Origin of the sequence: Cohnella panacarvi Gsoil 349 (assembly GCF_000515335.1) — a bacterium.
GTDB lineage: Bacteria > Bacillota > Bacilli > Paenibacillales > Paenibacillaceae > Cohnella > Cohnella panacarvi.
In genome coordinates this window covers 2,778,289-2,835,959 of sequence record NZ_KI911563.1, presented here as the reverse complement: position 1 = coordinate 2,835,959, position 57,671 = coordinate 2,778,289, and the positions used below count along the sequence as shown (strand labels likewise).

Genomic DNA, 57,671 nt, shown 5'->3' with positions numbered 1-57,671 from the left:
GATCATTTTACAAAAGAAAAACGGCAGAAAGTCTTAAAGCCAAATGTAGAGTATACTACACCATCAGGACACACATACAAAACCGACTACAAAGGCCGTATAATTAGCGCGGAAGGTAATTTAAAGTTAGGAAATGAAAAGAGAAATAATCATGCCCAAAGGGTATCTGGCCGTAAAGACCGAAGAAAGACTGATGAGGGTGGACATTTAATTGCAAGTATATTTGAAGGATCAGGCGGACTTGATAACCTTGTACCTATGGATGGAAACCTGAATAAAGGTGAATGGAAGAAGCTTGAGACAATGTGGGCAAAACAACTTGATAAAGGAAGATCCGTAGAAGTAAATATAAAGCCAATATACAAAGGGGATTCCCAACGCCCTGACAGCTTTGAAATTATTCAAGTGGTAAATGGAAAACGGCTTTCGCCCGTTAAATTTAAGAATAACCCGGGAGGAAAATAGATGGAAACAGAAAAAGCGACCGAGCTTTACCAACATATCGCGATTACAATAAATGAAATAATTCCAGAAGAATGGATAAAGGTTTTCATTTATGCAGAAGTCTTGGAAGACGTTTCAAAGGTCACCTTTCATTACATTACTGATAGTGGAAACAATCCCATAAATATGCACGAAATACCAGAACTCTTTGAACTTGATGAAAATAAAATAGATGAATTGCGTTATAAATTAAACGATTATTTTGAAGAGCTATGGAATGAATTTCATAACAATAACCAAGAGCCTTGGACAAACTTAACCATGTATCTTGATAATACCGGTGATTTCAAAATCGACTATAGCTACGAAGATTTGTCAGATGCCGACGACTATGAGAGAAGTATAATTTGGGAACATAAATATTTAGGCATTACTCCGGATGATGAAGATGATAAAAAGTTCTTAGATAATTACCTTAAAGCTACAAAAGGTAAATTATAAGCAAATTTCGTTACCTAGATCGAGTGCTCGACGGTAGCATCAAGAGGTGAAGGATTTTCTCCGCAGCTTCAATGTTGGTGAGGCCGTTCATCGGATTTAGTCGTTAATGCTTGAATTTTATCACCGAAATAATGGCTATTCTTTACAACGAACAGGTTGATTATGGTCAGATATCACCATGACTGACCTGTTTTTTGTACGTTGGTCTTATGCCAATCTGTATAATCAAAATTTATAGTAAACTTACCGTGTTTATCTAAACTCAAAGTAAATTAATACCATAATTATTGATCGTTCTCTATAAATATTTCACGCATTTTCTCTGCAAGGTCGAATAGTTTCATTTCGTTTTCTTCAAATTCTTTTTCATCAACTTGGAATTTTTGGGGTATTTTTAAACTATATTCAAACATCTCAGGATCATTAACTGGGCTATAAAAAAATAAGTGCCTCCTCCATCATTTGATACTTGTGCGTAAGAAAAAACATTGAGGTATTGTATCAAATAGAGGGGAGACGGCCAGTCAAGAAATCAATTAATAATCAAGCTGGAGGGTGATATAGTTGAGTATGGAAAATGAAATGAATCAAATATATAGAAATATTGCTGAAACGGTTAATGAAATGATCCCGGAAGAATGGAATATACTCTATTTCTATGCCCAAATTTCAGAAACAGGGGGAGGAACTTATTTCTTCTATAATACTCCTGAGGAGGTGCAAGACTTTAAATATAGTTTAGAAATTCCCTTTAACTATTCCATTGATAAAGAGCAGTATACGACGAAGGATAGAACTTTATTCGAACTGAGTGATAAACTAAGAAGAATTGTTATAAATCACGAACAAGAGCCTTGGTATTCCTTTATATTGGCATTGGATAATAATGGTAAGTTTAAGGTTCATTAGGACTATACAAATTGGTTCGATACCACATATAGTTTTGATGATCAATTACTTATTTGGGAATATAATATCTAGGAAACCAACCAGAAGATGAAAGGGATAAAGAATTGATCAAAAGGTATCTAAAAGAGTATCCCGAAAATCCGATATAAAATTAGTAGGAAATGCAAGGCTGTAACGTCGGGGCTTTTCGAGAATAACGCTTTAAGCTACTGTTTGTTTGGTGTGATTCCAGTTTGTAGAGTGACTAACCTATTTAATGTAACCTTATGTGCCACAATGCGAGTATTTCCGTGTTGTGGCTGTTCCTTTATATGTGGCGATGTGTAGAGGATACGGCAAAGTATATATTGATTCAGCAACATGAGCAAGGAACCGCTACTTCACAAAGGGGCGAAGCTGGCGAAGTTCGCTAATGAAGCCATCGGCACGGCGACCAAAGTCGTGGACCGAAGCGTGAAAGCGCTGTGCGTCGCCGACAATACCGCAACCTACGGAAGGATGGCTACGTGCATCGCCTCCGACGGGGTAGGCGCGGTAGCGACGGATGTCGCGCAGATGTTGCTGACGGGCGCAGGCTCAGCCTTCTTGGCCAAGCAAGCGGCTAAGCTCGGGGATCAGACGATCAAGAAGGGCCTCGGAGTGATCGGAGGCGTAGCTTCCAACGCGAACCGGCGCAACAACCGCAGCAGCGGCGGAGGAACCGACAGCCCAACGAAGCAAAGCGTCGCCTATGCTGGTAACGGAGGCAAAGGGGAAGATCCGAAGAAGGATTCTGGCACAACCCCTCCTAAGACCACGACGGGATATAATGGGAGTGGTACAGGCGGGAATGGTACTAAGGGTACGGGTGAAATTGTTTCACCTTCGAAAGCTCCTTCTAAAGTAAACTATGGAGATCAGTACACTAAAGATGGGCGTAAAAAGGTATTGAGACCAAATGTAGAATACACGACTCCAAATGGCCACACTTACTGCCAGATGTTAAAGGTCGTATTGTTCGTGTTGAAGGGAATCTTAATCTGGGAGATGGTAAGCGAAATAACCATGCACAAAAAGTGGCAGGACGTGAAGATAGGTTGCCTGATGACGAGGGTGGGCACTTGATTGCGAGTATTTTTAAAGGCTCTGGTAGTCAAGACAACCTTGTACCCATGAATGGTAACCTTAATAAAGGTGAATGAAAAAAATGGAAAACATGTGGGCAAAGCAACTCGAAAAAGGCAAGTCTGTGGAAGTAAAGATAACACCGGTATATAAAGGTGATTCTCAAAGACCTGTAAGTTTTGAAATAGAATATAAAATAGGCGAGGGTAAGTGGAAATATAAGGATTTTGAAAATAAACCTGGAGGTTAAAAATGGATGAATTAAAATTAAACACAATCTATCAAAAGATTGCAGCTACGGTAATTGAAACAATTCCAGAAGATTGGTCGAAAGTTTTTGTGTATGGTGAAGTCGCTGAGGATGTTCGAACCGCGTTCTTTTACTATTATCCGATCGATAGTAACATTCCAACTTATAGTCATGATATTCCAAATATTTGTGCGATGGAGAAGGAAGATTACAAAATACTATGGAGACAATTGCTCGACCATTTACAGGAACTTTGGAGAGAGTTTAATACAAATGGACAAGATGTATGGACAAATATTACTATGATATTCGATAATCAGGGTGACTTTAAAATCGACTATGATTATGAGGATTTATCAGAAGCAGATGATCATGAAAGAGGTATTATATGGGAATATAATCACTTAGGACTTATACCTGAAGATGAGGATGATAAAGAGTTTTTAGATAACCATCTTAAATCTTTAAAGGACGATACAGAAGAACAGGGGCTACCTAGTCACGATTAAACCCAACATTCAACCACAACACATAAAACCATATAATACCAGTGTTAAGTTTCCTCCATTTCGGTTATGCGCACATAAAACGCTAAATGCAGGAGGCTGAGATAATTGGAGAAAATGCTCAATGATTTATATAGACAGATAGCTGAAACGGTTAATGAAATGATTCCGGAACGTTGGGGAAAGTTTTATTTCTATGCTCAGATTTCCGATGATGGTGGTGGCACGTATTTTTATTACCAGCCTGAAACAGATTTGAGAAGTTATGAATACAGCCTTGAGATTCCCTTAAAATTTCAAGTTAACGAAAGGGAATTTAAATTAAGCAAAAAGAAGCTTTTGTCTTTATCCGAAAAGATGAGGGGAGTATTCAAAGATGAAGAGCAAGAACCGTGGTACTCCTTTACATTGTCTTTAGAACGATCAGGTAAATTAAACGTTCACTTCGATTATACAAACTGGTTTGAAACCAATTATAGTTTTAGTGACCAGTTTATTATCTGGAAGTACAAGTACTTAAATGAGATTCCCCAAGATTCGGCTTTACAAGAATTAATAAATAGATATTCGGAAGAATTTCCAGATAATCCAATCTAATCGACGGACTTGCTCTTTGGGGTTATTCCGTTTCATCAAGCAGGTCGATGATGGTCAGATGCCACCTCAATTGGCCTGTTTTTGTTATTTTCGTTTTCTTGCGGATTTTCAAAGGGCTGCGCGCGTCGCCTCCGACGGGGTAGGCGCGGTAGCGACGGATGTCGCGCAGATGTTGCTGACAGGTGCAGGCTCGGCCTTCTTGGCCAAGCAAGCCGCTAAGCTCGGGGATCAGACGATCAAGAAGGGCCTCCAAGCCATCGGAGGCGCGGCCTCCAACGCGAACCGGCGCAACAACCGCAGCAGCGGCGGAGGAACCGACAGCCCAACGAAGCAAAGCGCCTCCTATGCAGGCACCGGAGGCAAAGGGGAAGATCCGAAGAAGGAATCGGACACAAAACCACCTAAGTCCGTTGTAGTCCCACCTGCCTTCAAGCAAACTGAATTTTCCAGTCCATATGAAGCAAGACTTAATCAAACGCCTGCTCCTGAGAATCCAAAAGTGGGTTTTGAAGGAACGAGGGGTGAATCTATGTGTACTCTTAAACCACCACCAGACCAAGAGTTGAAGAAAATCTTAGATGAAGCAGGTATTAATGGTATAGAATATAGAAATGCAGTTCCCGACTTTTCGCCTGTTTCAAAGGCACAATTGGAAATTGACTATATGGTTGGCGGAACTCGAAAATTAAGTTCAAGCGCGAGAGAAATGAATTTTGTTCAAGCCGACCACAAGTTAGCAGACCAGCTTAATAAATCTCCTGATTTAGCACGTCAGTTTGGTTTAGAACCTGGAGAAATTACTGCCAAAGATATTAGGAAATATAGACTTGCGAATAAGTCAACATGGCATGAAGTGAATGATGCCAAAACAATACAACTTGTGCCCTCAGAAATAAATAGAGCATTTGGACATCTAGGTGGGGTAGGGGAGATAAACTCAGGAGCGTTTATGCCGGGTGGTTTCGCTGCAAACAAAAATAAGGAGAGACTAATAGATGAAAATTAACGATGCAATCTTTGGGGAGCTTGAGTATAACTATATTTGGTTTAGAGACATAACAATTGATTTTAACGGAAAAGAGACTGTAATTTCATTGAGTGTTAATGGTGAAGAAGATGGTAAGTTTGATGAAGTGCAATATGAAGCTTATAATGCGTTTATTAAAAATTGGAAGCAAATCCAGCATGACATCCTACAGCCTATTTTAGATTACTACAATAAAACCAGGTACGAGCTGGGTTACGATGTAGGCTTTAATGAAAATTATCCTGTAGTGGATACAACTGCTCAAATCCTCGAAATGGTAAAATTAGATGGAATATCGATTCCATATGGAGGAATTTATGAAGGGCGGGGGATTGGTTTAGCCTTTGAATGCACTTGGGATACAGAAAACGGATTAGGAGTTCTTCTAATTGATGAACAAGTTACAGAGGTAGGATATCAAGATGTAATAATGTAAACCGTATGCGCCACAATGCGAAAATTTCCGTGTTGTGGCCTTTCCTTTGTATGTGACGATGTTTAGAGGATATGGGGAATTTTTAATATTGGTTCCGCAACACGAGCAAGGAACCGCTACTTCACAAAGGGGCGAAGCTGGCGAAGTTCTCTAATGAAGCCATCGGCACGGCGACCAAAGTCGTGGACCGAAGCGTGAAAGCGCTCGGCGTCGCCGACAATACCGCAACCTACGGAAGGATGACTGCGCGCGTCGCTACTGACGGAGTAGGCGCGGTAGCGACGGATGTCGCGCAGATGGTGCTGACGGGCGCAGGCTCGGCCTTCTTGGCCAAGCAAGCGGCTAAGCTCGGGGATCAGACGATCAAGAAGGGCCTCGGAGTGATCGGAGGCGTAGCTTCCAACGCGAACCGGCGCAACAACCGCAGCAGCGGCGGAGGAACCGACAGCCCAACGAAGCAAAGCGCCCCCTATGCAGGCACCGGAGGCAAAGGGGAAGATCCGAAGAAGGATTCTGGCACAACCCCTCCTAAGACCACGACGGGATATAATGGGAGTGGTACAGGCGGGAATGGTACTAAGGGTACGGGTAAAGCTGAGTCAAATATAGCCCCATCACCTACAAAAGTTAACTATGGGGATCATTTCACAAAGCAAGGTAGAAAAAAAGCACTAAAACCAAATGTAGAATACAAATCGCCTGACGGCTATACTTATCGAACAGATAGTCACGGTCGCATTGTAGAATGTGAAGGAGATCTTGTACTTGGTTCAGCAGAACGAAATGAGTATGCACAAAGGACAGTAGGAGGAAAAGATAGGTTGCCTGACGATGATGGCGGCCACTTAATTGGAGCTCAGTTTCAGGGGCTAAAAGATATTGATAATTTAGTTCCGCAAAACAGCCAGATTAACCGTTCTGGCGGGGAATGGTTTAATATGGAGACTGAATGGGCAAATGCATTAAAAGAAACACCACCTAAAAGAGTTACTGTAAAAATTGATCCGGTCTATTTGGGAGATTCAATGAGGCCAGATATTTTTAGAATTACGTATGAAATTGAAGGTGAAGATTTGGTTAAGAAAATAATAAAAAATCAAGCAGGGGGATAATTGAAATGGAAGTACAATTGAATGAGCTTTACAGAGAGATAGCTATTACTGTAGACAAAATAATCCCCGAAAGTTGGGAAAAGTTTTATTTCTACGCACAAGTATCAAGTGATGGAGGAGGCACTTATTTTTTTTATAGCCCGGTTAATGATCCTGAGATTTATGAGTATAGCCTAAAAATACCCCAAAAATTCCAAGTTAATGAAAAAGATTTTGAAGAAAACGAAATGAAACTATTCGACCTTGCAGAGAAAATGCGTGAAATATTTAAAGAGAACGATCAGGAATTGTGGTATTCATTTACTTTGGGTTTGAATAAAGACGGCAAACTTACTATAAATTTCGATTACACAGATTGGCATAAGACTAATTACGGTTTCAGTGATCAACTAAAGATATGGAAGTACAAATATTTAAACATGATGCCTGTTGATGAGAGAGGGCAACAGTTAATAAGTAGATACCTGGAAGAGTATCCGAACAATCCAATTTAAAACACCTATAGGATGAATTAATCCCCCGAGCTATCCTGAATGTCATGGCACAGCGTTAATGCTAGGGTGTTCTAATAATGGATGAGCAAGACACAGAGATGGGATATCAAGATGTAATCATGTAAACCGTATGCGCCACAATGCGAAAATTTTCGTTTTGTGGCTTTTCTTTTGTATGTGACGAAGTCCAATCGCACAAAAATGATCACCGGCGAGAAGCTTGCGACATGGGAGAGAGGACTTGCCATTCTCGGCCCGCTCGGCAAAGGGGTTAAGACAGGGGCGAAGCTGGCGAAGTTCTCTAATGAAGCCATCGGCACGGCGACCAAAGTCGTGGACCGAAGCGTGAAAGCGCTGGGCGTCGCCGACAATACCGCAACCTACGGAAGGATGGCTGCGCGCGTCGCCTCCGACGGGGTAGGCGCGGTTGCGACGGATGTCGCGCAGATGTTGCTGACGGGCGCAGGCTCGGCCTTCTTGGCCAAGCAAGCGGCTAAGCTCGGGGATCAGACGATCAAGAAGGGCCTCGGAGTGATCGGAGGCGTAACCTCCAACGCAAACCGGCGCAACAACCGCAGCAGCGGCGGAGGAACCGACAGCCCAACGAAGCAAAGCGCCGCCTATGCAGGCACCGGAGGCAAAGGGGAAGATCCGAAGAAGGATTCTGGCGCAAGCCCACCTAAGACCACGACGGGATATAGTGGGGATGGTACAGGCGGGAATGGTGCTAAGGGGACGGGTGAAGTTGAAAGAGCAGCAGGAGGAATGCGTCAATCAGCATTACGTGAAATTACTGATGATGAAGCAACATTTATAAAAAATGAATTTGCAGAGATAGGTGGAGACCCCAAAAAATTAAGTTTTAATACTGGTAGAGGAACAAGTTATGTAGATAGAACAGATATGATAAATGTTCGTGGAGACATATTTCCTGTAGGGGGTGAAATTCACCCACGTTCTATAATGAGCGAACGTGCTGTATTGGCCCACGAATATTACGGACATGGTGCTTACAGAGGTACAAGTTTGAAACCAGGTGCATGGAATGATGAGTTTAGAGCAAGTTATATGGCAGCAAAGAATGCGCCAAATCTCTCTAAAATGGATAGAATACATTTAATACAAGATGCTATGGCTCGTGCTCAAGAAGCGGGTATACCCATAAAAATGAATAACTTTATGAGGGAGATATTATATGGATATTAATACAAACGATGGATTACCTGTCATTGATGAAAAGGCAGAGATGGAAAATGTAGATAAAGCGGCTGAGGATTATTTGGAAAAAGGGACCACTGATAGATGTTGTTTGCGTTGTGGAACAAAACTTATTCTTGATGATTACGGTTCTGGATACGTGATTAGATGTGAAACAAAAGACTGTTTGTATGTTACGTTCAGAGGTATTTGATTTTTTGGTTTCCAAAACCTCTGGCGGGGCTACTCAGTGCCGAACGAACCCATCATTCAACCAGTAACACATATAACCCATGTAATACCCGTATAAAGATTTCGTCATCTCGTTTGTACGCACACGTCAATGCTTGAATTTTATATACCTGCAATCCCCCGGAATAGGAACTTTGAGTGCGAATAGTCGAGTCTCAGGTAAAGCGACCATAGCTCATGAAATTGTTGGACATTACGAGGCGTTCGCAAATGGAAAAGCTTTTAATCTTTATGATGTTGATCCTGTAACATATGCAAAAAACTTTGCTTTAGATGAAGCTCAGGCTAGTATTAGGGCGGCTAGATTTGCTCCTGATTTAACATCAACTGAGAGAATGACACTACTTAGGGATGCAATTACAAGATTGAAAAATGGTGGGCTTCGTATTCGAGACGTCAAGGATGAATTATTCATCCAATGCAGATGATAAGGGAGGTATCCAATGGAAAAGGTAATGGATGTTGACGATGTGTTTGAATCCAAAGAATATGGGACTATTATAGTTGGACTTAATCCTGTTCTCACTTCATTAAATAAGATTGGAAACAATATTGTTGTTCGGACACCTGAACATAAGGAGTTAGGATTAAAAGTTGTTTCAGTTCAAGTATCTAATTCACCCACTGATAACAAAATGGTAGGCATATGTCTTGGTAATTCAATAAAACCCACAGATATACCATTAGGGTCAGTTGTATATACAATTTCCTAGTCTTCAATAAAATGTTTTTTTGTGAGTTAGGGGTGGGTGACGAATGAACCCATCATCCAACGAAAAACGCATATAAGCTATGTAATACCCGTATAAAGATTTCGTCATTTCGGTTGTACGTACGTAAAGGCTTGAATTTTATACCCTAAATAACGGTATTCCGTTACAACGAACATGTCGATTATGGTCAGATACCACCATGACTGACCTGTTCTTTGTATACATATTGTACGGATAGTAAAGTGCGAATAGTAAACTGTGAAGGTAAGCCTGAACTAGGCACGATGATGATGGCGGACATCTAATATCAAGTATTTTCAAGGATTCAGATGAGATTGTTGGTCACTACGAGGCGTACGCAAGACAGACGATGTAAGCACTTAGGGACGTAAAGCGTGCGACGGATAATCTCTACCATGCAATCGATGGTACCAACTATCACCTGAGGATATAATAGGGAGAATATTAGTTCCACATCGATTATCTAATGAACAGGTTTGACTGAAGCTGACTAGCGCAGGCTCTGCCTTCATAGTCGAAGTAGTTAGGGATGAAAATGGCGCAGATGCCATTGGAAAACGAGCTTCAAACACAAATCAACGCAATAACCGAAAGGAGAGGGCAGCCATGGGCAACCAAGAGATCGTTCATTCTTCTAGCTTTAATCCTAAAAAAGCGAATCCGATGAGCTGTAGAGGCGACCAGATCCATGCTGCCAGCGGCGCGAAATTTATTATCCATCCGGTTCTGCGGCTGTATGGTGCGCACACATGGACATTGGAGCTTAACTATCATTCCCTGCTGCTGCAGGAGGGTGTGCTTGGCATCGCGTGGACGCATAATTACGAGATGCGCGTGGAGGCGTCGGATGACGGCAGCCTCACCGTGTGGTGGAATACGGGAAGATGCAACCGATTCGACAAGCAAGAGAGCGATGTCTATCGCAGCTTTGATGCGGCCGTGCGCTTTGACGAGCTGAGCGTGGGGGAGGACGGCACATACCGCTTATGGTGCAGAGAGACGCGGGAGACGTATCTCTTCCATGCGGACGGCAAACTGACGCGGCACATCAACACGCTCGGACTAGCCTTCCTGGCCTCATACGATGCCGCGGGGCAGTTAACCTCGTTGACCGATGAGGTTTCCGGGAGCAAGCTGGTTTTCAGCTACGGCGAAGACGGACTGCTTCGTCAAGTTTCCGACGGGGCGCGATGCGTGAAGTTTTCTTATGACGAACGCCGGCACCTCGTGCAATTCACCGATCCTATCGGCATTGTCAGCGAACTTGCATATACGGAAGAAGGACGCATTCTGTCTTTGCACGTAGCCGGAGAGTTGAAGTATCGCAACGCATACGACGAGCAGGCGCGGATTATCGCGCAGACCGATGCATCCGGGCGGACAAGCTCATTCATGTACGATACCGCATATATTCCGGGTTATGTCGTTACCGTGTTCACGGATCGGACCGGCGCACAGCATATTCTGATCCACGATGAGCGCTATCTCTTGATCGCCGCCCACTCTCCGGACGACAGCGAGATTGAGTATACCTACAATGAAGACGGGCAGATGACTTCCAGGACGAATTTGGCGCAGGAAACCGATTATTTCGCCTACGACGAAGAAGGCCGGCTCATTAAGCGGACCGACCCGCGGGGCAATGCTTATACCTATACATATGGAGAGCGTCACCAGCTTCTTTCGGAGACCGATCCGGAAGGGGGGTTACCGCTTACGCCTACGACGAGGCGGGGCGACTTATTCGAATCCGCAACCCGGACGGAAGCGAGGCGATCTTCGAATACAATGCTCTGGGACAACGCGCAAGCTATACCGACTTTACCGGCGGCAAGCAGCATTATCAATATGATGATAGCGGCCGTCCGAGCGCTTACGAGGATGCGGAAGGGCGCCTCACAACCTTCCACTATGACGGGGTCGGACGTATGAACGCGTTCACCGACGCGCTCGGGGGCACCACAATACGCACATACGACGCAGCGGATCGGCTGATTTCCGTATCCGATCCGATTGGTCGACAGTGGCAATATTGGTACGATTCGCAAGATCGACTGGCGAGCGAAACTTCGCCGTCGGGCGCGACGATCGAATACCGCTACAGCCTAAGCGGCGAGCTGAGATCCGTGACCGACGCTCTCGGGAACACGACGGTCTTCGCGTACGATGACGAGGGCCGACTGACGGAAACCGTCAACCCGAATGGCGCGAGAACGTTGTATGAATACGACGGGGTCGGCAAACGGACTGCAGTCGTCGATCCGCTCGGGCGTCGGATCTCCTACAGTTACAATGCAGTCGGCAGGCTGAAAGATATACGGGACGCTGCCGGACAGACGGCCGTTCGGGCTGTTTACGACGCGTCAGGCAACGTTGCGCAAGTAAGCGACGCCTTGGACCGCGCGACGCGCTACCGATATAACGGTCTTGGCCGCGCCGTAGAAGTAACGGATGCGCGAGGAGACAAGACCGTATTCGCTTACGATACGGCCGCGCGGCTGATAGAAGTCGTTCAGTCGGATACCGCCGTCTACACGCAGCAGTTCGACGGCGAGAATCGTTTGATGCGTTATTCCGATGCGAACGGCAATGAGACGACGCTCGCATACGATCGAAGCGGCAAGCTTACGGCTGAGCGCAACGCCGCGGGCGGAACGCTTTGCTATTCTTACGATGAGCGAGGCTGGCTGACGGAACGGAAGAACGCTCGCGGAATGTCGACGAAGAGGTCTTATGACGAGGCGGGTCAGCTTGTCGGCGTACGGGATGGGGCCGGCGTCATCGAATTGGATTACGATAGCGACGGCAACCTGATCCGTATCGAGCAAGCGGGCGCCAACGCGAAGCTGCGCACCTACGATGCGCTGGGCCGGGCCACTTCGTATACCGATGCTTTCGGACATACGATACACTATGCCTACGACGAAGCCGGATATCTGACAGAACTTATCTATCCGAACGGCGAGGCAGTCCATTATCGATATAACGCTGCCGGGCAACTTACCGAAGCGAGAGACTGGGAAGGGCGCGTCACGCGTTACGACTACGACGCCGATGGCAGGCTCGTTCGGACGGGCAGGCCGAACGGGACGCTAGAACTGCGGAAGTATAACGAAGCGGGAGAAGTCGCCCGGCTTCAGAACCAGCTGGCGAACGGCATAGTCCTGCAGAAATACGAATTCATCTACAACGAGCTTGGACAGATTATCCAAGAGGAAGAGAAACGTTATACCTATGACAACCTTGGTCGTCTCGCCGGCGGTTCGATGCCGGGCAGGAAGCTGTTCTATCGTTACGATCTCGCAGGGAACGTCACCGATACGGTGACGGAAGGGGAAGCGCCCGGCGAACATCCGCTCGGAACACAGCTGCCGTTGACGTATACCAAAGACAATCGCCTGTTCGCGATAGGCGGCTTGCCCGTGGAGTACGACGCGGACGGCAATCTGTTGTACGTCACCGACGGCAAACGGATGGAGGCCTATACGTACGATGCTCGCGACCGTCTCGTAAGGACGGGTAAGACAACCTATGCCTACGATGCGGAGAACGTGCGGACACAAGTCGCTCATGAAGGACACACGACCCGTTATGTCGTCGATCCGCAGGGCGGGCTAAGCCGAGTGCTATGGGAGACGGATGAAGAGGGCAATGTCAAGGCGAAATACGTCTACGGCCTCGGTTTAATCGGGCGTTATGTCGCGCGGGGACGCTATCAGTCCTATCACTATGACCTGCGCGGCAGCACGGTCATGCTGACCGACGAGCACGGCAAGGTTACGGATCGTTATGCTTACGGCTTCTATGGAGAAATGGAGAAGCACGAAGGATCTACGGAGCAGCCGTTCCAATACATCGGCCGAGACGGCGTCATGACGGATCCGAATCGTTTGTGCTACATGCGCGCGCGTTACTACCACCCGGGCCTTAAGCGCTTCTTGAACCGCAACGCGATCCGCGGCGACATTACCGACGGTCAAACCTTTAACCGCTTCGCCTATGTCAATGGCGATCCGGTTAACTTCATTGCTCCGCTAGGTTTGACGAAGGAATGCGTGGGCGGTAAGACGAGTAGAGGATGGGGCTTTAGCGGGCCATTCTGGAAGCAGTCGGGCGATTTCGCGGGAGATTGCCCAATTAACAACCATATGCAGTTAGCGAGGAGAATATCCGGTAACGGTGGTCAAATAACAGCCATTTACAGTTATTTACCGGCAGGCGTACGAAACTTGTGATTCTTCAAAGAAATAACGGCAAATCGTTGTTATTCTTGAAAGCAGACTTCATTTGAGGGTAAATCGACGTCATAGGTGTAAGGTTACTTAACGTATCTCGTTGACCGATTCGGCGATAGATTGATAAGCTGAGAAGCTCAGGTGCTTATTCCCTGGGCTTCATTTTTTTACGCTGTTCGTCAGGGCTTACCTGCGAAGTCATCGGATTTACGTTCCAATCCGAATGGTGTTCGGATTCGCTACGAGGAGCGCTTCGACGAAACCTCCGATGCTGGCTAGTCTCCTCAGCCGTTCTTCTTCGCTTCTCTCGAAGAATGCGGAATCCGTCCAGAATTGATAACCCGTCAATAGGAACTCGGCTAAATATAGGGCATTCTGCCCGGTGCGGAATGCCCCTTCCTCTTTCCCTTGATCGATTAATTGCGCAACCATCGGAGCGAAACGTTCAATGATGCGGGAAATCAACTTCTGGTGCAGGAAAGTGTTCTCCTCGCTGTGAAGATGGTGGTAAAGCGCCCCCATCCCTTCCTCATGATTGAATCCGTGCCGATCAAGCTCGAACAAGCGGCTCAATTTCTCCGTCGGAGTCAGATCGGGTCTGTCGACGCCCTCGGCGAAAAGAGCGAATACCCGCTCCACGATCCGCTGGACTAAGGCGTCGGCAATCTCCGCTTTCGATTTGAAGTAGTAATAGAAAGCGCCTTGCGATACGCCGACCCTTCTGACGATATCGCTGACCGCAGTCAGAAAATACCCTTTTTCGCTGAATAGCGCCTCCGCGGCATCGACGAGTTCGTTCCTTCTTTCTTCCGGACTTTTGCTCACTCTCGGCATTTGCGTCCCCTCCAGTTGATAAAATTATATTTTTCGGTTCATGGTTACGTCAATCTATTGAATACAATGATTGACAATCAGTCATCTTTGCATACAATAATATATGACTGACAATCAGTCAGTCATATTGAATCGACATGAAAGGTGGTGAAAAATGTGGAGGCCGCTAAGTTACCGAGTAAACTCCTTCCCCCGAGACTGTTCCTGCTTAGCATCTTGTTCATGGTCGTGCTTGATCTTATCGTGCCGATTATCGATTTCGTGCCTTTTCCGGTCAATCTTGCGGTCGGTCTTCCGCTTCTCGTCGCGGGAATCGGCGGTAGTTGGCTGGGAAGCGCAATGTTCGCGAAAGTTCGAACCAATATTCATCCCTTCGGAGAGCCGCAGGCGATGGTGACGGGCGGATTGTTCCGGATTAGCCGCAATCCGATGTACCTAGGCTTTCTTGTCGCGCTAATCGGCGTATGGCTGATGCTGGGTTCATGGTCGCCGTTGCTCGTCGTCGTCTTGTTTTTCATGGTGATCGATACGAGATTTATCTCCTATGAAGAATCGCGGATGAAGGAAGTTTTCGGCCAAGCGTATGAGCAGTATACCCGTCGAACGCGAAGATGGCTGTGAGACTAATCTGAGGGCAGGAGCTTGTTAACATGGCGAATACAGAAGAGCAACGTTCGTTAATCCCGATTCTGATCACGTTGTTAGGATTCTTCATGGCCATTCTGGACACGACCATCGTTAATGTGTCATTGCCCAGAATCTCCGAATATTATCATGCCGATATGGAGCGCGCATCATGGGTCGTCGACGCCTATACGCTGGTGTTTGGTGTATTGCTGTTAACGGCGTCCCGCTTGGCCGATCAATTCGGTCGTAGAAAATGGTTCCAGATCGGGCTTGTCATCTTCACCGTCTCCTCCTTGTTGTGCGGATTCGCCTCAACGGCTGAGCAGCTGATCGCGTTCCGTATCTTGCAAGCCTTCGGTGCAGCGATCATCGTGCCCGTTGTAATTCCGATCGTCGTATCGCATCTGCCGAACGACAAGCTCGGTAAAGTGACCGCCATCTTCGGCGGCGTCGCAGGACTTGCCTCCGCGCTGGGCCCGGTGCTTGGCGGGATTCTGTCGGATACGATCGGTTGGCAATGGATCTTCCTGATCAATATTCCCGTCGGCGTGCTCGCCTTCGTCTTAGGACGCGTCTACATTCAGGAATCTGTTGATCCGACTGCCGGCAGGAAGATCGATTGGGCGGGCATCTTAACGCTGAGCGCTTCTTTGTTATCCGTCACCTTCGGCTTACTGAAGGCGAACGCGTACGGCTGGTCGTCTCCAATTATTCTCGGATTGATCGCCGGCGCGGCGGTCAGCATGACCTTGTTCATCCTGATCGAAGCGAGGAGCGCGCATCCGATGGTGCCATTGTCCCTATTCCGAAATTTCTCGTTCTCCTCGGGGAACGTCGCCTTCTTCCTATTCGGCGTCGGACATATGGGCGGATTGTTCATGCTCTCGTTCTATATGGTGGACCTGATCGGCATGAGTTCGCTTCGCGCGGGTCTCCTGCTTAGCACGATGGCGGTATGCGCGCTGTTCGTCTCGCCGGTCGTCGGCGTATTGGTGAATAAACATGGCACACGATGGTTCAGCGTATGCGGTTTTCTCGCATTCGGCATCGGAATGTATCTGCTTAGCGGATTGACGATGTCCGCCGATTCGTTCGATTTCATCTGGCGGCTGGCGATACTCGGCGTTGGCATTAGCTTGATCATGCCCTCTCTATCCCTATCTTTGGTGCTGCAAGTTCCCGAAGACAAGGTTGGGATGTCTTCAGGCATCTACAACACGATGCGCACTTTCGGGATGGCGCTCGGAATAGCCATTTTGGTCGCCTTGCTTACGCAATTCACCGCGATCGAAGCCAACGTCGCGGACGGCTCATCGCATGCTTTCTCCAAAATTTTCCGCACGACGTCCCTCTTCTTGTTCGCCGGTGCGGTCTTCGCTTGGTTTAACGGCATTCGGTCCGCGGAATACCGTCTTCTGGTCCAAGGGAAGCAGTTTGGTGTGACTGATCCTGCTTAGTGTCCGGTACGTTGATGGCATAAGTTGCGTCCATAGGGGAGAGTTAAAGACAGGGCATAAGACCCTGTCTTTTCCGTTTAGCAACCTTTTCCAACACCAAACGTCAAATAGTGAGGTCGAACAATAGTTGCCCGGGAGGTTGACGATGATGAAGCTGCGTAGCGGGCCAATCGCGAATGTTGTAGGGAATGGCGCTGCTGTACTTGCGATTGCACTGGTATTGCTGTTCATGAATCGCGATGGCAAGCCGGAGCCTGTCGCCGCTATGCAGACTCCATCCGTCGAGCCGGAGCCTGTCGTCGTTGTTTCGCACCCATCTGCCGATACTTCCGCAACGCCAATGGCGCTGGAGTGGGAACAACTTACATACGCGGTGTTCAAAACCGAGGATCAGCAAATGAACGTGCTATGTCAGAGAGGCGAAAGCCGGATTTACGTACAGAATAATCGTCTACAGTATGCAACCCCCGGTGAATCGATACGGACGTTGTTCGAGTGGTCGTATCCGGGGGAGTGGGATGCGCAAGCTTGGTTGATAGGACCGTATTTGCTGATTGGGTCGCAATTGGAGAACTACCCACATGGCAAGTGGTCTATTATTCGGATGGAGCCATCGCCTATATTCGTCGAGGATCAGTATTTGGACTTCCGTCCTGAGGAAGTGCTGACCGTTACGACCGAGGAGCATTCAGGAATTATATTATTAAAGATCGGCCATACAGAGGAATTCTACGAATACTTGTTAGACCCCGGGAAATCCGCAGCACGTTGGATGAAAGTAAGCGACATCGATATCGGACCTGATCGGCAGGAGAGGGAGCTCCCGAGCAGGACCGACGGACTGCGATCTTTCGATGAAGTACATCAATGTTGTCTACTTGACGGCGAACCGGTGTATATGTTCAAGGATGAAGCGGGCAGTATTGTTTACACAAGGGAACAGAGTCCTGACCGGTACTTGGATATCGAGATCGTTGACGCCAAGTTGATTCCGCACATGGATCGCAGCCTGAACTATGCACCGCGCTTATTGGCAAGGTTCCGTGATAAAGCAGGTGTCGAGACGATTTCTTTCCTACGCTATGTAGATCGAAAGCTTCCTCTATGGCTTTGGGAAGCGGGTTGGGAATTAATAGGTTCTCCGTATGAGGATACGTTCATTCGCATCACGCACGACAAGTTAGAGGTGGTCCAGTTCAATGACTGGAGTTATGAAGCCGATCAAACTCCGCAACTTCGCACGCTCCCGCTTAAAGAGGGACAGCAAGTCATCGCACAAGGTGAGCTATTGCAATTCAAGGGGAATGGCATTGTCCAGACCGCATCGTTGCGCGATCTTGTAAACGCAGAATCGATGGAGACGTTGCCGGCGTCTCCTCTGAGAAATTACTTCATTCAGGAACAACTTGGGCCGGGGCAGACTACGTTATATGAGAGTTCGCGCAAGCAAGTTCTAGAAGGGACTTTATATGGCGGAGATATAGAGTATTCAGAGATTCCAAACGAGCTTTATGATGCCTTGTACGAGAAATTCGGCAGCGACAACGATCATTCAGTGACCTTTCATCACGCGGGATGTCAGTGGTTTGCGCTTGTTAATACGGAGCTGATGGAATACATAAACGGAACATGGATGACAATAGGCGAGCTGCCCGTTTCCCTATCGATCTACGCAGAAGATGATGATAGAAGCAACGGCGCTCGCGATTTCATGCGAATCGATGGCGGCTGGATCGTAGCAGATACGCAAGCTTCTCGCGTAATCAAGCTGAACAACAAGCTGGTGATGGAAACTGAGCTCGCCGTACCGACACCTTACCGGCTTACGCGGGAGGAAGACCGTTTGCTCATCGATTCCACGGCACAGCAGTGGATAACGGATATGGAATTGAATCACGTAGATACCGTATCGCAACCGTTCATGTCTACCGTCGGGCGGAAGATAGCAGATGAGAGCAATATATCGGTGGAGAGGTACAAGGATATGGATACCGGGTTGATCTGGTATGTCGATTACAGCTTTCTGTATCAGGTCAATGAGAAGGAACAGCAGTACCGTTCCATGTATATTGGCGCTATGGGCAATGGAAAAGGGCAAACGCGAATTGTTCCTTATGGAGATGAAGTGCTCGTATTGCTTGATCGGAAGCTTGAACGGTTCGATCGCCAAGGCAACTGGATCGGCACATTGGAGTTCCCGCGCTCACAGCCTGACGGTATCTACGACACTACGCCGCAAGGTGAGGGCTCGCTGATCGTAGACGAAGAGTCGGGCGTCCTGTTTATGGTTCAAGGCTACCGCGTGCTTAGGATCGATGTGAAGCATAACAAGGTCGAGACGGTGTTTCGTCAGAACTTCGCGGACTTCGGGAAACTCGTTCAGATCGACAACATGTTGTATTTTATATTGCGAAGCGATCAAGAAGACTTGTATCAACGATACTGGACGCTTGATGAAGAGCCTGCGTACACGGAGATTGTCGAGATCGATATGAAGACGCTTGATGTGAGCCGCTCGTTTGTCGACGGATTCTACGATGAATTGACAGCGGATAACTTCGGTCTTGTGCTTCGGCGATATATAGGGACAAGTGTCAGGTAACTTAACATTATAAGTTGACCAATTTAGCGATACCTTGATAAGCTTAAGCCCAGGATATATTTCCTGAGCTTTAATGATGCTGCGGGAGGAATATTCTTGCATATTCCGGACGGATTTTTGGATTTGAAAACGTGCGTAACGACTGGTGTTGCAGGCGCTTTGGCTGTAGCATTCGGCTTGAGGAAGACACGTGACACGTTAATGAGGCAGGAGGTGCCGAAGATCGCGCTGATCGGCGCGTTCATCTTCGCGGCCCAGATGTTGAATTTCCCGATTTCGGGCGCGACTTCAGGGCATTTTCTCGGGGGGACGCTGGCGGCGATTCTGTTCGGACCTGCCGTCGCGGTCATCGTCATGGCATCGGTGTTGATCATTCAAGCGCTCGTGTTTCAGGACGGCGGATTGACGGTGCTCGGCGCGAACATCCTGTGCACGGGCGTTATCGGCATTTATTCGGGATACGGATTTTACCGGCTCGGGCTTGGCCTCTTGCGAGGGCGTGCTTCACATGTCGTCACCTTCCTCGCGGCGTGGATCTCGATCGTGTCGGCATCGGCCGGAGTCGCGCTGCTGCTCGCATGGTCGGATACGTTCCCGCTGGATATCGCGCTCAAAGCGATGGTCGGGTGGCATAGCTTGATCGGAATCGGCGAAGGGTTCATAACGGCCATGGTCGTCGCGTATTTAACGGAACGACGAATCGCAATCGAGCCGCTGCCCGCTAAACGGGAGGTGCCGCAAGCATGAACGAACCACGGAAAGTAACGGGCAACAAGCGCAAGTGGATCGTGCTGGCAATCGTCACGCTACTGGCGGGCGGCATCATCTCCTATTTCGCCTCGCCGCATCCGGACGGTCTGGAGCGGGTCGCGGAAGACCATGGCTTCATCGATAAGGCGGAGTCTCCGTCTTGGACGGCGTGGATCGCGGACTACGAGGTGCCGGGTATCGGCGTGCCGCTCTTGAAAGTCGGCGTGGCTGGACTGATCGGAGCGGGGCTGCTGTTCTTAGTGCTCTACTCGATTACCGGCTCATTATCGCGTCGAGTCAGGGGGAAGGACGATGTCGGGCAAAACGACGATCACGCTTCATAAGAACGAAAGCATAAGACCGCTGATCGCAAGCCCGAGCTATCGGCTATGGACGGTAGCGGCGCTGCTCGTCGCTGTCGTTGCTATATCGCAACCCGCCGTTCTTGCCGGAGCGGCAGGGTTGTTCTTGTTTATTGCGCTATGGTGCGGCATATCGCTTCGCTTGATCGTGCGGAGATTGCTGCTGCTCATTCCTTTCGGGGCCGGGGCCGCGCTGTTCATTCCGTTCCATACGGCGGGAAGCCCGGCGTTCGAGGTATTCGGTTACGCCGCGACGGAAGAGGGGATCGAGCGGGCGGCGACGATCCTTCTGAAGCTGGGGTGCGCCAACTTACTGCTTACTTACTTGATCGCGGTAACGCCCGTCTTCGCGCTCATTCGCAGTCTGAGAGCCGTCGGCGTTCCCGCGCTGATGTTGGAGATGATGGCGTTATTGCTGAGGTATTTCTTCTTGCTGAAGGAAGAAGCCCGCAGCATGTCCAAGGCGCAGCGGTCGAGAGGCATGAGAACATCCGGTTGGTTTTGGAACGCGTTAACGTACAAAAGGTTCGGACAACTGATGGGTGCGCTGTTCGTCAGGGCTTACTTGCGAAGTCAACGGATTTACGTGGCGATGTCCGCTCGCGGCGGATTGGAGGGAGGAAACGGCGTGGAGAGTTCTTCGGACAATTGGACAACGGGCAACGCGAGGGATAGGGCGGATTCGTCCGAGCCCGTCGCGGCGGTCAAGGATGTCTCGTTCGCTTACGGTCATGGGACGATCGCCGCGCTCAGAGGCGTAACCTTCGAGATCGCGGCAGGCTCGAAAGTCGCGCTCATGGGACCGAACGGAGCCGGCAAGTCGACGCTCATCTCGTTGCTCAACGGCTTGGAGCTGGCGCATGCCGGCGAAGTGCGGCTGTTCGGGGAGACGGTGACGCGGACGAACGAAGCCCGCTTGCGGAGACGCGTCGGCGTTGTCTATCAGGATCCCGACGATCAAATTTTCTCCTCCACGGTGCTCGAAGACGTGGCCTTCGGCCCGCGCAACCTCGGACTGAACGCCGAAGAGGCGGCGGAGCGGGCTGCGGAAGCGCTAGGCAGCGTCGGGATGGCCGGCTTCGAGATGAGATCGCCGTTCGAGCTTAGCTACGGCCAGAAACGAAGAGTCGCCATCGCGGGCGTGCTTGCGATGCGGCCGGACATGATCGTGCTGGACGAGCCGATGTCTTTCCTCGATCCGCGGGGACGGGACGAGCTACAGGCGCTGCTGGATCGGATGCACGGGAGCGGACTCACGATTATCGTCGCCACGCACGACGTCGACTTCGCGGCGGAATGGGCGGACCGGGTGCTGCTGCTCAAGGACGGCAGGCTGCTGGCTTCGGGAACGGCGGACTTATTGTATGAGGACGATATCCTTGCTCAAGCGTCGCTGCACTTGCCGAGACTGGCGCGTCCGTTCCGCCTGCTTCAAGGCGCGGAGAAGGCGAGCCCGCGCACGGTCAAGCAAGCCGCGCAGCTTATCTGGAAGCTGATGACCAGAAGCGGAGAATATACGAAGGAATCGGGGAAACCCTTAGAAAGCGACAGGTTCGCCAAGCCGTAAGGGCGTTAAATTAGCGGAATTGGTGGATTGAACCAGTGCAGGGGAAGCGCATAAGAAAATGGGAGAGGTTGAATACTACACTCACGACTCCATGACACCATTTTCCGACCGTACTCAAGCGCTCGTCATAATGGCCGGAAATCATTCGCACCGGTAGCAGGCAGGACATTACATCAACGAAAGTGGGGCAACACGAGCTATGAAAGCAACCGGGATTGTACGCCGTATCGATGACCTGGGACGGGTTGTCATTCCGAAAGAAATCCGCAGAACGCTTCGGATCCGGGAAGGCGATCCGCTCGAAATATTCGTGGATCGCGACGGAGAGGTTATTCTTAAGAAATATTCCCCGATCGGCGAGCTTGGCGATTTCGCCAAAGAATACGCCGAATCCTTGTCGGAAAGCACCGGGCACATCGCGCTCATCTCCGATCGCGATACCGTGATCGCCGTTGCGGGCGCCGCGAAGAAGGAGTATCTCGACAAACCGATCGGCGCGATGCTCGAAAGCTGCATGGAAAACCGCAAAATCACGCTCGAATCGAATGCGGGAATCCATGAGCTGATGCGCGACAACAACGAGACGATAGGTTCGTTCGTGGCGGCTCCGATCGTGGCAGGAGGAGACCCCATCGGCACGGTGGTGCTGCTAAGCAAAGACGAATCCGTTAACGTCGGCGAAATGGAAAGCAAGATGGTGGAAACCGCGGCGGGGTTTCTCGCCAAGCAGATGGAGCAGTAGAGGTCCGCTTGAATAGATGGCAATGAAGCGTCTGTGCCCTCCGACCGGAACGGGACAGGCGCTTTTATGTGCTTCGAGGCGCGCCATGGATTATAATGGGTGTACTGAAAACGCGAAAATGGGGATTGGGCGACAATGTCGGAAACGGGCGGATCGGACGCGAGCAAGCAAGGAGCCAAGAAGGCGTTGTGGCAGGGGGCGGCATTGCTCGGCGGGGCTGCGCTGATTACGAAGGTGATCGGCACGCTGCAGAAGATTCCTTTGCAGAATATGGCCGGGGACGAGACGTTCGGCTTGTATAGCGCGGTATACGCGCTGACGATCATGTGGATGACGCTCGCTTCGGCCGGCGTGCCGGTAGCGGTCAGCGTGCTCGTGGCCGAACGCGTCGCGACCGGCGACGAACACGGCGCGCGGCGCGTGCTGCGCTGGTCGCTCGGCTTGCTTGCGGTTAGCGGAATACTGATGTTCGCGCTCTTATGCATCGGCGCCGAGCAGTTCGCCCGCTGGATGGGCGTCGATGCGGCCGCGCCGGCGATTCGCATGTCGTCTATCGCGTTGTTGTTCGCGCCTGCGACGGCCGTGCTCAGAGGTTATCGTCAAGGAAGGATGGAAATGCTCCAGCCGGCCGTCTCCCAGGTGATCGATCAGTTGGCGCGGGTGGCGTTCATGCTGATCGCGCTGATCTATGCCGTCCACGCGGCATGGTCTGCGGAAGCGACAGCCGCCGCCGTGCATGGCGGATTGGCTGCGGGAGCGATCGCCGGATTGGCGGCGATGCTGTGGTTCCTCCCTTGGCGGCGGAGCGGATCGTTCGTGATTCGAGGGAAGATGCGGGCGGAGGCGAGCCCTTCGCTTAGCGGAAGCCTCCGAAAGATACAATATCCCGAATCTCGCGGGAAGCTATTGAGAAGAATCGCGGCCGTTGCCGTCCCGATAGCGCTCGCCTCCATCGTTGCTCCGTTATTCGGACTGATCGACGCTTTCTCGATTCCGCGGCTGCTGGGCCAACGCACGGACGCGGCGTCCGCCTTCTCCCTGGCGGAATTCGGCGTATACAATCGGGGCATCGCGCTGAATCAGCTCGTGATCATGGCCGCCGCAGGAGCGGCCGCCGCGCTCGTGCCCGCGCTGACTGCGGCTCGCGCCCGCGGGGACGACGCGGAGCTGGCGGCGNGAGCCGTGATGGCGGGCCGCATCGCTTGGTGGTTCGGAACGGCGGCCGCTGCAGGCTTGGCTGTGTTGGCTAGACCGATCAACGTGTCGCTGTTCTCTGACGACCTCGGCACGGGCGCCATGGCGATTATCGCCACCGCCGCTGCCTTCGGCACGCTGCAAGCGGTAAGCTCGGCGCTCCTGCAAGGGCTCGGCGACATGCGCTCGCCTGCCGTCAACCTGGCCGCCGCCGCGCTCTTCAAGCTCACGCTCAACGCGGTGCTCGTCCCCGCGTATGGCATACGCGGCGCCGCCGCCGCCCTGGCCGCTGCCTTCGGCGCCGCGGCCCTGCTCAACGCGCTGAGCTTGCGCCAGCGCGTAAACCTGCCCGCCCCGCGCCTAGACGTCGCGTGGCGCTCGGCCGCTGCGCTCGCCGCGATGGCGGCGGCGGTCGCGGCAACAGCGCTCGCGCTAGGCGCCCTGACCGGCGCCCTGCCCGCGCGCGCGGCGGCGCTGCTCACTGCCCTGCCGGGCATCGCGCTAGGCGCCGCCGTATTCGCAGCGGCGCTCGTCGCCTTCGGCGCCGTCGCTCCTCGCGAATGGCGCGAGCTGCCGGGTATCTCCGGCACCCGCGTCGACGCCTGGCTGCAGCGCATACATACTGCGGCAACCAAACGCAACCTATCCAAGGAAGGATGACCTTATACGATGCCATCTATTACGGTCGTCGGACTCGGTTCCGGCGGAGAAGACCAACTGACGCTCGGCGTGCTGAAGACGCTAGAGAACGCCTCGCGTCGCTATGTCCGAACGTCCGATCATCCGGCGGTCGCCGACCTGAGCAAACGGGATATCGATTTTATATCTTTCGATCCTTACTACGAGCAGCATCAACACTTCGAAGACGTGTACGAAGCGATCGCGAACAGCCTGCTGTCGCTTGCGGCGGAGTACCCGGACGAGACGATCGTCTATGCGGTGCCCGGCCATCCGATGGTCGCCGAACGCGCCGTTCAGCTTCTGCGCGCTAGAGCGCCGGAGCGCGGCATCTCGTTAACCATTGTCGGCGGAGAAAGCTTCCTCGACCAAGCGTTCTCGCAGCTCGGCTTCGATCCGATCGAAGGCTTCCAGCTGCTCGACGCCTCCGAGCTGACGCGCGAGATGCTGCGTCCGCGCCTGCACACCGTCATCGGACAAGTGTACGATGCCTACACCGCATCGGACGTCAAGCTGGCGCTCATGGGCGTCTACCCTGACGATCACCCTGTCACGATCGGGCAAGCGCTCGGCGTGCCCGGGAAGGAATCGATCCGCACGGTGCCGCTTCACGAGCTCGACCGCCAACAGGATTACGGCAACTTAATGCTCGTGTACGTGCCGGCGAGCCAAGACGACAAGCTGCGCCGCCGCTCGTTCGAACGGCTGCACGAGATCGTCGCCGTGCTGCGCAGCCCCGAGGGCTGTCCATGGGATCGGGAGCAAACGCATCTATCGATTCGCAAGAACTTCATCGAAGAGACGTACGAAGCCGTCGAAGCGCTCGACAACGACGATCCGGACGGCATGAAGGAAGAGTTCGGGGACGTCGTTCTGCAGGTGCTGCTGCATAGCCAGATGGAGGAAGAGGTCGGAACGTTCGACGTCTTCGACGTGCTGGCCGAGCTGAACGACAAGCTGATCTTCCGCCATCCCCACGTCTTCGGGGGCGAGAACGCGCAGGATGCCGAAGAAGCGCTTCGCAACTGGGAGCAGATGAAAGCCGAGGAGAAGAAGCGCAAAGGGCGCGAGGAACGCGCCTCGATCCTCGACGGCATCCCGAAGGACCTTCCGGCGCTGCCGCGCGCGCACAAGCAGCAGAAGAAGGCGGCCGGCGTCGGCTTCGATTGGCCGGACCTAAGCGGCGTATTCGACAAAATCGAGGAGGAGCTCGCGGAGCTTCGCCAAGCTTCCGAGAACGAGAGCCGCGAGCGTCAGCAGGACGAATTGGGCGACCTTCTGTTCGCCGTCGTGAACGCGTCCCGTTTTCTCAAGGTCGATCCGGAAGAGGCGCTTGCGGGCACGAACCGCAAGTTTGCGAAACGGTTCCGTTACATCGAAGAGCAACTGCGTATAAGCGGCAGAACCTTCGGAGATACTAGCTTGTCAGAGATGGAATCGTGGTGGCAGGAAGCCAAAAGCAGATAGCAGACGACTCATATAAGGTAAAGTTTACCTAAATATTTTGTAAAAACCGACGAATTTCACGTACTTTCTACCTATTTCGCGATTTTTTTTAATTGTTCGGCAGGATTTTTTTAGCAATGAACAGAATAGTATTCATCGTGTTTTAAACAACAAGCGTCCGGCGGCTTCACGCTATGCGCGGAACGAAGTCAATGTACAAATTATTAGGAGGAATAGTACTATGAACAAAACCGATCTGATCAACAACATCGCAGACAAAAGCGGCTTGACGAAGAAAGACGTAGAATCCGTACTGAACGGCTTCCTCGGCGAAGTTACGGACGCACTCGCTAAAGGCGACAAAGTTCAACTGATCGGCTTCGGCACGTTCGAAACGCGCAGTCGTTCCGGCCGCGTCGGCCGCAATCCGCAAACGGGCAAATCCATCACGATCCCAGCTTCCAAAGTTCCTGCGTTCAAAGCAGGCAACAAGCTGAAAGACGCTGTTAAGTAATTCATGCGCCTGGATAAATTTCTGAAGGTGTCGCGGCTCATTAAGCGCCGCACCGTCGCGAAGGACGTGTCCGATCAAGGGCGCGTCCTTCTGAACGGTAAAGAGGCTAAGCCGAGCGCGACGATTAAGGTCGGGGACGTGCTCGACGTTCAGTTCGGGCAACGGACGCTGACGGTCAAGGTGGAGAAGCTTAGCGAATCGACGCGCAAGGAAGACGTCGAGGGCATGTATACGGTGCTGAAGGAAGAAGCGCGCAAGAGAGAGGACGATCTGTTCTCGTAGCCGCCTGAAGCCGCACCTTTTAGTCTAAGTAGTTCGGTACCGCCTGCGGGCGGTCTTTTGTTTTTTGTCGAATTCGTAGAACCTACAACTGATTTTGTCCGGACGAACGCTTCAAGCAGGATTTTAGCCGAAATGAGTTGTATGTTTTACTAGCACAGCAAGGCAATAGGAAGGAGCATGAATGATGGCAGACCCGATTGAAATTTGGATCGGCGCTTACGGCAGCGCCGAAGAAGTCGGCATTACCCACCTGCAGCTCGATCAAGACACGGCTATGCTCGGGAAGGTCGCGGAGTTCACCGGCATCGAAAATCCTTCGTTCCTGACGATGGATCAAGCGGGACGATACCTGCATGCGGTTAGCGAAGTCGAGACGCTGAACGGACAGCCCGGCGGAGAGCTCGTCACCTTCCTCATCGAGGAAGAAGGCGTTTCGTTGCAAGAAGCGATGTCGCATCCGACGCTCGGCGCGCACCCGTGCTTCCTGATGCTCGACCCGAGCGAGCGATGGCTGGCCGCGGCGAATTACAACGGGGCATCGGTTGTCGTGTATCCGGTGGACTCCCAAGGGATCCCGAATGCCGTGCACGTCCGGTTCCGCCATTCGGGCACCGGTCCGAACGAAGCTCGCCAAGAGGCGCCGCATCCGCATTCCGCAGCGTTCAGCCCGGATGGCCGGTATTTGTTCGTACCCGATCTCGGGATGGACAAGATCATGGTATACGCGCTCGACGCGGACAAGAACGAATGGGCGATTCATGACGCCGTCGGCCTCGAGCCCGGCGCGGGACCGCGGCATATGAAGTTTCATCCGTCCGGCAGAGCTGCTTATGTTCTGAACGAGCTGGACAACACCGTTACTCGCCTCGACTATTCGGAGCCGGGGAAGCTGGTCAGGCAGGAGAGCTTGCCGATGCTGCCGGCATCCTTCAAAGGCGAGAACACCGGTGCCGAGATCGTCGTCTCCCCGGACGGGCGCTTCGTTTACGCCTCCAATCGGGGCCATGACAGCCTCGCGATTTTCGCGGTGGACGATCAGACGCTGGCGCTTCGCGGCGCGGGCCACGTGTCCACCAGGGGCAAGACTCCGCGCAACTTCGCGATTACGCCGAACGGCCGGTGGCTGCTCGCGGCGAATCAAGAGTCGAACAATGTCGTCCTTTTTCAAATCGAGCCGGTCTCGGGCTTACCCGTCTACGCGGGCTCCGAAATCGCGGTCAGCAAGCCGGTCTGCGTCCTCATCCGTGGCTAACTCTTAGGTTCTAAGAATTGCCTGTCCCCCATAAGCTAGTCTTAAATGCTGGGGGGGACGCGCCATGGAACACGGGAAGGGCGGCAAGCACCAGGAAATTCGCATGCTGAACCGCAAATCGCTGGATATAACCGGGGTTAACAACGTCGAGAGCTTCGATACCGAAGAGTTTCTGCTGGAGACCGAGTGCGGGTTTCTGACCGTGCGCGGCCAACAGTTGCATATGAAGAACTTGAGCTTGGAGCAGAAGCTCGTATCGATCGAGGGATCGATTCATTCCCTGATCTATTTGGACGGCCAGACCGGGAACAAATCGAAAGGTTTGTTCGGGAAGCTGTTCAAATGAGCACGGCGTCCCAGTTCTCGACGATCGGGGCCATGATCCTGTGCGGGCTCGCGATGGGTACCGCGTTCGACGTCTACCGGGTTGCGACGCATCGGTTTCATGTGGCCCGCTGGCTGCTGCCGGGACTCGACGTCGTCTATTGGGCGGCGGCGACGTTCGCGGTGTTCAGCCTCCTCCTGAACCATAATCACGGGGAAGTGAGAATGTACGTTTTCCTAGGACTCGGAATCGGCGTTACCGGTTATTTCGGCCTATTCAGCGGCACGGTCGCTAAAGTCTCGGGCTGGCTGTTCGAGAAGGTTCAGCAACTGTTCAAGCTTGTGTGGCGCATAAGCGATTCGCTGGCTTTCAAACCTCTGAAATGGATTGTCCGTCTACTTGCCAAAATGCTAGATATCCTATTCATCGTAACGGCGGCGCTGCTGCTCTGGACCGGAAAGCTGATGTACAAGCCGCTTTCGGCGTTGTTCGGATGGTTATGGGCGAAGCTGCTTCCGGTCAGGAGGAAGTTCGAGCCGATCGTGCGGACGTGGCGGAAGGCGAAGGGCAAGTGGCGAGAGATCGTTCACGTATTCCGCGGGAAAAAATGAACAAATCACGTTTCGACAGCGTCCCGATGGGAATTGCATCGTTAGAAGGATATTTCCGTCAAATGAATCTATGCTATAATGTTCGCTAGAAAGGAGGCATCGGCATGTCATCTCGCACCATGGCGACGACACCGGCTATGACGGGAGTACGCAGACGATTGAAGCTGCTGTTATTTGTCATGGTTATTTTCATGAGCTGGGCCGCGTACGTATTGATCTCTCAACACGGTACGCTCAGCGACCGCGAGAGCGACTTGCGAGAAGCTACCAAGAAGCTTTCCGATGCCAACGTTCAGACCGAAGCGTTGAAGCAAGAGATCGTTAAATTGCACGACAAGGAATATATCAGCGAGATCGCGCGCAAGGAACAAGGAATGGGCTATCCGGGAGAGATCCCGTTAGAGATTAAATAGGCACGAAGGCGTAAGGGGCATAGGTCGGCGTCGGTTGACCTCGATTTCGTTTCTCGGTTATAATCGGCATAACCGGATCTATGCGGTCCGGGGACATTTATGTTCAGGGAGGAACATCCGTTTTTATGGCCATCGAAGTAGGCACCAAACTTGAAGGAAAAGTTACCGGCATTACGCATTTCGGAGCGTTCGTCGATTTGACGGGCGGCGTTACGGGACTCGTACACATTTCCGAAATCGCAGACAGCTATGTGAAAGACGTTCACGAGCACTTGAAGATTAATGACATGGTTACGGTCAAGGTCATTAACGTGGACAAGGATGGCAAGATCGGTCTATCCATTCGTCAAGCCGTGGACAAACCGCCGGAGCAACAAATGCAACAAGCACCGATGCGCGGACCGCGCGAACGCGGTGGACGCCCCTTCAAGCAGGGACCGGGAAGGTCAGCTACTTTCGATGACAAGCTCTCGAAATTCCTGAAGGACAGCGAAGAGCGGATTTCCAACTTGAAGAAGAGCACCGAATCCAAACGCGGCGGGCGTGGCGGACGCCGTTCGTAATAGATGCATCAGTTAAACCGAACCGAGGAGGTTCGGTTTTTTTGTTGGCTCGTTGACCCATTCGTATCCATACCCGCACCTACATCCGCCGCACCGCACCCACATCAACACCCGTACCCGCACCCATCATCCACAACCACACCTGTACCCGCACCTATCATCCACAACCACAACCACACCTGTACCCGCACCTATCATCCACAACCACAACCACAACCACAACCACAACCACAACCACAACCACAACCACAACCACAACCACAACCACAACCACAACCACAACCACAACCACAACCACAACCACAACCACAACCACAACCACAACCACAACCACAACCACAACCACAACCACAACCACAACCACAACCACAACCACATACACATACACATACACATACACATACACATACACCTGTACCCACTTCCGCCTCTGAAGCGAATAACAGCAAATCGATAGTTAATTCTCGGGGAAACAGGTAAACGCGAAAAATAACAACCTATCGATAGTTATTTCATGTAATCTTCGCGAAATGGTGGTTTCGAGTCTGAAATAACTGCAACTGGCTGTTATTTCTGCGATGGTGCACCGTAGTGGATGAAATAACTGTAACTGGCTGTTATTTCGGCGATAGTGCACCGTAGTGGATGAAATAACTGCAACTGGCTGTTATTTCTGCGGTGGTGTCACTATGGCGGATGAAATGAACTGCAACTACTTCCGCCCCTGAAGCGAATAACAGCAAATCGATAGTTAATTTTCGGGGAAACAGGTAAACGCGGAAAATAACAACCTATCGATAGTTATTTCATGTAATCTTCGCGAAATGGTGGTTTCGAGTCTGAAATAACTGTAACTGGCTGTTATTTCGGCGATAGTGCACCGTAGTGGATGAAATAACTGCAACTGGTCGTTATTCTGCGGTGGTGTCACTATGGCGGATGAAATGAACTGCAACTACTTCCGCCCCTGAAGCGAATAATAGCAAATCGATAGTTAATTTTCGGGGAAACAGGTAAACGCGAAAATTAACAACCTATCGATAGTTATTTCATGTAATTTTCGCGAAATGGTGGATTCGAGTCTGAAATAACTGCAATTGGTTGTTATTCTGCGGTGGTGTCACCGTAGTGGATGAAATAACTGCAATTGGTTGTTATTCTGCGGTGGTGTCACCGTAGTGGATTAACTAGCTGCAAATAGGTGTTATTCATCGAAGTTGTCACCGTGGTGGATGAAATAACAGCAACTGGTCGTTATTTTTCACACGAACGGGTTCGAGGCGGCAGCGGACGACTAGACACTCCCCCAACCTTTGAAAATTTTAACCTTCACGATCATTCGCGGGATTCCGGCATAGCCGCGCGGATCGCGTCCGCGGAACAACGCGAAAGAGGCGCCATCCGCCGTCGGATGCGCGCCAATCGTGATGTCGCATTCCGTGCGAAAGAGGCGGGAGCGTTACGGCCGAATCGAGCGTAACCCAGTCGTGCCGCGGGTTTGGCCGTGTCGACCATGCATTCGCCATTGCCGCTCGTTCCGCGGGGCGAAGCTGTCGGAAAAAACTTTTTTCCCGCCAACGGTTTCTGACAAACATCCCCTAAACGCCGCTCTATAATTAAAAACACAATTCAATCTGGTGAATGGGGTGTGCATAATGGACAAGCCGTCCGTCATTCCTTTCGTGCCCAGGGCGGGCACGGGACAAACTTATATTCCGGTGAATAAGCAGAATCACTGGCTGACCCGATCGGGGACGGGCGCCCGAGTATCTACCGGCGATCCGCCGAAGAAGCTTCTGGAGCGATGGGGAGCGGCGATACGAGAGAAGATGTGGCTGATCATCGTCATCGCTGCGGGCGTGCTGCTTGGACGAGCCGTCATGCTGGAGGGGCTTGCGCCGTTCGCGGCTGCTTACTTCGGCGTCGTGCTCTATATGCGCAAGGAGTTCGCGTTCTGGGCCGCGCTAGCCGTCATCGCAGGCAGCTTCTGGTCGATCGAGCCGCTGCCCGCGCTCATCTGCGCGGAGATCGGGGTCATCTACTTGCTCCACAGGGGGCTCGTCCTGTATGAGCGGGCGGATCTATCCCATGCGCCGGTCGTCGTGTTCGCGGGTACGCTGCTCGTGCGGCTGTTCAACACGCTTCTGATGGACGACGCGACCTGGCTGCCCTATCTATTGACGTTGGTAGAAGCGGGTCTAGCATTCGTGCTCACGCTGCTATTCATCCATTCTCTCCCTGTGCTCACTAGCGCGAAGAAAGCCGCTCATTTGCGGCACGAAGAATGGGTCGGGCTCGTGATCTTATTGGCTTGTCTGCTGACCGGATTAACCGGATGGACGATTTACGGCGTGGCCGTCGTGTATGTCGTCTCCCGTTATTTCGTGCTTCTGGCGGCTTTCGTAGGCGGACCGGCAATCGGTACTTCGGCGGGAGTCATCGCGGGCATGATCTTAAGCTTGTCCGATCTTGCCGCCGCCTCGAGTATCGGCTTGCTGGCGCTTGGCGGCTTAATGGCGGGATTAATCCGCGATGGCGGCAAATCCGCGACCGCTTTCGGAATGATCTTGGGAACGTCGGTACTGGCTCTATACGACGGGGATGCGGCGAATACGATGGCATCGACGTGGGCGTCGGTCGCCGCCGCGCTGATGCTGCTGCTTACGCCTCGTTCCGCGGCGGAGTCACTATCAAGATATGTTCCGGGTACGCCGTATTATGCGCAAAATCAACGAGAATATGCTCAGAAGGTAAGAGATTTGACCGCCGAGAGAGTCGAGAGGTTCTCGGAGGTGTTCCGTCAGCTGTCCCGCAGCTTCCGGCAAATTACGGAGGCTGGGGAATCGATGCGGCAAAGCCAGGACGTCGATCATTTCGTGCACGCGGTTCATTCGCAGGCTTGCGATAACTGCCACCGAAGATCGATGTGTTGGGACGGGCAGTTTTTCCAGACGTACAAGCTGCTGACCGATATGATGACGGCGATCGAGGACAATCCGGGCGTGAAGGCGTCGCAGCTTCCGAAGAACTGGAACCGGGCCTGCGTTAGAATTCCGCAAGTGCTGGACGTGCTTAAGCGCGAATACGAGGTGTATCGCCACGACCTGCATTGGCGGCAGCAGCTTCAAGACAGCCGCTTCCTCGTGGCGGACCAATTGTCGGGCGTGTCGCAGGTCATGGACGACCTCGTGAAGGAAATCCGCCGGGAATCCAAGCAGATGGAGCAACAAGAGGAGCAAATTCGGGATGCGTTGGATCGCCTAGGCTTAGCCATTCAGAGCGTAGATATTATTAGTATGGAGGAGGGACACGTAGAAATCGAGATGGTACACGCGTTCCGGACCGGGTACGACGAATGCCGGAAAATGATCGCGCCGATCCTCACCGAAATTCTCGGGGAGACGGTGACGGTCAGCTCGGAGCGAACCGGCGTGCCGGTGGCGAATTTGACGACGGTGACGTTCGCTTCGGCTAAGGTGTACGAGGTAGAGACGGGCGTGGCCGGTGCTGCCAAGGACGGGGATATTCTATCCGGGGACAGCTTCAGCATGATGGAGCTGGCGAGCGGGAAGTTCGCGGTGGCGCTAAGCGACGGAATGGGCAACGGGGCGCGGGCGCGAGAGGAGAGCAGCGCGGCGCTGTCGATGCTCGAGCAGCTGCTGCAATCCGGCATCGACGAGAGGCTGGCGGTGAAATCGGTGAACTCCGTCCTGCTGCTTCGTTCGCCGGAGGAGATGTTCGCGACCGTGGACCTCGCGCTCATCGATTTGCACTCGGGCCACGCGACGATGCTGAAGATCGGCTCTACGCCGAGTTTTATTAAGAGAGGAAAGGAGATCATTCCGATCGCGGCGAACAATCTGCCGATCGGTATCGTACAGGATATCGAGATCGACTTGCTGCGCGTACAGTTGTTTCCGGGCGACACGCTCGTAATGATGACCGACGGCGTGCTCGACGCGCCGGGCCATGCGCTCAATAAGGAACAATGGATGAAGCGGGTGTTGCAGGAGATTGACACGGACGATCCGCAAGATTTGGCGGATGCCCTGCTCGAAACCGCGCTAAGGCAATATCCCGGCGGGGTGAGAGACGACATGACGGTCGTCGTCACCCGCATGACGAAGCACCAACCGGAGTGGGCCGCGTTCCGTTGGCCGGGCTTCCACCGGATGGAGCGGCCGAGGACGGTGAGCTAAGGAGGAAGAAGGAATAGGAAGTTATCTATAGATGAAGCCCTCGTTCGACCATGCGCGATGCCGGCGCTTGGCGGAGCGGGGGCTTATTGATGTATGCTTGGAAAGTAGGAGCGCTATTCGGATACTAACGATGGAGGCTGAACATATGACCCACCCGACTGCTTTAAAGATCGCGAGCCCTTGCGTCGACTCGCGAATCCAGGCCCATTGGGCGAAACCGGAGGAAGCCCCGGCTATCATGGAGCTCTACAGAATTACCGCGGAATGGCTGAAATCCAAAGGCTCCACGCAATGGGCCGATTTGCTCGTCGGCATCGACAGACACAATACGGCTGCGGCCATCACCAGAGGAGAAGTCGTCTTCTTCAAGCAAGGGGACGATCCGGCGGCCGTCGTCATTCTGATGCTCGCGCCGAGTCCGTGGGATCTTAACCTGTGGGGGGACGACCCGTCGAACGCCGAGGCTGTCTTCCTGCACCGGATGTGCATTCACCGCAGCTTCGGCGGTACGGGACTCGGCGCGCAAGTGATCCGATGGGTCGATTCAGGCATCGCCTATCCGCCTGACAAGGACTACATCCGTCTCGACTGCGTTGCCGATAATCCGGCGTTGAACGCCTTTTACCGCGACGCGGGCTATACCTACGTTGGCGAGAAGGACGGACTTAGTCTCTATGAGAAAAGATTGCCCAAGTAAGCTTCGCGCGGCGTAACGGATAAACCTCTCATTCCTTGGCGACAATGTTGATAGAACCGATAGAATGGGAGGAATAGGCTGTGATGAAGCAGATTTTGTTGATTACGGACGGCGGATCCAACGTCGGAGATAGCCCTGTCGTTGCCGCGGCGCAAGCCTACGCGGAAGGCATAACGGTGAACGTGGCCGGGATCGTGGACGAAGGAACGATCGGAGAATACGGCGCGACGGAAATCGCGGAGATCGCCAAAGCCGGGGGCGGCATCAGCCGGATCGTAACGAGCGGACAGCTGTCGCGAACCGTCCAGATGATGACGCGCCAGACGATCGCGGGCAGCATACGGCAAGCGGTGAACCAAGAGTTAAGACAGCTGTTCGGCGTGGAGAACGTAGGAGCTTTGCCGCCGACGAAGCGCTCCGAGGTCGTTAAAGTGATGGAGGAGATGGAAGAGACGATGTCGCTTTCCGTGGCGCTGCTCATCGACGCGAGCGCGAGCATGAAGCCGAAGCTCCATGCGGTCGAAGAAGCGATTCGGGATCTGACGCTCAGCTTGCAAGCCAGGGAAGGCAAAAGCCAGGTGGCGGTGTTCCATTATCCGGGCAATTCGATGGACGAGATCTGCGTGCTTGATTCCGAATGGACGACCTATGCTTCGAAGATCGGTACGCTGTTCGGCAAAATCCGGATGAAGGGGACGACCCCGACAGGCCCTGCGATCTTGCAAGCGGTAGACTATATCCGAGAAACTTGTGGTAATATCAGTAGTGAACCTATGGACGCACGGCAATCTTCAGCTAGAAGCGTTTCGAACGGGGTGCGGAGTGACTACGTCGTCTGATACGGAAGTGAATCCATTGCCGCCGGGCACGCTGCTCCGAGGCAAGTGGCACGGGAAGACCTATCGCTTAGAGAAGCTTATCGGGCTTGGCGCGAACGGCCAGGTGTATTTGGCGACTTCGAACGGTTATAAATGCGCGGTCAAGCTAGGTCTCGACGCGGCCGATCTTCAGGGCGAGGCGAATATTCTTGCCGCCCTCGATCACGCGGAGAAGAAGCGCAGGCCGTTCCTGCTCGACGTCGACGATGCGCTCATAGGCGGACGCGAAGTTCCTTTCTATATTATGAGATTCGTTCCAGGGGTGCCCGTGAACGCGTTCTTGCAGAAGCACGGCGCGCAATGGGTCGGCGTCGTCGGATATCGCCTGCTGGAGCGGCTAGTGCAGTTGCATGAAGCGGGATGGGTATTCGGCGATATTAAAAGCGATAACGTGCTCGTAGGCGAATACGGCAAGCTGGAGCTGGTCGACTACGGCGGCATGTCGGCGATCGGCCGCAGCGTGCGGCAGTTCACGGAAATTTACGACCGCGGTTATTGGTCGGCAGGCGGCAGAACGGCCGACGCGGCATACGATTGGTTCTCGGTCGGAATGCTTTGGCTGCACGCCTTGGACCGCAAGAGGCTGCTGCATTTGACGAAGACGCTGCTCCCGCAGAATCGCAACCCGGAAGAGCTTATGAAGCTCGTGCGCAGCAACTCTCGGCTGAAGCCGTTAGAGAGCTGGTTGGAGAAGGCGTTCTCGGGCCGATTCGAAGACACGAGAGATGCCGCGAAGCAATGGCGCGAGGCAGTGCAGCATCCGCAGAAGAGCAAGTCCCAGGCATCAGGCCAAGTGCCGGTGTGGATGGCGAGCTTGTTCGCCGCGGCCGTCGTGCTTAGTCTGTCTGTAGCTGCGGTATGGCTATTCCAATAATGGACAAGGGGTAATGAAGGTGCGGCAGCTCGACGAATTAGCCGTCCGCGTCATGGAGGAAGCGCGGAAGGAAGGCTGGTGGAAGCAGGGAATCACCGTCCTTGCCGCCGTATCGGGCGGACCGGACTCCATGGCGCTGCTGCATCTGCTGAAGACGATGTCGGAGCATACTCCGTTCGAGATCGTCGTCGCCCATGCGAATCATCAGTTCCGAGGCGCCGAGTCGGACGCCGAAGAGCAGTTAACGAGAAGCGTTGCCGGACGATGGGGGCTGCCGTTCAAGTCGGCAGCCTTGAACGTGCCGGCTTTTATTGAAGAGACGGGAATGAACGCGCAGTCGGCGGCCAGGGATCGCAGATACCTTTTTCTAAGAGAGGTTGCCCGCGAATGCGGATGCACGCACCTTCTATTGGGACATCATGCGGACGATCAAGCGGAAACCGTCCTCATGCGAGTCATCCGCGGAACGGGACCCGGAGGGTTATCCGGCATTCCTTATCGCCGCCGCGAAGAAGAAATGGAACTGATTCGTCCGCTGTTGCGTATAACCAAAGGTGAGCTTCTCGCCTATTGTAAGCGAAACGAGGTGCCTTTCGCGGTAGACAGCAGCAACGCCGACCGACATTATTTCCGCAATGCCGTCCGGCTCGATCTGATTCCGATGCTCGAAGGCTACAATCCAGGGTTGAAGACTTCGCTCGTACGGCTAGCCGAACTGGCGGCCGCTGACGAAGCTTACCTCGCGATCGAGACGCGCAAGGCGTTAGAGCTGTGCGCGACGTCCGAAGGCGAAGGATTCCAAGTGAAGCTTCGCCCCTTTCACGGGCTGCACGTCGCTTTACAACGCAGATTAGTTAAACTAATATTAAGTTGTTCTGCGGCTCTAGAGCGGCAAATGGACTATCGGCTCGTGGAAGACATCGTCTCGAACCTGGCAGCGGCGCACGCCTCTGCATCCCGCATGGAACTGGGCTGCGGATGGGAGCTTGTTCGGGAATACGATGAGGTATATATAGGTCCGGTCAGACCTGTTCCTGCGGCTTACGGTTATCCGGTGGAAGCGCAGACGAACGGCATCGTGATCGAGGAGACGGGCGAACGGTTCGTGATCGAACGGCTGCCAGGCGCAGTCCAGAAGGCCTCGGTACGAGCGATGCAGGCGTTCTTCGACGCGGAGGAGCTGCGGTTTCCGCTCTTCATCCGCAGCCGAAGGCCTGGAGACGTTATTGAACCGTATGGATTAAACGGCTCCAAAAAAGTGCAAGATATGTTCGTCGATGCCAAAGTACCGCGTCATCGCAGGGAATCGATCCCTCTTCTCGTCGATGGGGACGGGCGCGTGCTATGGATTCCGGGAATGCGACGTTCTCGTCACGCCTTGATTACCACGGACACCCGGTCGACGCTGCGCATCGAGTTCGATCGTCCGGAAAACTAGGTCATGATCGGAATCGTACCGTCATACCGTGTAATAATCTAGCTGGGAGGCACCTTCTTTGCACAACGACATTCAAGAAGTTCTCTACTCCGAAGAAGTAATCCGGAAGAAGGTTCAGGAGCTCGGCGCGGCAGTCAGCCGCGAATACGCAGGGCGTAACCCGCTCGTGATATGCGTACTGAAAGGCGCTTTTATTTTTATGGCGGACTTGTCCAAGAATATTACGATCCCGATCGAGTTAGACTTCATGGCGGTGAGCAGCTACGGCAATTCGACGCGCTCTTCCGGCGAAGTCAAGATTATTAAAGATCTGGATACGTCCGTAGACGGCCGCGACGTCATCATCGTCGAAGATATTATCGACAGCGGTCTAACGCTGAGTTATTTGATCGACGTTCTGGAGCGCCGCAACGCGCTATCCGTCAGCGTCGTCGCTCTGTTCGACAAGCCGGGCCGCCGAACGGTCGACCTGCAAGCGGACTATACGGGATTCACGATTCCCGATGCGTTCGTCGTCGGCTACGGACTCGATTACGCGGAGAAATACCGCAACCTGCCGTACGTCGGCGTGCTTAAACCGGAGATTTACTCCAGTTGATTATCGGTTTGTGATGCTAAGACAGGCTATGTTAAAATGACGTAAGCGTGTCGAGAGGAGGTCAGGGATGAATCGGTTCATCCGCAATACAGGCTTTTACTTACTTATTTTCTTGGTGACCGTCGGCATCGTGCAGTTCTTCATCGGGAAGAACGAGACGGCGAAAGACTACAATTACAACCAATTGGTACAAACCGTACAGTCAGAGAACGTGAAGAAGCTGACTATACAAATTCAAAGCGGCACTTATCTCGTAACCGGGGAATTGCAGCCGAAGAACGGCAGCGAGAAGGGCGAGACGTTCACCGGGCGCGCGCCGCTCGCGGACTATTCCGTTCAGCAGCTTACCGATCTCGGCTTAGAGAAAGGTATCGAAGTCGAGATTAAGAAGATGCCTGGCCAAAGCTTCTGGCTGACCTTCTTGACGTCCATTATTCCTTTCATTATTATGTTCGTTCTGTTCTTCTTCCTGATTAATCAGGCGCAGGGCGGCGGCGGCAAAGTGATGAACTTCGGCAAGAGCCGCGCGCGTCTTTATAATGAAGAGAAGAAACGCGTAACGTTCGAGGATGTCGCGGGAGCGGACGAAGAGAAGCAAGAGCTCGTCGAGGTCGTCGAGTTCCTGAAGGACCCTCGCAAGTTCGCGGCACTGGGCGCCCGCATTCCGAAAGGCGTGCTTCTCGTCGGTCCTCCCGGTACCGGTAAGACGTTGCTCGCCCGCGCGGTAGCAGGCGAAGCAGGCGTTCCGTTCTTCACGATTTCCGGTTCGGACTTCGTAGAGATGTTCGTCGGCGTCGGCGCTTCCCGCGTTCGCGATTTGTTCGAGAACGCAAAGAAGAACTCGCCGTGTATTATCTTTATCGACGAGATCGACGCTGTCGGTCGTCAACGCGGCGCGGGCCTCGGCGGCGGTCACGACGAACGCGAACAGACGCTGAACCAATTGCTCGTCGAGATGGACGGTTTCGGCGCGAACGAAGGAATTATTATCGTCGCGGCGACGAACCGCCCGGACATTCTCGATCCGGCGCTATTGCGCCCGGGCCGTTTCGACCGTCAGATTACGGTCGACCGTCCGGACGTGAAAGGCCGCGAGGCCGTGCTGAAAGTTCATGCTCGCAACAAGCCGCTGAACAAAGACGTTCGCTTGGGCACGATTGCCAAGCGCACGACCGGCTTTACCGGCGCCGATCTGGAGAACCTGCTGAACGAAGCGGCGCTTCTCGCGGCGCGGAAGAACAAGAAAGACATCGCGATGCAAGAGGTCGACGACGCGATCGACCGCGTCATCGTCGGAACGGAGAAGAAGAGCCGCGTGATCAGCGATCGGGAGAAACGCATTGTTGCTTATCACGAGGCCGGACATACGATCGCGGGCTACTTCCTGGAGCATGCGGACACGGTGCACAAGGTTACGATCATTCCGCGCGGACGCGCAGGCGGCTATGTCATCATGCTGCCGAAGGAAGATCGCATGCTCGTGACGAAGCAAGAGCTGCTGGATAAAGTGACGGGCCTTCTGGCCGGCCGTGCCGCCGAGGAAATTTATATCGGCGAGATCGGCACCGGCGCTTACAGCGACTTCAAGTCAGCGACGGGCATCGTTCGCTCGATGATCATGGAATACGGGATGAGCGAGAAGCTCGGAACGATGCAGTTCGGCGCGACGCAAGGCCAAGTGTTCCTCGGCCGCGATATCGGGCACGAGCAGAATTACTCCGACGCGATCGCGTACGAGATCGACCAGGAGATGCAGAGCATCACCCGCGATTGCTACGAGCGCGCGAAGAAGTTGCTGACCGAGAAAAGCCGGGAGATGCATCTCATCGCCAAGACGTTGCTCGAAGTGGAGACGCTCGATCTGGATCAGATCAAGTCGCTCATCGAGACGGGCGAGATCTCGGAAGTTACGGATGGCAACTCATCCGCCAACGAGGAATCGAAAGCCGAACCGATCGTCGATACGCTGGGCAGCGGCGTGAAAGTGCGGATTCAAACCCGCGAAGACGAGACGGCGCCTCAGACGCCGGACACGCGCCCGCCGGAAGGCGACAACGAAGAGAATAAGTAAACGCGTCATACAGAGCGCCCCATCCGCCATTAGGCGGACAGGGCGCTTTTTGTTGCTTTTCGGGGAAAGGCAGCACGACCTGAGCGAAGGGGATACCGGCAGAAGGAAGGGCTAATAAAAGCAAAACGATAGTTATTTTGGAACTATCCGCATCCTAACAGATAATTAACAACAGATTGATAGTTATTTAAGGGCGGTCGTGGTACTGTGCCGATTTTTCTCCAGAATAACTGCATATGGTTGTTATTTTTGCGAACAGCGGGATTTATAGAGAAATAAATGCAAATGATTGCTATTAGGAGCGAGGCGGTTGACGTAGTGGCTAGAGGATAACACTTTCTTTTTAATTGGCTCGTTCCTGCATTTTGGTCAATTGACAGTCTATCCCCGCACGTGTAAATTGGTGATAAGAGTGCGCGCCCCCGTATTCTTTCGTTCGAACGAGGGGGAACTCGTCCTTGCTTGTAATTTTATTCACATAGTATAGATGACGACCGCATCAGGGCACGGCCGTAAGAGGCCGCAGGGAGGAGAAAGATATGGAAGCATTGGCTTTGGAACGCAAAGCAGAGCAGAATCGAGAGCTTCGCGAACGTCTGTTGCAGCTGAAGAAGGAACGTAACGCGATTATTCTCGCGCACTACTATCAGCGGGATGAGATACAGGAAGTCGCCGACTTCCGCGGGGATTCTTTCCTCTTGGCGCAGAAGGCAGCCGAGACAAGCGCCGACGTAATCGTATTCTGCGGCGTTCACTTCATGGGGGAGAGCGCGAAGATTCTCGCCCCGAATAAGGTCGTACTCGTTCCCGACGAACGCGCGGGCTGCCCGATGGCCGATATGGTCAATCCGATCGGGCTTCGCGAGCTGAAGGCGAAGCATCCGAACGCCAAAGTCGTTACCTATATCAACTCCTCCGCCGACGTGAAAGCGGAGACCGATATTTGCTGTACGTCCGCGAACGCGGTCAAAGTCGTCAATTCCGTCGACTCCGACGAAGTCATCTGGTGTCCGGACAAGAATCTCGGCCACTACGTGCAGCAGCATACCGACAAGCGAATGATCATCTGGGAAGGTTACTGCAATACGCACGACATGCTTACGATCAAAGACGTCGAAGAGATGCGGGCGAAACATCCGAACGCTCAATTCGTCGTTCACCCGGAATGCCGTCCGGAAGTCGTCGCGATGGCCGATTTCGTCGGCAGCACGACGGGCATTCTGAAATATTGCCGCGAATCGTCGCACCAAGAGTTCATCGTCGGCACGGAGGACGGCACGGGTTATCAGCTTCGCGTAGACAGCCCGAACAAGACGTTCCACTTCGCGTCGAAGTTCCTCGTCTGCCCGAACATGAAGGTGAACAACCTGAAGAAGGTCGTTAAATGCTTGGAGACGATGCAACCGCAAATCTACGTGCCGCAAGACGTCGCGGATAAAGCTAGATTATCGCTAGAGAGAATGCTGCTCGTGAAATAAGCGCGAATAAGCCGACCTTGGGTCGGCTGTATTCGTATATGGCGCGACGGAGCGCTACTATCAAGCCGGGGTGAGACAAGCAACCATGATTCCACGTTATGTAGTAGATTTCGATCTGGACAAGCTGCCGCGAGTCGAGACGGACGTCATCGTCATCGGCGCCGGCATTGCCGGCTTATATACGGCGCTCAAAGCGAGCGAATCGAAGCGCGTGCTGATGATCACGAAGAAGTCGCTCTTCGACAGCAATACGCGTTATGCGCAAGGCGGAATCGCCGCCGTGATCTCGGATGACGATTCGCCTGATTTCCACATGCAAGATACGCTGATTGCCGGCGCTGGCTTGTGCGATACGTCCGCGGTAGACGTGCTTGTCCATGAAGGGCCGCACGGGGTGCAGGAGCTGATCCGCTTCGGCACGAACTTCGATGCGGAGGACGACGGCCAATTCGCACTTACGAAAGAAGGCGCGCACAGCCAGCGCCGCATTCTGCACGCCAACGGCGACGCGACGGGCTACGAGATCGTTCGCGCGCTGGCGGATAGAGTGAAGACGGATTCGCGCGTCGAGCTGTGGGACGATCACCTCGTGCTGGATCTGCTCACGGATAACGGGGAATGCGTGGGCGCGATCGTGCAGAAGCCGGACGGCTCGCGAGTAGCGGTATTCGGTAACGCGACGATCCTATGCACCGGGGGCACGGGGCAGCTCTATCGCTATACGACGAATCCGGACGTAGCCACCGGCGACGGAGTCGCGATGGCGTATCGGGCCGGCGCGGTCATTCGCGATATGGAATTCATTCAATTCCATCCGACGTCGCTCTGTTACCCGGGCGCGCCGCGCTTTCTCATCTCCGAAGCCGTCCGGGGCGAAGGCGCTTATCTGCGCAATATTCGGGGCGAGCGCTTCATGGAGAAGTATCATCCGCAGCTGGAGCTGGCTCCGCGCGACGTCGTCGCAAGAGCGATCGTAGCCGAGATGGAAGAGACGAAGTCTACTTACGTTTATATCGATATTACGCATGAGAAGCCGGAGCTGATTAAGCATCGTTTTCCGACGATTCACGAGTATTGCTTGAACTACGGTCTCGATATGACGACGGACTGGATTCCGGTCGCGCCGGCTGCCCATTATATGATGGGCGGGGTGAAAACGGACTTGCGCGGAGAGACGAACATCCGGCGCTTGTTCGCATGCGGCGAGGTATCGTCCACCGGCGTTCACGGCGCCAATCGCTTGGCGAGCAATTCCCTGTCCGAGGCCATCGTGTTCGGTCAGCGCATCGTCGATCGAATTAACGAGCTGAGCCCTGTCCGCGTCCAGGATCTGAAGATTAGCCATCATCCTTATTTGTTGGAAGATAAAATCGCCTCGCTAATGGGAAGTCTTGTAGAGCGCAAGCTTAAGCTGCAGAAAGCGATGGTTCGCTACGTCGGTCTGCATCGGGACCGCGAAGGCCTGCTCAAGGGGCTGGACGAGCTGAAGCACTTGCTGCCGATATTCGAGACGACGCTTGCGAAGCGCGAGGAGTTCGAATTCGCGAACCTGCTCACGTGCGCGATTCTCGTAACGGAAGCGGCGCTTAGCCGCGAAGAGAGCCGCGGCGGACATTATCGCGAGGATTATCCGGAGCGGGACGACGCGCATTGGCGCAAGCACACGATCTTGCAACGGCAAATCGGGATCGGGGAAGAGAGGATCGACCATGTTTGAGAAAATGAGCGATTGGGCGATTGCAGGCCCTGCATTAGATACGGTTAAACGACAGCTCCGCGAATGGCTGGAAGAAGATATCGGATCGGGCGACGCCACGACGATGGCGACGGTACCGGCGGGGCACGTCTCGCGCGGCATTATTCATGCCAAACAAGCTGGAGTCCTGGCGGGTATTCCGCTCGCGAAGCTCGTATTCGAAGTCGTGGATCCGAGCTTGAGCTTCCAGGCGCAAGCGGCGGACGGCGATCGCGTCGGGCGCGGAACCGTGCTTGCCGTCGTGGAAGGCTCGACGCACAGCATCCTGACCGGCGAGAGATTGGCATTGAACCTGCTGCAACGGCTTTCGGGCATCGCGACGAAGACGAGCGAATACGTGGCAGGGATCGGCAATCATCCGGTACGGATCGTGGACACGCGCAAGACGACGCCGGGTCACCGGACGCTCGAGAAGTATGCGGTCAGGATCGGCGGAGGCTACAACCATCGCTTCGGCCTGTACGATGCGGTCATGATCAAAGACAACCATATTAAAGCGGCAGGCGGTATTACGGCGGCGGTATCGGCCGCGAAAGCCCGCATCCCCCATACGATGAAGATCGAGGTGGAGGCCGAGTCGCTAGTGCAGGCGCGAGAAGCGGTGGAAGCCGGCGCGCATATCGTCATGTTCGACAATATGAGCACGGCGGACATGACCGAAGCGGCGCGCGCGTTGCGCGGTCTTGCGCCTCACGTGGTGCTGGAAGCGTCCGGCGGAATCGTGCCTTCGCGCGTCTCCGAGATCGCGGCTTGCGGCGTCGACGTCATCTCCGTCGGCGGATTAACCCATTCGTTCAGCGCGCTTGATATTAGTCTCGACCTGAACGCGATCAAGAAAGGGGAGTCCGCATGATTCTCGTCGTAGACGTAGGCAACACCAATATCGTGCTCGGACTCTATCAGGGCAAGACGCTGACGCATCATTGGCGGTTGAGCACGAATCGCTCTTCTACCGTTGACGAATACGGCATACTGATTACGAATCTGCTCCAAATCGCGGGCGTGAAGGCCGATCGGATCGACGGCGTCATCCTATCCTGCGTCGTTCCGCCGCTAATGAACACTTTGGAGCAGTTATTCGTCCAATATGTAGGCAAGGCAGCGCTCGTCGTCGGGCCGGGCATTAAGACCGGCCTGAATATTCGTTACGAGAATCCTCGCGAAGTCGGCGCGGATCGGATCGTTAACGCGGTCGCCGGCATCGAGAAATACGGGACGCCTCTCGTCGTGGTCGACTTCGGCACGGCGACGACGTTCGATTACATCGACGCGTCCGGCGCTTATCTGGGCGGAGCCATTGTGCCTGGCGTCGGCATCTCCGCCGAAGCGCTGTATCAGCGCGCGGCGAAGCTGCCGCGGATTGAGTTGTCGAAACCTAAGACGGTCATCGGACGGAATACGGTAACGGCGATGCAGGCGGGCATTATTTTCGGCTATGCCGGTCAGGTAGACGGGATCGTTCGGCGTATTTGCAAGGAGTTCAATGTACAGCCTAAAGTGATCGCGACCGGCGGACTTGCGGAGCTGATCTCCGAAGAGTCGGAGACGATCGAGCGGGTCGATTCGATGCTTACGCTGGAGGGGCTTCGGATCATCTACGAACGGAACGTATAAGGCATACGCAGGCAAAGGAGCAAGGGATCTATGAAGGACGAAATCGTTCGCGGTACGGCATGGGATGGCGGCATCCGGGTATTCGCGGCTAGAACAACGAAATTGGTAGGAGAGCTGCAACGGCGTCATGATACGATGCCTACGGCAACGGCGGCTTTAGGCCGAACGGCGACGGTAGGCGCAATGATGGGATATATGCTGAAAGGCAGCGAGAGGCTGACCATCCAGGTGAAAGGCGACGGGCCGATCGGCCAGATCGTCGTGGATGCGAACGCTTCGGCTGAGGTCCGGGGTTACGTGGACCATCCGCACGCGCATTTGCCGAGCAACAGTCAAGGCAAGCTGGACGTCGCGGGCGTCGTCGGGACGAGCGGAGAAATTTACGTAACGAAAGATTTGGGGCTTCGCGAGCCGTATCGCGGCAGCGTGCCGATTATTTCGGGCGAACTGGCCGAGGATTTCACGCTGTATTTCGCCGATTCCGAGCAGACGCCGTCCGCTGTCGGGTTAGGCGTGCTCGTGGATACGGACGGATCGGTGCTGCATGCGGGAGGTTTCATCGTGCAGGTCATGCCGGGCTTGTCGGAGGAACGTCTCTCGCAATTGGAACGTTCGATCAACGCGATGCCGCACGTAACGGCGCTGCTCGATCAAGGGGAGACGCCGGAGTCTCTGCTGCAATTCATCGTGGGCGAAGAAGTATCGATCCACGATCGGATCGAACCGGTATTCCGCTGCAAGTGCTCGCGGGAACGGGTCGAGAGCACGCTTGTCAGCTTAGGGTCAGAGGAACTGCGCAATTTGATCGACGAAGACGGCAAGGCGGAAGTCCACTGCCATTTCTGCAACGAGAGATATCAATTCAGCGGAGAAGAACTGGAAGAGCTACATAATAAGACGCTGAATCCATAAGAGGATGCGTAGACGCAAGCTTGGCGTGGCAAAACTAATGAGGAGGAAGGTTCCTATGAGGGGGACGATTCGGCTGATGCCGCTCGTGCTGCTTGCCCTCTTGACGTGGGTGCTGTCGGGCTGCGACTCGGATTCGCCCGAGGCTGACCGCGGCCAATCGCCTTCTCCGAGCACAAGCGCGGCACCGTCGCAAGCCTCCGGCACGTTAACGCCGTCTCCTTCGGAACAAGCGCATAGCGATATCGTCGCCAAGGTGGGCGCCGCATCCATTACGCGCGACCAGCTCTCGGACCGATTAACGTCGCAGTATGGCAGGCAGATGCTAAGGGAGCTTATGCTAGCGGAAGCGATGGAACAAGAAGCGGACTCGCTGAGCCTAACCGTTACGGAGACGGAGCTGGAGCAAGAGTTGCTGGACATGAGGCAGGGCTATGACAGCGAAGAGCAATTCTACGGGGCGATGCAAGAGCAACTGGGCATGAGCCGGGAAGACGTGCGGAAGGAAGCGAGATATCGGCTGCTGACGGAGAAGCTGTCCGTGCGGAACGTAGAGGTGACGGAAGAGGAGATCGACGGCTACATCGCCGATCATCCGGAGCTGACGACCCCCCGCCGTTATTACGATATCGCGCAGATCGTCGTCGATGACGAGGAGACGGCCAGGCAGCTATTGTCCCAGCTTGAAGGCGGAGCGGCGTTCGGGGCCGTAGCCGAGCGTTATTCGCTCGATGATTTCACGGCGGAGTACGGCGGCGAGCTGGGGTGGATCGACGAACGGGACCCCTTCACGGATCCGGAGATCCTGAAGCATGCCGCGAAGATGGAAGTCGGCCAGATTACGGGTCCGATCGAGACGGCGAGCGGTTACGTCATCTTGGCGTTGAACGGGTTCAGAGAAGAGGAACCGCGCAAGGCCGAGGAGATTCGCAACGCTGCAATGCGGGACGTAGCGCTTGGCAAAGCCGAGCCGATAAAGTCGCTCGAACAATGGCTGCTGGAGAAGTATCACGCGCAGGTGCTGGACGCCAGTCTTCAATAGGCAGGCGCGGGTTGGATGGGTATGGATATTCGGGGCAAGCAGTATTGACAATTTTGTGCCCGATTGATAAGATGATATCAAAGTCAAAACCGACTGAATTAGTCGGATTAACGCACCGAGGCGGCAAGACCGCATTCATAACGGGAGGGAACTCATTCAATGGCTAAGATTGTCCAGAACGTGACCCAGCTAATCGGCGATACGCCGCTCGTAAGACTGAACCGCATCGTGCCGGAAGGCAGCGCGGAAATCTACGTTAAGCTTGAATACCAGAACCCGGGTTCGAGCGTTAAAGACCGCATCGCGATCAGCATGGTCGAAGTAGCGGAGCAACAAGGCATCATCAAGCCGGGCGAAAGCACGATCGTAGAGCCTACGAGCGGCAACACCGGTATCGGCCTTGCGATGGTCGCGGCGGCTAAAGGCTACCGCGCGATTCTCGTTATGCCCGAGACGATGAGCTTGGAGCGTCGCAACCTGCTTCGCGCTTACGGCGCAGAGCTCGTTCTGACTCCGGGTTCCGAAGGCATGAACGGCGCGGTTAAGAAAGCGGAAGAGATCGTTCGCGAGAACCCAAGCTACTTCCTCCCGCAACAGTTCAAGAACCAAGCGAACGTCAAGATCCACCGCGAGACGACGGGTCCTGAGATCGTCGAAGCGATCAACTCCCTCGACGGCAAGCTGGATGCGTTCGTAGCGGGTATCGGCACGGGCGGCACGATCTCCGGCGCCGGCGAAGTTCTGAAGAAGAGCTTCCCTAACATCCAAGTGGTAGCGGTTGAGCCTGCGGGATCCCCGTTGTTGTCCGGCGGCGGCCCCGGTCCTCATAAGATCCAAGGCATCGGCGCTAACTTCATTCCGGAAATTCTGAACCGCGAAGTGTACGACCGCGTCGTAACGATCGAGAACGACGAAGCGTTCGAGACGGCTCGCACCGTAGCTAAGCAAGAAGGTCTGCTTGTCGGCATCTCCTCCGGCGCTGCAATCAACGCCGCTCTCAAGATCGCTAAGGAACTGGGCGCAGGCAAACGCGTCGTCGCGATCGTCCCTTCCAACGGCGAGCGTTACCTGAGCACGCCTCTGTTCAACTTCGAGAACTAATTTCGCATCTGCTGACAGCCGAACGGGCCGTAACCCGTCTCGGCTGTTTTTGCGTGGATATGGGAAGTGGATGACTCGGAAATACCTGCAAGGGTGCAGGTGTTTTTTCAATTCCAGAGGAAGGGTCGGGATACCTGCGAAATTGCAGGTAATTATTCCGTTTATCACCTCGGTAGGCATAACGGCGGAATTTACCTGTACTTTTGCAACTGATGGCGTTCTAAGGCCGTGTAGCGGGGTAAAAGAATGTACTTATGCAGGTCTTGTCTGTCTAGATGCTCATGCCGAATTCAGACAATGGATCAGTGCGGCGGCAACTCATATCCTGCGTAAGAAGGCTACGTCATAATCGCCTCCTATTCCGTTCGCGCATGGATGTCGGGATTTGTGGTATTCTGCTTACATAGAGATTGGCAGAGGGGCACCGTACGTGGAACTCATTTCATATGAACAGTGGACAAGGTGGCTAGCATCCCGGGACGGCGGAGTCGACTATACGCTTCTCCCCTTCGTGAGGAAGCTCGTTATCGATCGGGATGAGGCGGCGACGCCTTTATTCTGGGATCGCTTCTGGCAGGATGCATCGGCTTATGCGTGCTTGCTGGAGAGCGGCAAAGGCGGACGTTACACGGTGGCGGGGTTAACGCCGGTATCGGCGATCGAGGGCAAAGGCGATCGCGCGCGCGTGCTTGAATCTGATGGAGATGGCGGTTGGCCCGCGGTTAGCGAAAGCGAAGGAGAACCTCTCCGGCAAGTGCGGCAATGGATGCAAGGCTGGACGAGTCCTAAGCCGGAGGGGTTGCCGGATTGCGTCGGCGGCGCGATCGGTTTATGGAGCTACGATATCGTGCGCAGCTTGGAGCGGCTGCCGGTACTCGCGGCGGACGATTCGGGCATTCCCGATTACGTGTTCCTGCGATTCGAGGAGCTATGGATCGTCGACCACCAAGAGCATGCGGTATATTGCGCGGTCCATGTACCCGTGGCGGCGGGAGAGGCTGGTTTAGTCGATCGGTACGAAGCGGCCGGGCGGCGCGCGGCGATGATGGAGAGCCAGTGGCGAGGTTGGGCGGCTATTAGCGATGAACCGAGCGCGTGGCAGAGACACCGCGAGATGCTGGCTACGATGGCGGAGGATCAGCTGCAGATCGACGTAGAGAGCTTGCCCGGACTCACGACTTCGATGACGAAAGCCGAATACGAGCAAGCGGTTCGGCGTATACAGGCGTACATTGCCCAGGGAGACGTGTTCCAAGTGAACTTGGCCGTGCGCCAGAGCAGACCCGTCGACGTTCCGCCGGAATCCTTGTACGAATGGTTAAGACTCGTTAATCCCTCTCCTTACATGGGCATGCTGCGCACGCCTTCGTTCGCGCTCGTAAGCGCGTCGCCCGAGCTGCTCGTGAAGCTCGATGGCGGCAAGCTGTCCACGCGGCCGATCGCGGGTACCCGCCGCCGCGGGCGCACGCCGGAGGAGGATCGCGCGCTGGAGGACGAGCTGCTCGGCAGCGAGAAGGAACGCGCCGAGCACGTCATGCTCGTCGACCTGGAGCGCAACGACCTTGGACGCGTATCCGAATACGGCTCGGTCAAAGTACCGGAGCTGATGACGGTGGAACGTTATTCCCATGTCATGCATCTAGTCTCTCAGGTCGAAGGTCGGATCGCGCGCGGCAAAGACGCCTTCGACGTACTGGCGGCGGTGTTCCCCGGAGGGACGATCACCGGAGCGCCCAAAATCCGCACGATGGAAATCATCGAGGAGCTGGAGCCGACCCGCAGAGGGCCGTACACGGGCTCGCTCGGGTGGATTGACTACAGCGGGAATATGGAATTTAATATTATTATTCGTACGATCGCGATGCAAGAAGGCGTCTGCCACATTCAAGCGGGGGCGGGCATCGTGATCGACTCTGTTCCGGAGCGGGAGTTCTATGAAAGCCTGAACAAGGCGAAGGCGCTCTGGAAAGCGGTGCAGTACGGAGAGAGATGGGAGGAGAAGCCGTTATGATACTGGTCATCGACAATTATGATTCGTTCACGTATAACCTGGTTCAATACTTAGGCGAGCTAGGCGAGGAGATCGTCGTGCATCGCAACGACGAGATCGATCTGGAAGGCATCGAGAAGCTGGCGCCGGATCACATTCTCATATCTCCGGGGCCGTGTACGCCTAACGAAGCGGGCATAAGCCTTGCGCTGCTGGAGCGGTTCAAGGGAGAGATTCCGATCTTCGGCGTGTGCCTCGGGCATCAAGCGATCGGACAGGCGTTCGGCGGCGACGTGATTCGCGCGGACCAACTGATGCACGGCAAGACGTCCGACATTACGCACGACGGCAAGACGATTTTCGAAGGGATCGGCTCTCCTTTTACGGCTACCCGTTACCATTCGCTGATCGTAAAGCGCGACACGCTGCCCGATTGCCTCGAGATCAGCGCCCAGACGAGCGACGGACTGATCATGGGGCTGCGCCATAAGGAATACGTCGTCGAAGGCGTGCAATTCCATCCGGAGTCGATCATGACGGAAGACGGACTGAAGCTGCTGAGAAATTTCCTTAACCATAAGTCGGGAATCAGACAATGAAGCTGCTGTGGAACGGACAAGTAACCGACGGCAAGACGACCGTGATCTCTGCATTCGATCACGGTTTTTTGTACGGAATGGGTTTGTTCGAGACGTTCCGGACTTACGGCGGCGAGCCGTGGCTTCTGGATCGGCATGCGGCCAGGCTGCGGGCAGGGTGCGAGTTGCTTGGCATCGCATACGAGCTTGACGAGGCCGGGCTCGGGCAACGTATCGCGCGGCTGCTCGAAGCGAACGACCTGGGCGACGGGTATATCCGCTTGTCGGTGTCGGCCGGCGAAGGCGCGATCGGCTTGCCTGGGGAAGCGTACGAACGGCCGAACGAGATCATCTACGCGAAGTCGCTCGCGCCGGACCATCCGGATACTCGGGGCGGCAAGACGCTGCGTCTGCTCAAGCAGCCGCGCAGCACGCCAGAGAGCGCCATCCGTTTAAAATCGTTCCATTATATGAACAATATAGTGGCAAAGCGCGAGCTCGCGGCCGCCGGAGCGGGAGCGGGCACGGAAGGGCTGTTCGCGGACGGCGGCGGGCATATCGTCGAAGGTATGGTCAGCAACGTGTTCTGGCTGACGGACGGCATCCTGTATACGCCCTCCGAGGAAACGGGGTTGCTGCCGGGCATCACCCGGGGCTTTGTTCTGGAGCTGGCGGCGGAGATTGGATTGCCGGTGCGCCAAGGATTATATCGTTGGGAAGAACTTACGGCTGCGGACGAAGTGTTCCTCACGAGTTCGATCCAAGAGATCGTTCCGGTGACTCGCTTGGAGGATGAGCGGGGCAAGGGCTGCCATCCCGGGGGAACCGCGGCGATCGGACCAACCACTTCGCGGCTGATGCGGCTGTATCGGAATCGCGCGGAAGGAACGAGCGGGCTATGAAACCGACATTTTATGAACGACAATATCGCTTTCGAGACGGCCTGACGCTGACGCTCGGCCATCGCACGCTGATCATGGGCATTCTCAACGCCACGCCCGACTCGTTCTCCGACGGAGGACGGTATGACCGGGTGGAAGCCGCGGTGGAGCGGGCGCGGCAGATGGCGGCGGAAGGCGCGGACATTATCGACATCGGCGGCGAATCGACGCGCCCGGGGCACGAAGCGGTGTCGTTCGAAGAAGAGCTTCGGCGCATTATTCCCGTTATTCGGGCGGTTCGCGAAGCGGTACGCTTGCCGATCAGCGTCGACACTTATAAAGCGGAGACCGCGCGGCAAGCTCTCGAAGCGGGGGCGCACATCGTCAACGACGTGTGGGGTTTCCGGAGAGATCCGGACATTGCGAAAGTTTCGGCGCAATACGGCGCTCCGGTCATTCTCACGCACAACCGCGAGGCGCGCGATTACGCGGATTTCGTCCCCGACGTGCTGAACGATCTGCGCGAATGCGTGCGGATCGCTGCGGATGCCGGCGTCGCCGCCGATCATATCTGGCTCGATCCGGGCATCGGATTCGCGAAAAACTACGACGAGAACATCGAACTCATGGGCCGATTGGACGAAGTCGCGGCATTAGGCTACCCCGTGTTGCTGGGAACATCCCGCAAGACGTTCATTCGCCAGACGCTGGACGTGGCGCCGGACGACGCTGTCGAAGGCACGGGAGCCACGGTGGCTCTCGGCATCGCCCAAGGCTGCCAAGTCATGCGGGTACACGACATTAAACAGATGAAGCGGGTAGCGGCCATGACGGACGCTATCGTATATCGCCAGGCGGGGAGAGAGTAACATGGATCGCATGCTGCTGAAACGTATGGTGTTCTTCGGTTATCACGGAGTGATTCCGGAGGAGAATCGGCTGGGCCAGAAGTATTACGTCGATCTCGACATGCGGCTGGACTTGGATCGCGCGGCGAAATCCGACGACGTGCAAGATACGGTGAATTATGCCGACGTCCACGCGCTCGTGAAAGAGATTGTCGAAGGCCCGCACGTGAAGCTGATCGAGACGCTGGCGCACAACATTGCATCGGCGGTGCTCGGTACGTATACTAGTATCATCGAAATGACGGTATCCGTCACGAAGCCGAATCCGCCTTTCGATATAACGTTCGATGGCGTGACCGTAGAGCTTCGGAGACGACGGGGCCCGGACGGGACTATCGTATCCGCAGAGGATTGAATGATCATGCAGGAAGCATATGTGGCGCTTGGCGCCAACCTAGGCGATCGCGAAGCGTCGCTGCGCGGCGCGCTAAGCAAGCTGGCATCCGAATCGGGGATCGAGCTTCATGCGATATCGCGGGTGTACGAGACGGCGCCGGTGGGATATAAGGACCAACCTTCCTTTCTGAATTTGGTCGCCAAGGTCGGAACGCAGCGGACGCCGCTCGAGCTGCTTAGGCGATTGCTCGGGATCGAACAAGAGATGGGCCGCGTGCGCGACGTGCGGTTTGGTCCGAGGATCATCGATCTGGATTTGCTGCTCGTCGGAGAGACGAGCATGAACACGCCGGAATTAACGCTCCCGCATCCCCGTATGGGTGAGCGGGCATTCGTGCTGGTTCCGCTGCGCGACGTATGGCCGAAGGGAAGGGACTTTCCGTGGTCGAGCGAGCTAGGCGGGATGTCTCTTGAGCAAGAAGGAGTCAAGGAATGGGCGAATTGGAGCCGAGATCTATCATTCGTCGTACGGAAGGAGTGAGACAAAGTGTTAAAAATAGGTAACGTTCAAATGAACAACAAAGTCGTGCTCGCCCCGATGGCGGGCGTCTGCAATCCGGCTTTCCGGCTGATCGCCAAAGAATTCGGCTGCGGACTCGTCTGCGCGGAGATGGTCAGCGACAAAGCGATCCTGCACGGCAACCAGCGCACGCTGGAGATGCTGTTCGTCGACGAGCGCGAGAAACCGCTAAGCCTGCAAATTTTCGGCGGGGACAAGGAGTCTCTTGTCGAAGCGGTCAAATTCGTCGATCAGAACACGAACGCCGACATTATCGACATCAACATGGGCTGTCCCGTGCCGAAAGTCACGAAATGCGACGCGGGCGCCAGATGGCTGCTCGATCCGAAGAAAATATACGAGATGGTGTCGTATGCCGCGGATGCCGCGAAAAAGCCGGTTACGGTGAAAATGCGCATCGGCTGGGACGACGAGCACATTTACGCGGTCGAGAACGCGCAAGCGGTCGAACGCGCGGGGGGCGCCGCGGTCAGCGTCCATGGACGCACGCGCGAGCAGCTTTACACCGGCGTAGCGAACTGGGACATTATCCGCGACGTGAAGCAAGCCGTGAAAATCCCGGTCATCGGCAACGGCGACGTATTCACGCCCGAGGATGCGCAGAGAATGCTCGAACATACCGGCGTCGACGGCGTCATGATCGGACGCGGCGCGCTCGGCAACCCTTGGATGCTGTATCGAACGGTTCATTTTCTCACGACTGGAGAACTGCTTCCCGATCCGACCCCGGCCGAGAAAATCCGCATCGCGATGCTTCACCTCGACCGTCTATCCGACCTTAAGGGAGAAAGCGTCGCGGTAAGGGAGATGCGCAAGCACTTAGCTTGGTATTTGAAGGGATTGCCGGATTCCGCGCGCGTGAAGGATTCGATCATGGATCTGACGACGCGTAACGGCGTGCAGTCGATTCTGGAGGAATACGTCAGGAACGTCGAGCAGCAGTTGGCGGACGCGGCGGAAACCGCGCAGACGGCCGTACATTGAATTGAAGCGTTTACAAACCAATCGCTTCCGCGAATTGACATTTTTCAGGGGTTGAAATATAATCAGAACCAATATTCGCGAGACCTCAAGTATTAACGGCCGAAATCAACCTTACGCAAGGCGATAGTCGTTGGATGCCGAGGTCGTTCAGCAATGGGTGCCTGTTTCATCCATCCGTTCTGAACGGTTCAGAAAATCTCTTCCTGACGCCAACTTCGGAGTCATGTAAGCGATGGCCCGCCATATATTGGAGTAGCAACCCTGAAAACCTTTCCAGACAGGAGATCGGTGAAATGAGCGATAAGGAAGTCCTTCTGACCCCCGACGGGCTCAAGAAGCTGGAAGACGAGCTTGAGAACCTTAAATCGGTCAAGCGCCGTGAAGTTGCAGAACGTATTAAGATCGCCATCGGATATGGCGATATCAGCGAGAACTCGGAGTACGAGGATGCGAAGAACGAACAAGCCTTCATCGAAGGGCGCATTATTACGCTAGAGAAGATGCTGCGCAACGCGCGCATTATCAATAACGATGAGATCGACTTGGAGACGGTCAATATCGGCTCCACGGTTGTCGTAGAAGATCTGGAGTTCCGCGACACGATGGAATATACGATCGTCGGCACCGCGGAGTCGGATCCGCTGCAGAACAAGATCTCCAACGAGAGCCCGGTAGGCAAGGCGATCATCGGCAAGAAGAAAGGTACGACGGTTGAAGTCAGCGTTCCTGCGGGCATCATTCAATACAAAATTGTCGATATCAAGAGATTATAATACCGGCGGTTATCCGCAAGACGCGCAACATTAACGCGAACAATGCTCTACAGCGGCATGGAAAGCTTCCTCGGGAAGCTTTTTTGCCTGTTAATCGGAAAGATGCAGGACGTTGCAGGACTATGCAGGATATAGGAACGAAGGGAACGAACGAGAATGGATCACGTGGAAAATACCGAAACAGCCGAGTTAAGCGAGTTATTGCAAATTAGAAGAGACAAGTTGGATACGCTGCGCGGCATCGGCATCGACCCGTTCGGCGTCAAGTTCGAGCGCACGCACGAAGCGGGCAAGCTTCTCGCCGCTTATTCGGATTTGACCAAGGAAGAGTTGGACGAGAAAGCGATCGAAGTCAGCCTGGCCGGACGTATCATGACGAAGCGTTCGATGGGCAAAGCGGCGTTCGCGCACGTTCAGGATTTGAGCGGAAGAATTCAGATTTACGTACGCGAGGATTCCGTTCCTGCGGTTAAATTCCAGGCGTTCGACCTGCTCGATATCGGCGATATGATTGGCGTTAAAGGCGTCGTGTTCAAGACGAAGACAGGCGAACTGTCGGTTAAGGTCAGCGAGCTGGAGGTGCTGACGAAATCGCTTCTTCCGCTGCCGGACAAGTTCCACGGGCTCAAGGACGTGGAGACGCGGTATCGCCAGCGTTATGTCGACCTCATCGTAAACCCGGACGTTCAGAAGACGTTCATTACCCGTTCGCGTATTATCCAATCGATGCGTCGTTACTTGGATGACCGCGGATATTTGGAAGTCGAGACCCCTACGCTGCACGCGATCGCGGGGGGCGCTTCGGCCCGTCCGTTTATCACGCATCATAACGCGCTGGACATGCAGCTGTTCATGCGCATCGCGATCGAGCTTCATCTGAAGCGGCTGATCGTCGGCGGCTTGGAGAAGGTGTACGAGATCGGCCGCGTATATCGCAACGAGGGCATCTCGACTCGCCATAATCCGGAGTTCACGATGATCGAGCTGTACGAGGCGTATGCCGATTACGAGGATATCATGAACTTGACCGAGTCCTTGATCGCGCATATCGCGAAGGAAGTTCTAGGTACGACGGTTATTGAGTACCAAGGGGTAGAAGTCGATTTGACTCCGCCTTGGCGCCGCGTGTCCATGACCGACTTGATCAAGGAGGTCGTAGGCGTCGACTTTACCGTTCAGATGACGGACGAAGAGGCGCATCGCATCGCGAACGAGCACAAGGTGCCGGTAGAGAAGCACATGTCGTTCGGACACATCGTGAACGCGTTCTTCGAGCAGTTCTGCGAGCATACGCTCATCCAACCTACTTTCGTTACCGGACATCCGGTGGCGATCTCGCCGCTGGCGAAAAAGAAAGAATCCGATCCGCGGTTCACGGACCGGTTCGAGTTGTTCATCGTGGCGCGCGAGCACGCCAATGCGTTCACGGAGCTGAACGACCCGATCGACCAGCGCCAGCGTTTCGAAGCGCAGCTTCTCGAGAAAGAAGCGGGTAACGACGAAGCGCACGAGATGGATGACGATTTCATTCGCGCGCTGGAATACGGCATGCCGCCGACGGGAGGCTTAGGTATCGGCATCGACCGCCTGGTCATGCTGCTTACCGACGCGCCGTCGATCCGCGACGTGCTGCTGTTCCCTCATATGCGGGACCGCGCGGACGGCTAAGGAATACAGGGTATCGAACCGGCTATTCGCGTAGGCGGATGGCCGGTTTTTCATTTGCGAAGGACGGGTTTAAACTTTGTTGTATATTTCCTTCGCATAAGGGGTTGCAATCGGGTTTTGATTCGTGATATATTACTTAAGCCGCTTCAAGAGGCGGCGAGATGAAAGACGAAATAGCAACGAAGCTTGTTCTTTGAAAACTGAACATCGAGCGTAATTTACGGTAATAAAACGTTCACTTCGGTGAACAAACCAGCAATACAGATTGAGCCGAAAGGCTCTTCGATAAAGGTTCAACTTT

At 54.0% G+C, this 57,671-nt stretch carries 55 protein-coding genes and 5 pseudogenes (1 of these 60 running past the window's edge); 57 read left to right on the top strand and 3 right to left on the bottom strand.

Going from position 1 to position 57,671, the window contains the following annotated elements; genetic code table 11:
* Together COHPA_RS26110 and COHPA_RS0113580 are read left to right on the top strand one after the other, a co-directional pair.
* Positions 1–465 carry the 3' portion of a DNA/RNA non-specific endonuclease gene (locus tag COHPA_RS26110; RefSeq protein ID WP_084760684.1) on the top strand. Its footprint begins 168 nt before the window's first position, so 465 of the gene's 633 nt are visible here — the last part of the coding sequence; its start codon lies off the left edge, out of view; it ends in the stop codon at positions 463–465.
* Positions 466–945 (top strand): immunity protein YezG family protein, encoded by a 480-nt coding sequence (locus COHPA_RS0113580; protein ID WP_027086704.1) that lies wholly within the window; start codon positions 466–468, stop codon positions 943–945.
* Positions 946–1,118: 173 nt separating this feature from the next.
* Here the strand turns inward: COHPA_RS0113580 and COHPA_RS26105 are convergent.
* A pseudogene (locus COHPA_RS26105) lies at positions 1,119–1,382 on the bottom strand (immunity protein YezG family protein); the annotation flags it as partial.
* A 133-nt stretch (positions 1,383–1,515) separates the two neighbouring features.
* Here COHPA_RS26105 and COHPA_RS23515 point away from each other — a divergent pair.
* From COHPA_RS23515 to COHPA_RS24485, 16 genes and pseudogenes are all read left to right on the top strand, one after another.
* A pseudogene (locus COHPA_RS23515) lies at positions 1,516–2,003 on the top strand (immunity protein YezG family protein).
* A 211-nt stretch (positions 2,004–2,214) separates the two neighbouring features.
* Entirely contained in the window at positions 2,215–2,958 is a 744-nt protein-coding gene (locus COHPA_RS24845; protein ID WP_027086702.1) for a hypothetical protein, read from the top strand.
* Positions 2,847–3,208, top strand: a pseudogene (locus COHPA_RS26100) (DNA/RNA non-specific endonuclease). Before COHPA_RS24845 ends, COHPA_RS26100 begins: the two are co-directional and overlap by 112 nt.
* Positions 3,209–3,210: 2 nt before the next feature.
* A complete protein-coding gene (locus COHPA_RS0113560) occupies positions 3,211–3,717 on the top strand; it encodes an antitoxin YezG family protein (RefSeq protein WP_027086701.1) in 507 nt (168 codons plus the stop codon).
* Between the two features lie 105 nt (positions 3,718–3,822).
* On the top strand, positions 3,823–4,311 hold the full coding sequence (locus COHPA_RS0113555; protein ID WP_027086700.1) for an antitoxin YezG family protein: 489 nt from the start codon (positions 3,823–3,825) through the stop codon (positions 4,309–4,311).
* Positions 4,312–4,726: 415 nt separating this feature from the next.
* Positions 4,727–5,317 (top strand): annotated as a pseudogene (locus COHPA_RS26485) (HNH endonuclease); the annotation flags it as partial.
* Entirely contained in the window at positions 5,307–5,774 is a 468-nt protein-coding gene (locus COHPA_RS0113545) for a DUF6985 domain-containing protein (RefSeq protein ID WP_027086698.1), read from the top strand. The pseudogene COHPA_RS26485 and the gene COHPA_RS0113545, both read left to right, overlap by 11 nt.
* A 296-nt stretch (positions 5,775–6,070) precedes the next feature.
* Positions 6,071–6,886 (top strand): DNA/RNA non-specific endonuclease, encoded by an 816-nt coding sequence (locus tag COHPA_RS24840; protein WP_245590302.1) that lies wholly within the window; start codon positions 6,071–6,073, stop codon positions 6,884–6,886.
* A 5-nt stretch (positions 6,887–6,891) separates the two neighbouring features.
* Positions 6,892–7,380, top strand: a complete 489-nt coding sequence (locus tag COHPA_RS0113535) for an immunity protein YezG family protein (RefSeq protein ID WP_027086696.1) — start codon at positions 6,892–6,894, stop codon at positions 7,378–7,380.
* A 159-nt stretch (positions 7,381–7,539) separates the two neighbouring features.
* The gene (locus tag COHPA_RS0113530; RefSeq protein WP_156926665.1) at positions 7,540–8,586 is read left to right on the top strand and encodes a hypothetical protein; all 1,047 of its coding nucleotides are present in this window, start codon (positions 7,540–7,542) and stop codon (positions 8,584–8,586) included.
* Complete coding sequence (locus COHPA_RS0113525) at positions 8,576–8,791, top strand: hypothetical protein (RefSeq protein WP_027086694.1); 216 nt, start codon at positions 8,576–8,578, stop codon at positions 8,789–8,791. The genes COHPA_RS0113530 and COHPA_RS0113525 overlap by 11 nt, the downstream gene beginning before the upstream one ends.
* A 172-nt stretch (positions 8,792–8,963) precedes the next feature.
* Positions 8,964–9,257: a hypothetical protein gene (locus COHPA_RS25160; RefSeq protein WP_084760676.1), complete on the top strand. Its 294-nt coding sequence runs from the start codon at positions 8,964–8,966 to the stop codon at positions 9,255–9,257.
* A 15-nt stretch (positions 9,258–9,272) separates the two neighbouring features.
* On the top strand, positions 9,273–9,542 hold the full coding sequence (locus COHPA_RS25610) for a hypothetical protein (RefSeq protein ID WP_156926664.1): 270 nt from the start codon (positions 9,273–9,275) through the stop codon (positions 9,540–9,542).
* A gap of 627 nt (positions 9,543–10,169) precedes the next feature.
* Positions 10,170–11,495 (top strand): DUF6531 domain-containing protein, encoded by a 1,326-nt coding sequence (locus COHPA_RS24490; protein ID WP_027086693.1) that lies wholly within the window; start codon positions 10,170–10,172, stop codon positions 11,493–11,495.
* A pseudogene (locus COHPA_RS26560) lies at positions 11,471–12,247 on the top strand (RHS repeat-associated core domain-containing protein); the annotation flags it as partial. The gene COHPA_RS24490 and the pseudogene COHPA_RS26560, both read left to right, overlap by 25 nt.
* Positions 12,248–12,277: 30 nt before the next feature.
* The gene (locus COHPA_RS24485; RefSeq protein WP_483772839.1) at positions 12,278–13,798 is read left to right on the top strand and encodes an RHS repeat-associated core domain-containing protein; all 1,521 of its coding nucleotides are present in this window, start codon (positions 12,278–12,280) and stop codon (positions 13,796–13,798) included.
* A 207-nt stretch (positions 13,799–14,005) separates the two neighbouring features.
* Here COHPA_RS24485 and COHPA_RS0113510 read toward each other — a convergent pair whose 3' ends face one another.
* On the bottom strand, positions 14,006–14,632 hold the full coding sequence (locus COHPA_RS0113510) for a TetR/AcrR family transcriptional regulator (RefSeq protein ID WP_027086691.1): 627 nt from the start codon (positions 14,630–14,632) through the stop codon (positions 14,006–14,008).
* A gap of 156 nt (positions 14,633–14,788) precedes the next feature.
* Here COHPA_RS0113510 and COHPA_RS0113505 point away from each other — a divergent pair, with 156 nt between their 5' ends.
* The 16 genes from COHPA_RS0113505 (at position 14,789) to COHPA_RS0113430 (ending at position 30,017) form a co-directional block, all read left to right on the top strand.
* Positions 14,789–15,253 (top strand): methyltransferase family protein, encoded by a 465-nt coding sequence (locus tag COHPA_RS0113505; protein WP_027086690.1) that lies wholly within the window; start codon positions 14,789–14,791, stop codon positions 15,251–15,253.
* 29 nt (positions 15,254–15,282) lie between these two features.
* Positions 15,283–16,716 (top strand): MFS transporter, encoded by a 1,434-nt coding sequence (locus tag COHPA_RS0113500; RefSeq protein WP_027086689.1) that lies wholly within the window; start codon positions 15,283–15,285, stop codon positions 16,714–16,716.
* Between the two features lie 139 nt (positions 16,717–16,855).
* On the top strand, positions 16,856–19,318 hold the full coding sequence (locus tag COHPA_RS0113495; RefSeq protein ID WP_156926663.1) for a hypothetical protein: 2,463 nt from the start codon (positions 16,856–16,858) through the stop codon (positions 19,316–19,318).
* Between the two features lie 96 nt (positions 19,319–19,414).
* Positions 19,415–20,065, top strand: coding sequence for an energy-coupling factor ABC transporter permease (locus tag COHPA_RS23495; RefSeq protein WP_051421751.1), 651 nt, complete (start codon positions 19,415–19,417; stop codon positions 20,063–20,065).
* A complete protein-coding gene (locus COHPA_RS23490) occupies positions 20,062–20,412 on the top strand; it encodes a PDGLE domain-containing protein (RefSeq protein ID WP_027086686.1) in 351 nt (116 codons plus the stop codon). The genes COHPA_RS23495 and COHPA_RS23490 overlap by 4 nt, the downstream gene beginning before the upstream one ends.
* Positions 20,381–21,997 carry a cobalt ECF transporter T component CbiQ gene (cbiQ, locus tag COHPA_RS25850; protein WP_027086685.1) on the top strand — a complete coding sequence of 539 codons (1,617 nt, stop codon included), beginning with the start codon at positions 20,381–20,383 and terminating at the stop codon, positions 21,995–21,997. Before COHPA_RS23490 ends, cbiQ begins: the two co-directional genes overlap by 32 nt.
* Before the next feature lie 199 nt (positions 21,998–22,196).
* The gene (spoVT, locus tag COHPA_RS0113475) at positions 22,197–22,739 is read left to right on the top strand and encodes a stage V sporulation protein T (protein WP_027086684.1); all 543 of its coding nucleotides are present in this window, start codon (positions 22,197–22,199) and stop codon (positions 22,737–22,739) included.
* A gap of 135 nt (positions 22,740–22,874) precedes the next feature.
* Positions 22,875–24,593 (top strand): oligosaccharide flippase family protein, encoded by a 1,719-nt coding sequence (locus tag COHPA_RS0113470; protein ID WP_027086683.1) that lies wholly within the window; start codon positions 22,875–22,877, stop codon positions 24,591–24,593.
* Between the two features lie 9 nt (positions 24,594–24,602).
* Positions 24,603–26,078, top strand: coding sequence for a bifunctional methyltransferase/pyrophosphohydrolase YabN (gene yabN / locus COHPA_RS0113465; protein ID WP_027086682.1), 1,476 nt, complete (start codon positions 24,603–24,605; stop codon positions 26,076–26,078).
* 202 nt (positions 26,079–26,280) lie between these two features.
* Positions 26,281–26,571, top strand: coding sequence for an HU family DNA-binding protein (locus COHPA_RS0113460; RefSeq protein ID WP_425393707.1), 291 nt, complete (start codon positions 26,281–26,283; stop codon positions 26,569–26,571).
* Between the two features lie 3 nt (positions 26,572–26,574).
* The gene (locus COHPA_RS0113455) at positions 26,575–26,853 is read left to right on the top strand and encodes an RNA-binding S4 domain-containing protein (protein ID WP_027086680.1); all 279 of its coding nucleotides are present in this window, start codon (positions 26,575–26,577) and stop codon (positions 26,851–26,853) included.
* 184 nt (positions 26,854–27,037) lie between these two features.
* A complete protein-coding gene (locus COHPA_RS0113450) occupies positions 27,038–28,105 on the top strand; it encodes a lactonase family protein (RefSeq protein WP_027086679.1) in 1,068 nt (355 codons plus the stop codon).
* A gap of 64 nt (positions 28,106–28,169) precedes the next feature.
* Positions 28,170–28,451 (top strand): sporulation protein YabP, encoded by a 282-nt coding sequence (gene yabP, locus COHPA_RS0113445; RefSeq protein WP_027086678.1) that lies wholly within the window; start codon positions 28,170–28,172, stop codon positions 28,449–28,451.
* Complete coding sequence (yabQ, locus tag COHPA_RS23480) at positions 28,448–29,041, top strand: spore cortex biosynthesis protein YabQ (protein ID WP_027086677.1); 594 nt, start codon at positions 28,448–28,450, stop codon at positions 29,039–29,041. The genes yabP and yabQ overlap by 4 nt, the downstream gene beginning before the upstream one ends.
* A 104-nt stretch (positions 29,042–29,145) precedes the next feature.
* A complete protein-coding gene (locus COHPA_RS24480) occupies positions 29,146–29,454 on the top strand; it encodes an FtsB family cell division protein (protein WP_027086676.1) in 309 nt (102 codons plus the stop codon).
* Positions 29,455–29,579: 125 nt separating this feature from the next.
* Positions 29,580–30,017 carry a S1 domain-containing RNA-binding protein gene (locus COHPA_RS0113430; protein WP_027086675.1) on the top strand — a complete coding sequence of 146 codons (438 nt, stop codon included), beginning with the start codon at positions 29,580–29,582 and terminating at the stop codon, positions 30,015–30,017.
* A 157-nt stretch (positions 30,018–30,174) separates the two neighbouring features.
* On the opposite strand, the gene COHPA_RS25845 is transcribed toward COHPA_RS0113430, so the two are convergent.
* On the bottom strand, positions 30,175–30,417 hold the full coding sequence (locus tag COHPA_RS25845; RefSeq protein ID WP_211237879.1) for a hypothetical protein: 243 nt from the start codon (positions 30,415–30,417) through the stop codon (positions 30,175–30,177).
* Positions 30,418–31,672: 1,255 nt separating this feature from the next.
* Here COHPA_RS25845 and spoIIE point away from each other — a divergent pair.
* The 23 genes from spoIIE to lysS all read left to right on the top strand — a co-directional run bounded on the left by spoIIE (position 31,673) and on the right by lysS (position 57,370).
* Positions 31,673–34,216 carry a stage II sporulation protein E gene (gene spoIIE, locus COHPA_RS0113420; RefSeq protein ID WP_027086673.1) on the top strand — a complete coding sequence of 848 codons (2,544 nt, stop codon included), beginning with the start codon at positions 31,673–31,675 and terminating at the stop codon, positions 34,214–34,216.
* A gap of 145 nt (positions 34,217–34,361) precedes the next feature.
* Positions 34,362–34,913, top strand: coding sequence for a GNAT family N-acetyltransferase (locus COHPA_RS0113415; protein WP_027086672.1), 552 nt, complete (start codon positions 34,362–34,364; stop codon positions 34,911–34,913).
* An 83-nt stretch (positions 34,914–34,996) separates the two neighbouring features.
* On the top strand, positions 34,997–35,752 hold the full coding sequence (locus tag COHPA_RS0113410; protein WP_027086671.1) for a vWA domain-containing protein: 756 nt from the start codon (positions 34,997–34,999) through the stop codon (positions 35,750–35,752).
* On the top strand, positions 35,736–36,665 hold the full coding sequence (locus COHPA_RS0113405; RefSeq protein WP_035119502.1) for a serine/threonine protein kinase: 930 nt from the start codon (positions 35,736–35,738) through the stop codon (positions 36,663–36,665). Before COHPA_RS0113410 ends, COHPA_RS0113405 begins: the two co-directional genes overlap by 17 nt.
* A 19-nt stretch (positions 36,666–36,684) precedes the next feature.
* Positions 36,685–38,103, top strand: coding sequence for a tRNA lysidine(34) synthetase TilS (gene tilS, locus COHPA_RS0113400; protein WP_027086669.1), 1,419 nt, complete (start codon positions 36,685–36,687; stop codon positions 38,101–38,103).
* A gap of 58 nt (positions 38,104–38,161) precedes the next feature.
* The gene (gene hpt / locus COHPA_RS0113395) at positions 38,162–38,701 is read left to right on the top strand and encodes a hypoxanthine phosphoribosyltransferase (protein WP_027086668.1); all 540 of its coding nucleotides are present in this window, start codon (positions 38,162–38,164) and stop codon (positions 38,699–38,701) included.
* 67 nt (positions 38,702–38,768) lie between these two features.
* A complete protein-coding gene (ftsH, locus tag COHPA_RS0113390; RefSeq protein ID WP_027086667.1) occupies positions 38,769–40,772 on the top strand; it encodes an ATP-dependent zinc metalloprotease FtsH in 2,004 nt (667 codons plus the stop codon).
* 539 nt (positions 40,773–41,311) lie between these two features.
* Positions 41,312–42,250, top strand: coding sequence for a quinolinate synthase NadA (gene nadA / locus COHPA_RS0113385; protein WP_027086666.1), 939 nt, complete (start codon positions 41,312–41,314; stop codon positions 42,248–42,250).
* An 85-nt stretch (positions 42,251–42,335) separates the two neighbouring features.
* Positions 42,336–43,967 carry an L-aspartate oxidase gene (gene nadB, locus COHPA_RS0113380; RefSeq protein ID WP_027086665.1) on the top strand — a complete coding sequence of 544 codons (1,632 nt, stop codon included), beginning with the start codon at positions 42,336–42,338 and terminating at the stop codon, positions 43,965–43,967.
* Entirely contained in the window at positions 43,960–44,859 is a 900-nt protein-coding gene (gene nadC, locus COHPA_RS0113375; RefSeq protein ID WP_027086664.1) for a carboxylating nicotinate-nucleotide diphosphorylase, read from the top strand. Before nadB ends, nadC begins: the two co-directional genes overlap by 8 nt.
* Positions 44,856–45,620, top strand: coding sequence for a type III pantothenate kinase (locus tag COHPA_RS0113370; protein WP_027086663.1), 765 nt, complete (start codon positions 44,856–44,858; stop codon positions 45,618–45,620). Before nadC ends, COHPA_RS0113370 begins: the two co-directional genes overlap by 4 nt.
* Positions 45,621–45,650: 30 nt before the next feature.
* On the top strand, positions 45,651–46,532 hold the full coding sequence (gene hslO, locus COHPA_RS0113365) for an Hsp33 family molecular chaperone HslO (RefSeq protein WP_027086662.1): 882 nt from the start codon (positions 45,651–45,653) through the stop codon (positions 46,530–46,532).
* Positions 46,533–46,587: 55 nt separating this feature from the next.
* Positions 46,588–47,571: a peptidylprolyl isomerase gene (locus tag COHPA_RS0113360; protein ID WP_027086661.1), complete on the top strand. Its 984-nt coding sequence runs from the start codon at positions 46,588–46,590 to the stop codon at positions 47,569–47,571.
* Positions 47,572–47,730: 159 nt separating this feature from the next.
* Complete coding sequence (gene cysK, locus COHPA_RS0113355; RefSeq protein WP_027086660.1) at positions 47,731–48,672, top strand: cysteine synthase A; 942 nt, start codon at positions 47,731–47,733, stop codon at positions 48,670–48,672.
* Positions 48,673–49,102: 430 nt separating this feature from the next.
* Positions 49,103–50,683, top strand: a complete 1,581-nt coding sequence (locus COHPA_RS0113350; protein ID WP_027086659.1) for an anthranilate synthase component I family protein — start codon at positions 49,103–49,105, stop codon at positions 50,681–50,683.
* The gene (gene pabA / locus COHPA_RS0113345) at positions 50,680–51,261 is read left to right on the top strand and encodes an aminodeoxychorismate/anthranilate synthase component II (protein WP_027086658.1); all 582 of its coding nucleotides are present in this window, start codon (positions 50,680–50,682) and stop codon (positions 51,259–51,261) included. The genes COHPA_RS0113350 and pabA overlap by 4 nt, the downstream gene beginning before the upstream one ends.
* Complete coding sequence (locus COHPA_RS0113340; protein WP_027086657.1) at positions 51,258–52,142, top strand: aminotransferase class IV; 885 nt, start codon at positions 51,258–51,260, stop codon at positions 52,140–52,142. The genes pabA and COHPA_RS0113340 overlap by 4 nt, the downstream gene beginning before the upstream one ends.
* Positions 52,139–52,990: a dihydropteroate synthase gene (folP, locus tag COHPA_RS0113335; protein WP_027086656.1), complete on the top strand. Its 852-nt coding sequence runs from the start codon at positions 52,139–52,141 to the stop codon at positions 52,988–52,990. The genes COHPA_RS0113340 and folP overlap by 4 nt, the downstream gene beginning before the upstream one ends.
* A 1-nt stretch (position 52,991) precedes the next feature.
* A complete protein-coding gene (folB, locus tag COHPA_RS0113330; protein WP_027086655.1) occupies positions 52,992–53,384 on the top strand; it encodes a dihydroneopterin aldolase in 393 nt (130 codons plus the stop codon).
* A 6-nt stretch (positions 53,385–53,390) separates the two neighbouring features.
* Positions 53,391–53,906: a 2-amino-4-hydroxy-6-hydroxymethyldihydropteridine diphosphokinase gene (gene folK, locus COHPA_RS23470; RefSeq protein WP_051421847.1), complete on the top strand. Its 516-nt coding sequence runs from the start codon at positions 53,391–53,393 to the stop codon at positions 53,904–53,906.
* Between the two features lie 6 nt (positions 53,907–53,912).
* Positions 53,913–54,929: a tRNA dihydrouridine synthase DusB gene (gene dusB / locus COHPA_RS0113320; protein WP_035119496.1), complete on the top strand. Its 1,017-nt coding sequence runs from the start codon at positions 53,913–53,915 to the stop codon at positions 54,927–54,929.
* Between the two features lie 293 nt (positions 54,930–55,222).
* Complete coding sequence (greA, locus tag COHPA_RS0113315) at positions 55,223–55,702, top strand: transcription elongation factor GreA (RefSeq protein ID WP_027086652.1); 480 nt, start codon at positions 55,223–55,225, stop codon at positions 55,700–55,702.
* Between the two features lie 156 nt (positions 55,703–55,858).
* Complete coding sequence (gene lysS / locus COHPA_RS0113310; RefSeq protein WP_027086651.1) at positions 55,859–57,370, top strand: lysine--tRNA ligase; 1,512 nt, start codon at positions 55,859–55,861, stop codon at positions 57,368–57,370.
* Positions 57,371–57,671 lie beyond the last annotated feature (301 nt).

Excerpts from the sequence above, each read along its gene's own strand:
- yabP (WP_027086678.1), top strand. The coding sequence starts at position 28,170 with ATGGAACACGGGAAGGGCGGCAAGCACCAGGAAATTCGCATGCTGAAC.
- COHPA_RS0113560 (WP_027086701.1), top strand. The coding sequence starts at position 3,211 with ATGGATGAATTAAAATTAAACACAATCTATCAAAAGATTGCAGCTACG.
- folB (WP_027086655.1), top strand. The coding sequence starts at position 52,992 with ATGGATCGCATGCTGCTGAAACGTATGGTGTTCTTCGGTTATCACGGA.
- COHPA_RS0113360 (WP_027086661.1), top strand. The coding sequence starts at position 46,588 with ATGAGGGGGACGATTCGGCTGATGCCGCTCGTGCTGCTTGCCCTCTTG.
- COHPA_RS0113525 (WP_027086694.1), top strand. The coding sequence starts at position 8,576 with ATGGATATTAATACAAACGATGGATTACCTGTCATTGATGAAAAGGCA.
- COHPA_RS0113430 (WP_027086675.1), top strand. The coding sequence starts at position 29,580 with ATGGCCATCGAAGTAGGCACCAAACTTGAAGGAAAAGTTACCGGCATT.
- COHPA_RS24480 (WP_027086676.1), top strand. The coding sequence starts at position 29,146 with ATGTCATCTCGCACCATGGCGACGACACCGGCTATGACGGGAGTACGC.
- COHPA_RS0113500 (WP_027086689.1), top strand. The coding sequence starts at position 15,283 with ATGGCGAATACAGAAGAGCAACGTTCGTTAATCCCGATTCTGATCACG.
- COHPA_RS0113510 (WP_027086691.1), bottom strand. The coding sequence starts at position 14,632 with ATGCCGAGAGTGAGCAAAAGTCCGGAAGAAAGAAGGAACGAACTCGTC.
- spoVT (WP_027086684.1), top strand. The coding sequence starts at position 22,197 with ATGAAAGCAACCGGGATTGTACGCCGTATCGATGACCTGGGACGGGTT.
- yabQ (WP_027086677.1), top strand. The coding sequence starts at position 28,448 with ATGAGCACGGCGTCCCAGTTCTCGACGATCGGGGCCATGATCCTGTGC.
- COHPA_RS0113410 (WP_027086671.1), top strand. The coding sequence starts at position 34,997 with ATGAAGCAGATTTTGTTGATTACGGACGGCGGATCCAACGTCGGAGAT.
- COHPA_RS24485 (WP_483772839.1), top strand. The coding sequence starts at position 12,278 with ATGTCGACGAAGAGGTCTTATGACGAGGCGGGTCAGCTTGTCGGCGTA.
- COHPA_RS0113455 (WP_027086680.1), top strand. The coding sequence starts at position 26,575 with ATGCGCCTGGATAAATTTCTGAAGGTGTCGCGGCTCATTAAGCGCCGC.
- COHPA_RS23490 (WP_027086686.1), top strand. The coding sequence starts at position 20,062 with ATGAACGAACCACGGAAAGTAACGGGCAACAAGCGCAAGTGGATCGTG.
- nadB (WP_027086665.1), top strand. The coding sequence starts at position 42,336 with ATGATTCCACGTTATGTAGTAGATTTCGATCTGGACAAGCTGCCGCGA.
- greA (WP_027086652.1), top strand. The coding sequence starts at position 55,223 with ATGAGCGATAAGGAAGTCCTTCTGACCCCCGACGGGCTCAAGAAGCTG.
- COHPA_RS0113340 (WP_027086657.1), top strand. The coding sequence starts at position 51,258 with ATGAAGCTGCTGTGGAACGGACAAGTAACCGACGGCAAGACGACCGTG.
- COHPA_RS25610 (WP_156926664.1), top strand. The coding sequence starts at position 9,273 with ATGGAAAAGGTAATGGATGTTGACGATGTGTTTGAATCCAAAGAATAT.
- COHPA_RS0113415 (WP_027086672.1), top strand. The coding sequence starts at position 34,362 with ATGACCCACCCGACTGCTTTAAAGATCGCGAGCCCTTGCGTCGACTCG.
- hslO (WP_027086662.1), top strand. The coding sequence starts at position 45,651 with ATGAAGGACGAAATCGTTCGCGGTACGGCATGGGATGGCGGCATCCGG.
- COHPA_RS24845 (WP_027086702.1), top strand. The coding sequence starts at position 2,215 with ATGAGCAAGGAACCGCTACTTCACAAAGGGGCGAAGCTGGCGAAGTTC.
- cysK (WP_027086660.1), top strand. The coding sequence starts at position 47,731 with ATGGCTAAGATTGTCCAGAACGTGACCCAGCTAATCGGCGATACGCCG.
- COHPA_RS0113580 (WP_027086704.1), top strand. The coding sequence starts at position 466 with ATGGAAACAGAAAAAGCGACCGAGCTTTACCAACATATCGCGATTACA.
- ftsH (WP_027086667.1), top strand. The coding sequence starts at position 38,769 with ATGAATCGGTTCATCCGCAATACAGGCTTTTACTTACTTATTTTCTTG.
- COHPA_RS0113370 (WP_027086663.1), top strand. The coding sequence starts at position 44,856 with ATGATTCTCGTCGTAGACGTAGGCAACACCAATATCGTGCTCGGACTC.
- cbiQ (WP_027086685.1), top strand. The coding sequence starts at position 20,381 with ATGTCGGGCAAAACGACGATCACGCTTCATAAGAACGAAAGCATAAGA.
- folK (WP_051421847.1), top strand. The coding sequence starts at position 53,391 with ATGCAGGAAGCATATGTGGCGCTTGGCGCCAACCTAGGCGATCGCGAA.
- COHPA_RS24490 (WP_027086693.1), top strand. The coding sequence starts at position 10,170 with ATGGGCAACCAAGAGATCGTTCATTCTTCTAGCTTTAATCCTAAAAAA.
- pabA (WP_027086658.1), top strand. The coding sequence starts at position 50,680 with ATGATACTGGTCATCGACAATTATGATTCGTTCACGTATAACCTGGTT.
- yabN (WP_027086682.1), top strand. The coding sequence starts at position 24,603 with ATGCCATCTATTACGGTCGTCGGACTCGGTTCCGGCGGAGAAGACCAA.
- COHPA_RS0113535 (WP_027086696.1), top strand. The coding sequence starts at position 6,892 with ATGGAAGTACAATTGAATGAGCTTTACAGAGAGATAGCTATTACTGTA.
- COHPA_RS0113450 (WP_027086679.1), top strand. The coding sequence starts at position 27,038 with ATGGCAGACCCGATTGAAATTTGGATCGGCGCTTACGGCAGCGCCGAA.
- lysS (WP_027086651.1), top strand. The coding sequence starts at position 55,859 with ATGGATCACGTGGAAAATACCGAAACAGCCGAGTTAAGCGAGTTATTG.
- folP (WP_027086656.1), top strand. The coding sequence starts at position 52,139 with ATGAAACCGACATTTTATGAACGACAATATCGCTTTCGAGACGGCCTG.
- spoIIE (WP_027086673.1), top strand. The coding sequence starts at position 31,673 with ATGGACAAGCCGTCCGTCATTCCTTTCGTGCCCAGGGCGGGCACGGGA.
- nadC (WP_027086664.1), top strand. The coding sequence starts at position 43,960 with ATGTTTGAGAAAATGAGCGATTGGGCGATTGCAGGCCCTGCATTAGAT.
- COHPA_RS0113545 (WP_027086698.1), top strand. The coding sequence starts at position 5,307 with ATGAAAATTAACGATGCAATCTTTGGGGAGCTTGAGTATAACTATATT.
- nadA (WP_027086666.1), top strand. The coding sequence starts at position 41,312 with ATGGAAGCATTGGCTTTGGAACGCAAAGCAGAGCAGAATCGAGAGCTT.
- COHPA_RS24840 (WP_245590302.1), top strand. The coding sequence starts at position 6,071 with ATGGTGCTGACGGGCGCAGGCTCGGCCTTCTTGGCCAAGCAAGCGGCT.